Here is a 49,821-nt window from a genome sequence, read left to right as displayed (position 1 = left end):
CACTTTTTTGGCCTTAGCCTCGCAGCTTGGGCAGCGCCGAGGCACTTTTTTGGCCTTAGCCGCGCGACTTGGGTAGCGCGGAGGCACTTTTTTGGCCTTGGCCGCGCGGCTTGAGCAGCGCCGAGGCACTTTTTTGGCCTTAGCCTCGCAGGCTCGGTCCCGTCAAGGCCCAACCTATTCGCCAGGACCTGGGCGAGATATTTTAACCTGACAACATTGGGGGGAAAATCCCTTCTCTGAACATCAGAGATTTTTCAACTATGCGAAGAGATTATTCCATTCAGCCTGAAAGCGTTTCAAATTACAATGCGGATAGACAGAAAACCGCAAGGCAAGCCAAAAGGGGTGAGACGATGAGCGAACCATTGATTCAAATGGAGGGCATCGACAAAGCGTTTCCGGGCGTTCAGGCGCTGCAGCAGGCTCGATTCGAGCTGCTGGCCGGCGAAGTGCACGCGCTGATGGGAGAGAACGGCGCGGGCAAGTCGACGCTGATGAAGGTGCTGACCGGCGTGTACGCCAAAGATGCCGGGACGGTCCGCTATCTGGGGAAGGACGTGGAGTTTCCCCATACGAAGGCGGCGCAGGACGCCGGCATCAGCATCATCCATCAGGAGTTGAATTTGGCGCCCGATCTGACCGTGGCCCAAAATATTTATATCGGCCGAGAGCCGAGAAAGAAAAGCTTTCCGCTGTTCATCGACGAGAAGAAGCTGAACGAGCAGGTTCGCGAGCTGCTGAAGAAAATAAACCTGTTCATCGAACCGGAAACTCCGGTTGCCGAGCTGACCGTGGCGAAGCAGCAAATGGTGGAAATCGCCAAGGCGCTGTCCTTCAACGCCAAGGTGCTCGTCATGGACGAACCGACGGCGGCGCTTAGCGACAGCGAGATCGCCGACCTGTTCCGGATCATCGCCGAGCTGAAGGCGAACGGCGTCGGGATCGTCTACATCTCCCACCGGATGGACGAGATCAAGCGGATTACCGACCGCGTGACGGTGATGCGCGACGGCGCGTACATCGATACGGTCCGGACGGACGAGGTGACGATCGACCGGATCATCTCGATGATGGTCGGACGCGCCGTGTATCAGGAATCCCGCGCCAAGACGTCGTCGTACGGAGAGACGGCTCTGGAGGTCAAAGGGTTGAATCGCGGCAGAGCGCTCAAGGATATCGGATTTGCACTTCGTAAAGGGGAGATTCTCGGATTCGCCGGCTTGATCGGCGCGGGGCGGACGGAGCTCGCCAGGGCGATCTTCGGGGCGGACCCGATCGATTCGGGCGAGGTGTACGTGCACGGCCGCAAGGTCCGCATCCAAAGCCCGTATGACGCGGTTCGGGCCGGAATCGGTTATCTGTCCGAGGACCGCAAGCGGTTCGGCCTGCTCGTCGACATGGACGTCAAGACGAACGTCGCCGTCGCCAGCCTGCGCGGATTCGCGCGGTTCGGGAGTTGGATGAAGGCGGGAGCGATCGGAGAGGTCGCCGAGTCCGTCGTGGATAAGCTGAAGGTCAAGACGCCGAGCATCGACCAGGAGGTCAAATTTTTGTCCGGCGGCAACCAGCAGAAGGTCGTCATCGGCAAATGGCTGACTCGCGATTGCGACATCCTCATTTTCGACGAACCGACGAGGGGCATCGACGTCGGCGCCAAGAGCGAAATCTACAAGCTGCTCGAAGAGCTGGCCGAGCAAGGGAAGGCGATCGTCATGATCTCTTCCGAGCTTCCGGAAATCTTGCGGATGAGTCACCGCATCGTCGTCATGTGCGAGGGACGGATCACCGGGGAGCTTTCCCGCGAGGAAGCGACGCAAGAGAAAATCATGAGCTTGGCCACCGCGCGAATGGCCTGATTCAAGCAATCGAAAGGGGAGAGCTTCATGCAAACCGCAGAAGCGAAAAAAACGCTTAAGCTAGGCTCCGGAATGCTGCAGCAGCTGCTGGCGTTTACGAGTCTGATCATTCTGATTCTGGTGTTTTCGTTTGCATCGGAAAATTTCTTCCAGTTTTCCAACATTGTCGGCATTCTGCTCTCCACGGCGGTCATCGGCGTTCTGGCGCTCGGTTCGACCTTCGTCATCATTACCGGGGGCATCGACCTGTCCGTCGGAACGGTGATGACGCTTAGCGCCGTCATGACCGGGGTGTTCATTACCTTCTGGGGTTTTCCCGTTTGGCTGGGCGTTGTGGGCGGCATATTGACCGGGGCGCTGTGCGGCTTCCTGTCAGGAACGCTTGTGGCGAAGCTGAAGATCATGCCCTTTATCGCGACGCTGGCGGTCATGATGATCGCCAAGGGGCTCGCGCTCGTCATTTCCGGCACGAAGCCGATCTACTTCAACGACGATCCGACGTTCCGCAAAATCGCGCAAGACTCGGTGTTGGGCAAACTTATTCCGGGCTTCACCATTCCGAACGCGGTGCTGATCTTCTTCGTAGCCGCGATTATCGCGGGCATCATTCTGTCCCGCACGATCATCGGCCGGTACAACTTTGCGCTCGGCAGCAACGAGGAAGCGACGCGGCTGTCCGGCGTCAACGTGAACTTCTGGAAGATCGTCATTTACACGATTACCGGGCTGTTCACCGGACTGGCCGGCGTGCTGATCGCGTCCCGCCTCAACTCCGCCCAGCCGGCGCTCGGCAGCGGCTACGAGCTGGAGGCCATCGCGGCGGTCGTCATCGGCGGCACCTCGCTGAGCGGGGGCAAAGGCACGATCGTAGGCACTGTCATCGGCGCGCTGATCATGAGCGTACTGACGAACGGCTTGAGAATTTTGTCGGTGCCGCAGGAGTGGCAGACCGTCGTCGTCGGCTTGGTCATTCTGCTGGCGGTGTATACGGATATGCTGCGCAGACGGAAGAAATAGCTGCAACCTCATCTCCATTCGGTAGGTTCTCCGCGGCTTCGGCCCGGAGTTTCCATACAATCATTTCATAAGACAAAGGGGAGAACTTCGGTTATGAAAAAATGGACCATGCTTCTCGTAACGACTCTGCTCGTCGCTCTGACGCTGAGCGCCTGCGGCGGCAAGAAGGAATCGGGCGGCCAGCCAGCGGCTTCCAATGCCGGCGGAAGCGCGCCTGCGGCAAGCGAAGGCAAGCTGTACATTCCGATCGTCTCCAAAGGCTTCCAGCACCAATTCTGGCAAGCGGTCAAGTCGGGAGCCGAGAAAGCGGCTGCCGAGCTGGGCGTCGAAATTACGTTCGAAGGGCCGGAGACCGAGGCTCAGGTCGACAAGCAGATCGAAATGCTGCAGGCCGCACTGGACAAAAAGCCTGCCGCCATCGGGTTCGCGGCGCTGGACAGCCAGGCGTCGGTGCCTTATCTGGAGCAGGCGCAAGCCGCGGGCATTCCGGTTGTCGCCTTCGACTCCGGCGTCGAGAGCCAGATTCCGGTAACGACGGCGGCAACGAACAACGCCGCGGCGTCCGCGCTGGCCGCCAAGAAGATGGCCCAGCTGATCGGCGACGAAGGCGAGATCGCCATGATCGTCCACGACCAGACGAGCCGCACCGGCGTCGATCGCCGCGACGGCTTCAAGAAAGAAATCGAAGCGAATCATCCGAACATTAAGATCGTCGATATTCAATACGGCGGCGGCGACCATCTGAAATCGACAGACCTTGCGAAGGCGATCATCCAGGCGCATCCGAAGCTGAAAGGCATTTTCGGCGCCAACGAAGGCTCCGCCATCGGCGTGTTCAACGCGGTGACGGAACTGGGACTCGAGGGCAAGATTACGGTGATCGGCTTCGATTCCGGCAAGCAGCAGATCGAGGCCATCAAGGCAGGCAAGATGGCCGGCGCGATTACCCAGAATCCGGTCGGCATCGGCTACGAGACCGTCAAGGCGGCCGTCGCCGCAGTGAAGGGCGAGAAGGTCGAACCGATCATCGATACCGGCTTCTTCTGGTACGATCAAACCAATCTCGACAACGAAGAAATCAAAGCCGCGCTGTACGAATAAGCGAATTCGCGATCGCCGAGCGGCCGCCAGAACGGATAGCGGAGAGACAGTCCGGGCGCCTGGCGCGCCCGGACTGCTGCTATGTCGAAGGACGGACGCGTATTCGGGCGGTTGCCTCACGAACGATCACGAGGAGGAGAGTAAAATGAAAGCGCTCGTCTACAAGCAGCCGGGGGACGTTCGCGTCGAGGAACGGCCGATTCCCGTTCCAAAGGCGGGAGAAGCGCTGATCCGGGTCGCCGCCGCAGGATTGTGCGGCACGGATCGGCATATCGCGGACGGCAGCTACCCTGGCGCGTCCGATATCGTGCTCGGGCACGAGCTGGCCGGAGTCGTCGCCGGAATCGGGCCGGGAGTCGAAGGGCTGACCATCGGGACGGCGGTATGCGTCGATCCGAATCTGGCTTGCCGCGCCTGCGAACGCTGCCGCGCGGGCAAGCCCCACCTGTGCGCCAACGCCCAAGCGGTCGGCGTCACCCGCGACGGCGGGCTCGCCCCGTACGTCTGCGTGCCGGTGGAGCTGCTCTCGCCGCTTCCCGCGGGGCTGTCTCCCGTCCACGCGATATTGGGAGAGCCGCTCTCGTGCGTGGTGCATGCCCTCGACCGGGCGGAGGCGAAGCCGGGCGGACGGGCTGCCGTATGGGGGCTCGGCACCGCCGGCATCATGATGATCCAGCTCCTGAAGGCGCTTGGCCAATCGCGGATCGTCGGCGTCAGCCATCACGAGGACCATCGCCGGCTGGCGCTGCGGGCCGGAGCGACCGCAGTCATGACGCAGGAGGAAGCGAGAAGCGGCCTCGAGGCGGATTTGGCGGTGGAAGCGTCCGGTTCGCCGTCCGCGTTCGGTCCGGCTTTCGACGCGCTTGCTCCGGGAGGAACGCTGCTCGTCTACGGCGTCATGAACCCGGAGGATACGGTGCCGCTCAGGCCGGAGGCGATGTTTCGCAAGGAGCTGCGGATCGTGGCCAGCTACGTCGGGCCGTCGACGCTCGACCGGGCGCTGTCTCTGCTGCGGGCCGGAACGGTCGATGCGGAGCTGCTGCTCGGCGACCGGCTGTCGCTCGAAGAGGCAAGGGATTGGGTGCTGAAGCAGGGGCCGCGTAAAAAAGCGAAGGCCCATGTCATTTTCGATCGCGAGGAGGAAACGGAATGAAGGCTCTTGTCATGGAGGCGGCCCGCCAAGCCGTCGTCAAGGAGGTCCCCTATCCGGCGCCCGGCCCCGGGGAGCTGACGATCCGCGTCATGGCCTGCGGCATTTGCGGCACAGATCTGCACATTTATCAGGGAACGTTCCTGCCTGCTTACCCGCTGATCCCCGGACACGAGTTCGCGGGCATCGTGCACGAGGTCGGAGAGGGCGTGACCCGTTTCCGGCCTGGCGACCGGGTAGCGGCAGATCCTTCCTTGTTTTGCGGAAAATGCGACTACTGCCTTAGCGGCCGGGGCAACCATTGCGTCCAATGGCAGGCGACGGGCGATACGGTGAACGGAGCGATGGCGGAGTTCGTGCGCGTTCCGGAGGAGACGGCGTTCGCGATGCCGGACGGCATGACGTTCGCCGAGGGCGCGTTTATCGAGCCGATCGCGTGCGTCGTGCACGGCATGAACCAGTTGGAGCCGAAGGTCGGCCAGAGCGTGCTGCTGTTCGGGGCCGGAAGCATGGGACAGCTGCTGATCCAGGCGCTGTCCCATGCGGGGGCGGGGGAGCTTGCCGTCGTCGACGTCGCGCAGGGCAAGCTGGACATGGCTCTGCGCAACGGGGCGACGCACGCCTACTTCAGCAGCGAGATCGAAACGGCGCTGGCGCGCCGTAGGCGGCACGGGGGCTTCGACGTCGTCGTCGACGTCACCGGCATTCCGTCCGTCATCGAGTCGCAGTTCCGGTATTTGGCGCCGAGGGGAACGCACCTGCAGTTCGGCGTCGCTCCCCGCGACGCCGTCATCGGCATCCGTCCATTCGATATTTATCACAACGACTGGAAGCTGATCGGGTCGATGGCCGTCAACCATACGTTCAAGCCTGCCATGGACTGGATCGCCGCGGGACGCTTCGATACCGCTCCGCTCGTCTCCAAGGTCATTCGCCTGGAGGACGTTCCGGGCTTTTTCGAGGCCGGGAAAGCGGCGGACCTCATGAAGGTTCAGATCAGCTTTGAGTAGTCGCGACGCAACTTAATCTAAAAAGCCAAGGTCGTCTGGGACCTTGGCTTTTCCATTTAACGGCCGCCGAACATGGCCGCGAACTCTTCCTCGTTCGGACCGTAGACGCCGGGAGGCACGAGTCCGGCTTGCCGCATCAGAATCGTCATCTGACCGCGATGATGGATTTCGTGACGCAATACAATCGTCAGCAATCCGCCATAGGTAGTGTCGATCGAGCCGAACAGCAGGAGGGAATCCGAAAGCTTGCCGTCGCTCCATTGCTCCTTCAGCGCCGTCGCCACCGCCGCGGCTGCCTGCCGGTAACCCTCGACGATTTGCCGCGCGGAGGACGGGGGAGCCTCTTTTAACGGCACATCTGCGAGTTGCAGCCCGCCGGCGCCGAACATTCCCCCGACGCTCGTCGTCACGTGCCATGCCAGCTCTCCCAGAGTTCTGCCTTTCGTTTCCGTCACCTTTTGATTTAAAGATTCGTCCGTCAGGGCGGAGAGCACGTTCGAGGTCAGCGAGGATTCGTGCTTCCAATCGTTCAGAAATTGCTGCAAGCTCTGATACATCCGTCTGTTTGCTCCTTTCGGAAATAAAAGTCAGGCCCATCATAACACCCGTCCGATCCGTTCGCAAATGAGATGCGGCTAATCGTCACCGATATCGCGTTCGCGCTTGCCTAAGCTCGCGATGAGCGACATAATAAAAGGATGTACATAAGTTACGGGGGGCACGATGCATGAGCGTAGGGAACGACAACGCGATACAGAATGCGGTACAGAATGCGCAAGAAAGAATGATCAAGCAGATCGCGGGCGAGCTTGGGCTTGGCTTGGGCCAGGTGCGAACGGTCGCGGCTTTGCTGGACGACGGGAATACGATTCCTTTTATCGCCAGATACCGTAAAGAAATGACCGGCGAGCTCGACGAGGTGCAGCTTCGCGCGATCGACGACCGCCGCACGTATCTGAAAGGGCTGGAGGACCGCAAGGGCGAAGTCATTCGCCTGATCGAGGAGCAGGGCAAGCTGTCGCCCGAGCTGCAAGCGGCCATCGAGAAGGCGGTTAAGCTGCAGGAGGTCGAGGATCTGTACCGGCCGTACCGGCAGAAGCGCAAGACGAGGGCGAGCGTCGCCAAGGAGCGCGGCCTGGAGCCGCTTGCGCTGTGGCTGCTGTCGCAGCCGAGACAGGGAGACCTGCGCGCCGAAGCGGCGAAATACATAGATGCGGAAAAAGGCGTAGGCACCGCGGAAGAAGCGCTCCAGGGAGCCTCCGACATTGTGGCGGAGGGGCTGGCCGACGATGCGGGCATCCGGAGCCGGGTGCGCAAGTTTACCTGGGATCAGGGCGTTCTGGTCAGCAAAGCCAAGGACGCGGAAGCGGAGTCCGTCTATGAAATGTACTATCAATATTCGGAGCCGGTCCGGCGTCTGCCGCCGCATCGGGTGCTGGCGATCAATCGCGGCGAGCGCGAGGAGTTTCTGAGCGTCTCGATCGACGTGCCGGCCGACCGGATCGTGGACGAGATCAACCGCAGGACGATCAAGGGGCCGGGTCCCGCTCGGGACACGCTGGCCGCCGCGGCGGAAGACGCGTACAAGCGGCTGATCGCTCCGTCGATCGAACGGGAGCTGCGGGGAGAACTGACGGAGAAAGCGGAGGAGCATGCCATCGGCATTTTCTCGGAAAATCTGCGCAATTTGCTGCTCCAGCCGCCCGTCAAAGGGAGAGTCGTGCTCGGCGTCGATCCGGCGTACCGGACCGGGTGCAAGCTGGCCGTCGTCGACGATACGGGCAAGCTGCTGGAAGTGGCGGTCACCTACCCGACTCCTCCTCATAACAAGAAAGCGGAGGCGGAAGTCGTCTTCCGGCGGTTGATCAACCAATACGGAGTCGGACTGATCGTCATCGGCAACGGCACGGGATCGAGGGAAACCGAGCAGTTCGCGGTTGGAATCATCAAAGCGATGCCCGAGCGCGACCTGCAATATTTGATCGTGAACGAGGCGGGTGCGAGCGTCTACTCGGCGTCCAAGCTGGCCGCGGAGGAGTTCCCGGATCTGGACGTGTCGGAGCGCAGCGCCGTCTCCATCGCCCGCCGTCTCCAGGACCCGCTCGCCGAGCTGGTGAAGATCGAGCCGAAAGCGATCGGCGTCGGCCAATATCAGCACGACGTGACGCAGAAAAGACTGGACGAGAGCTTGACCGGAGTCGTAGAATCGGCGGTTAACCACGTCGGAGTCGACGTCAATACGGCGTCTCCTTCTCTATTGTCCTACGTATCCGGCATTAACGCGACGATGGCGCGCAATATCGTAAAGCTGCGCGAGGAGAAGGGCAAGTTCACGGAACGTTCGCAAATCCAGAAGGTGCCGCGCCTTGGCGCGAAGACGTTCGAGCAGTGCGCGGGTTTCCTGCGGATCTCGGACGGAGCGAATCCGCTCGACCGGACGCCGATTCACCCCGAGTCGTACGCCGTGGTCGGCAAGCTGTTCAAGGAATTGGGACTGAAGCTGACGGATATCGGCACGGAAGAGCTGAAGGCGAAGCTGGCCGAGGTGCGTCTGGAGGACGTGTCGGAGCGGCTCGGCGTCGGCATCCCGACGCTGCGCGACATCGTGGACAGCTTGCAGCGCCCGGGACGGGATCCGCGCGACGAGCTCCCGCCTCCGATCTTCCATACGGACGTGCTCGATATCGAAGATTTAAAGCCGGGGATGGAGCTGCAAGGAACGGTGCGCAATGTCGTCGATTTCGGCGCGTTCGTCGATATCGGCATCAAGAACGACGGGCTCGTGCACATTTCTCAGATCAGCAACAAATTCGTCAAGCATCCGACCGAAGCGGTCGCCGTCGGAGATACGGTAACCGTATGGGTGCTCGGCGTCGATCTGAAGAAAGGTCGAGTGAGCTTGACGATGCGCCAGCCGTAAAGAACTTGAGGCTACAGGTCGCCCGGGCGCCGGCTCTTTGGCGGAGTGCATGAATTGCCTCCGTCTATCACAGCGCAACGACAAATGCATGAATTGCCTCTTGCCCCAGGGGAAGCAATCCGGTACAATTCAAGCAATTGGAGGCGATTGCATGAATCCGGAGAAGTGCGTCGGTTCCTACCATCCCAAGTGGTTCGGGCTGGCGCTGCAGGCGCTCGTGGTCCTCTCGAAGGATTGCATACGCACCTGTCCGAGCGCGGAGCTCGCCAAGATGCTGCAGTCGGAAGCGACTTTGCTCAGACGGATTCTGTCCCTTCTGGCGAAGGGCGGCATTCTGGAAACCCGCGAAGGCAGGGACGGCGGATACCGATTAAGAAGAGATCCGAATTCGATCACGCTTGCCGAGGTGTTCTCGGTTCTTCAAGTTGCCGATCCTCTATGCTCTGGCATTCGGGAGACGGCGGGGGATCACGCCTTCGGCAAGGAGATGAACGCGATTTTCGCCGAGGTGACGGGCGAGATGGATCGCGCCATTCTGCTTGTGCTGGAACGCTACACGATCGGACAGATCGCCGAACGCGCGGGCAGCTACGCAAGTGTGACGGCGGATAAATAAGCATGGCGCGAAGGAAGGGCATCCCGTCGGGATGCCTTTTTGTGATTAAACGCTATGGAGCGTTATATTGTACTGTCCGGGCGATACGGAGTCGGCGCATGACAGGGTGCGCCAGCCAGGCGCATTCGCCGGCTCCGCAGAGAACATCAGGAAACCGCTTGCATTGTTCCGAACGCTCGCCTATAACTAGTAATGAAGGGGGGAGGGGCTGTGAAGCGGTACGCCAGAAGATTGAACGACATGAAGCTCCGCAACAAAATGGTATGGTCGTATATGCTGTTTTTCATCCTGCCCTTTATGATCGTCGGTCTGTTCGTCGTTCACGAATTCAGGCAGACCGCCTTGACGAGGGCGACCGAACAGTCCGAGAGCACGGTGGAGCGGGTGAAGAGCCGCGTACAGGAAATGTTGGGCGTGCCGATGCAACTTTCCAACCAATTGTCTCTGGATTCCGATCTGCAGGATGTCGCGACTACTCGCTATAAAGACGTCTTTCAGGTGGTCGACGCCTATTGGGGCTATAAAAAGTTCAAATTGTTTCTCGATTTCAATTCCGAAATCACCCGGGTCAAAGTGTACGCGGACAATCCGACGCTAATTGATAACTGGGAGTTTACGCCGCTGGACGCCAAGACGAGCGAAACGTTCTGGTACAGATCGGCCATCACCCAAATCGGAAGGTTGGGCTGGTATTATTTCCCGAGCGATTCGCGCTCGACCTCGAGCATGCTCAGCCTGGTTCGGAGCGTTTATTTCCAAGAGACGAAAACGATCGGATTGCTTCAGATCGACGTCAATACGAACGAGCTCAGCGGCATTCTGAAGCAGGAGGAGCCCGAGATCGCCCTGGCCGACGAACGCGGGGTCGTCGTCGCCGCCAACCGTCCGGGCATGACGGGCAGGAAGCTGGACGAGCTGGACTGGGGAAATCAGATCGCCGCGTTGGAGCCGGGCAAGTATGAGCTTGCCGCGGGGGGGATCGGCTCCAAAGTTATCATAGACTCGCTGAAGCTGGATAACAGCTATAACGGACTTAAGATCGTATCCGTGTTTCCCGTGGAGAGCATTATGAAAGAGGCGAACAGGATCAGCTCGATTGGGTTCCAGATCATTGTGGTCGTGTTCGTCGTTGCGCTGATTCTGATTTATTCGATCTGTACCGTGCTTACAGATCGCCTGCTCAAATTCAGCAAGCAGATCAACAAAGTGTCGATGGGCAATTTCAATACGGAGCTGACCGTCGACGGCAGCGACGAGATTGGGCAGATCAAGCGCCAGTTCAATCAGATGGTCGGCAACATCCGCGAGCTGATGGACGAGGTGGGTTTTTCCCACGAGCGAACCCGCGACATGGAGCGTAAGCAGAACGAGATCAAGCTGAAGATGCTGGCCAGCCAGATCAATCCCCATTTTTTGTACAACGCGCTGGAATCGATCCGGATGAAGGCGCATTTGAAGGGCGAGAAGGAAATATCCCGCACGGTAAAAATGCTGGGCAAGCTCATGAGAAAAAATCTGGAGCTGACCGGCAAGGAAATCGCGATCGAGGAAGAATTCGAAATCATCCGCTGCTATCTGGAAATCCAAAAGTTCCGTCATGAGGACCGCCTTGCCTATGCGATTCATCTGGATCCCGCTGCTGCAAAAATAAAGGTGCTGCCGCTGCTGATTCAGCCCCTCGTCGAAAATTCGGTCGTGCACGGACTAGAGAAATCCGTCGACGGAGGGACAGTTGTCGTAAGGGCGCACCGGGAAGGCGGGAGCCTGCGGGTCGCCGTGGAAGACGACGGGATCGGAATGACGGCTCGGAAGCGCGAAGACGTGATTCGGTCGCTTTCGGCCCAGGAAGCGGACCGGATCGGTCTGCACAACATCCAGCAAAGGCTGCTCATGACTTACGGCGAGCGTTCGGGTCTAACGATCGAAAGCGAAGAGAAAAGGGGAACGCGCATTAGCTTCAGCATTCCGATAGAGGGGGAGACGGAACATGTATCGCGTAATGATCGTGGATGACGAACCGCTGATCCGCGAAGGACTTCGGACGATCATCGAATGGGAGGAGTACGGCTTTCAAGTCGCGGCCTCGGCCGCCGACGCCATGGAAGCGCTTCGCAAGATTCCGGAAGCATCGCCTCACCTTATGATCGTGGACATTCGGATGCCCGGCATGGACGGACTTGAGCTGCTTCGCGCCGTTCAGGAGCGGCAGCGTCCCTGCCCGCGGTTTCTAATCCTGAGCGGACACGCGGATTTCGAGTACGCGCGCGCGGCGCTGCAGCTGAAGGTCGACGGCTACTTGCTTAAGCCGATCGACGAAGAGGAATTGTCCGAGCAACTGGAGCGGATCAAGGAGACGCTTCGGGAGGAAAGCGAGGAGGCGGAGGGAAGGAGCCGGGAAAGCTTCATTCAGAAGCTCCTGTCCGGGGAAGGAGAAGCGTCTTCTCGGACGGCCGGATTGAACTGGTCGTCCTCCGAGATCGTGCTTATTAAGCTGCTCGGCCGCGGCGAGCCCGACGCTTCGGCGGTCGCCGCGGCCAAGCGGCGGCTAACCGAAAAATTCGACCGAACGGACGAGGGGGTCGTGTTCTCCGCCGAACCGTATTTCGGAATTGCGCTTAAGGATTCGGGAGGCCGTTCGGCCGTTCTGGACAAAGCCTACCGTCTGATCGCCGAAGCCTGCGGGGAAATGGATTTCGATGCGGTTTCGGGAGGATCGGTTGCGGAATTGGCGGATCTGGGACGGTCGCTTGAAAAGGCCCGCAAGCTGATGAAGCGCCGCTTCCTGTTCCCGGAAGGACATATCATCACTTCGGAACCCGACTTTCCGGAAGGCGTTATCCACGACGACGCCAATGCGGCGAACGAGCTGGAAGAGAAGCTGATTTTGGCGCTCGACGCGGCCAATTCCGAAGCCGCCGAGTCCGCGCTCCGCCGGATCGGCGGGTTCTGGCTGGCCGCGGGCGCGCCTGAGGAGGAGATCAAGACCGGCTTCGCCGCGCGAATGTCGGCCGTCTTGTCCAAGCTCTCGCAATCCCGTCCGGAAATTCGGGAATACGTCCAATTGCTCGACGCCGAGCTGACTTCACTGTACGAGGAGTATCGGTACGACCGGCTGATCGCACGTCTGGCTTCGATCTGCGCCCGCGTGGCGGAGAAGCTTCAAACCGCCGGATCCGGTCCGGACAAGCAGGTGCAGAGAATGATCGAGCTCATTCGCCGCAACAGCTCGGAGAACCTGAAGCTGGAATCGCTGGCCGTGGCGTTGGGCTATAACAGCTCGTATCTCGGCAAGCTGTTCAAGAACGCCACGGGCGACTACTTCAACACCTACCTGGACAAAGTAAGAATCGAGAAAGCCAAGGAACTGCTCCGCAAAGGTCTGAAAGTGTATCAAGTCGCGGAGCAGGTCGGCTATGCGAACGTCGATTATTTTCATGCCAAATTCCGGAAGTACGTAGGCTTGTCTCCTGTCGCTTACCGCAAAAACGAGGCCGATTCCCGCTGAGGATCGGCGATTGCGCCCCCATGAGACGCAGGCCGATTCGAAAGCCGCCAAAGGGACCGACGAGTCGGTCTCTTTCTGTTTAACGATTATCTCTAATTTTCATATGATTATTCGACGAATCCGCCGTGTAGCCGAAAGAATGCGTTTTCATTATGATTGATTCATACAGCAAGGAGGGAAACTCATGAAAGCGATGCCTGAAGATCGTCCGGCCGCGCAAGCGATCGCGATACCCGGCAGAAGAGGGGGAGCGCTCCGCCGCGCGTTCCAAAACCGGTATTTGTACTTGATGTCGCTGCCTTTCGTCGCTTGGGCGTTCGTTTTTACTTACCTGCCTTTGTGGGGATGGCTGATGGCGTTCCAGAAGTACAATCCGAAGCTTTCGATCTGGGAGCGGGACTGGGTCGGGTTCGACAATTTCCGGATGCTTTTTCAGGACGATACGTTTTATCTGGTCATGCGCAATACGCTGGCGATGAGCTTTATGTCGCTGATCGCGGGATTTACGATTCCGATTATTTTTGCGCTCCTTCTCAATGAAGTGAAGAACATGGCGTTCAAGAAAACGGTTCAGACGGTATCTTACTTGCCCCACTTTGTATCTTGGGCGGTCGTCGCCGGCATCGTATCGAAGATGCTGTCGACGGACAACGGAGCGGTCAACGATTTTCTGGTGTGGAGCGGCATTCTGAACGAGCCGGTTCAGTGGCTTGCGAAGGGCGAATACTTCTGGGGCATCGTCACGTTGTCCGACGTCTGGAAAGAAACGGGCTGGAACGCGATTATCTACTTGGCCGCAATGGCCGGCATCGCGCCTGAGTTGTATGAGGCGGCCAAAGTCGACGGCGCGAGCCGCCTGAGGCAAATGTGGCATATTACGCTTCCGGGCATCCGTCCGACGATCATTATTCTCATGATTTTATCGATCGGCAATCTGATTAACATCGGTTTCGAAAAGCAATTTCTGCTCGGCAACAACCTCGTCGTCGATTATTCGAAGGTACTTGATCTGTATGCGCTGGAATATGGCATAAAGATCAACCGGATCTCGTTCGCGACAGCGATCAACATGTTCAACTCGGTCGTCGCGATACTCCTGCTCTTCACGGCGAACGGACTGTTCAAGCGCTTCACGAAAGAAAGCGTATTCTAGGAGGGGACACCATGAACGCTCGCAGCATTCGCAGAGGCGTCCCCGGAACCGACCGGGCCGTCGACTTTCTCATCTACGCGTTACTTATCGTCACGTCAATCATTACGCTTTATCCCTTTCTCAACGTGCTGGCCATTTCGCTGAACGATTCGACCGACAGCGTGCGCGGAGGAATTACCGTTTTTCCCCGATCATTCACGCTGGACAACTATAAAGCGATTTTCGCGTACAACACGTTGTTCACCGGTTTCAAAATCTCTCTGCTGCGGACGCTCATCGGATCGGCGCTCGGATTGATCAGCGCATCGATGCTTGCGTACACGCTCGCGCGCCGCGATTTTCAAGGGCGAAAGTTCGTGTCGACGTACTTGGCCGTCACTTTGTACGTTACCGCCGGATTGATTCCTTTCTATATTCTGATCAAAGATCTGAACATGATGAACACGTTCGCCGTATACGTGCTTCCAGGTATCGTCAGCGCGTTTAACGTATTCGTTGTCCGGTCGTTCATAGACGGCATTCCGTACGAGGTGCAGGAGTCGGCCAAGATTGACGGCGCCAACGACTTTACGATCTACTGGCGAATTATTTTGCCAATGACGAAACCCGCTCTGGCGACGATCGGCCTGTTCCTGGCGGTCGGCCAATGGAACTCCTGGTTCGACACGTATTTGTATAACGGCTCGGCCGAGCATCTGACGACACTGCAATACGAACTAGTCAAAGTGCTTCAGAGCACGACGAACAACTCCGGAGACTATCGTACACAGAACTTTGTCCAGAATGTTTCGAAAGTGTCGCCGGACTCCATCAAGATGGCGATCACAATATTCGTATCGGTTCCGATTCTGCTTGTTTATCCGTTCCTGCAGCGTTATTTCGTCAAAGGCTTGACGCTGGGCTCCGTCAAAGGTTGATCGCTTCGCGCGACGGCCCTCGTCCGGCCCAGCCATGAAACCGGTATCAACGGGCATGCCCGTTATACGCATATCGCAATTCGTACACTATTGAGGAGGGTACAACATGGCAACAAAGAGAAAATGGCCGAGCCTGGTGCTGTCCACCGCACTGATTGCCGGCTTGTTGGCGGCATGCGGCAGCAACAGCGATAAAGGATCTTCCAGCCCGAACGCTTCCGGTTCGGCGTCCGCTTCACCGTCTGAGGAGGTGCTTAAACCCCTGACGCTTACCTACTACAGCGAGGACATCAATCCGAACTGGGTCAACATGATGGATGATATCGGCAAAGCGCTTACGGCCAAAACGGGCATCACGCTCAGCGCGGAATTCGCTACCGGCGACGCCGCGCAGAAAACGGCGCTCATCGCGTCCAGCGGCCAATATCCGGATCTCATATCGGCGAAAGGGGGCATCAGCAAATTCGTCGAAGCGGGCGCTGTGCTTGATCTGACGGATCTGATCGAGCAGCATGCTCCGAACATCAAAAAGATTTTCGAAGGACAGATGAACCGCCTGAAGTACAGTATAGACGACCCTAAGATCTACGTCATTCCGTCGTATGACAGCGTCGGCCAACAAAACTTCGAAGCAAACGGTGGGATGCAACTGCAGCATCGCGTCGTCCAAGAACTGGGCTACCCTAAGATCCGTACGGTTAAAGATTTTGAAAACGCAATCAAAGCGTATCTTGCGAAGCATCCGAAGGACGAGAACGGCAATCCGAATATCGGCCTGTCGCTCATCGCTGATGACTGGCGGATGTACATCGGCGTCACAGACCCGGCGTGGGCATCCACCGGAGGCGCAGGTGACGGCGAATACTTTGTAGATATCGACACGCATGAGGTGACTTACCACTTCCGCCGTCCAGTCGAGAAGGAATACTTCCGCTGGCTGAATCACATGAATGCGGAAGGGCTGCTTGATAAAGAATCGTTCGTTCAGAAATACGATCAGTACAAAGCGAAAATCGCCACGGGCCGCGTACTCGGCCTGATTGACCAAAAATGGGATTTCGACGAAGGTCAAAGACCACTGAAAGCGGAAGGCAAGTTCGATCAAACGTACGGCCATTACCCGGTCACCCTGACAGAAGAGTATAAGAACCCGGCGTTCTGGTCGACTGGCTTTACGGGCGGTCTCGGCGTCGCGATCTCGGTTGACAACCCGGATCCGGTGCGCACGATCAAATTCCTGGACTACCTCGCTTCTGACGAGGGTCAAGTGCTGGCGAACTGGGGTATCGAAGGCAAGCATTACAATGTCGAGAACGGCAAACGCTTCATTCCGCCTGAGGTCGCCGATCGCAAAATTAACGATGCAATCAACTTCCAGAAGGAATCCGGCATCGGAAGCTACAACCTGTTGAGCGCGCACTACGGCGACGGAGTCAAAGACCCGACCGGCAACTACTACACGACGAGGTTCCCGGAGCAGCTCGTCAGCGATTACAGCTCAGTGGAGAAAGAAGTTCTCGCCGCATACGGCGCAACCATCTGGAAGGACCTGTTCCCGCAAGAAGACGAGTTCAAGCCAAAGCCGTGGGGCGCCCTCTGGAACATTCCGGTTCCAAGCGACAACGATCTCTCCGTCCTGGAGGAGAAGCTTAAGAACATTACGTGGAAGCGGATTCCAGAAGCGATTCTCGCCAAGCCTGAACAATTTGACGGGCTGTGGGACAAATATATGAAGGAAATCGAAGCGGCTGGCGTCGAGAAAGCCGAACAGCTTCGGCAGCAGCTTCTGAATGAACGTCTGGCTCTGTGGGGTTCTTGATGTAAAGGTAGGCGCCTCGCGACCGGTCTTCCCGACCGGGATCGCGAGGCTTTTTCTTGGTGCGCATCGGGCGACCATTCCGGGAGCTCCGACATATTGACAATCGAATGGAAGAAGAATATACTGTGCATTAATCAGAACAGTTTCAACGCATTTTCTTTGTCGGAATAAGAGCCCGGTTATTTTCAAACGCTAGGGATGGCATCCATTTCACTCGTTTGAAATTAACTGTGCTATAATGCACACAATTAACATTTTTATGAAAACGGAGGAATTACAATGTCAACCACGCAAACGGTGCAAACTGAAACCCCGAGCTATGCCGAAGTCGTTCAAGCACGCCGTTCCGTTCGCCAGTACGACCCGTCCTTTAAAATTTCCAGAGAGCAATTGACCGAATTGTTCGCCGAAGCGCTTAAAGCTCCCTCCTCTTCCAACCTCCAGCCTTGGCGTTTTCTCGTAATCGACTCTCCGGAGCTTAAGCAGAAGCTGCTGCCGATCGCGAACAACCAGCAGCAAGTCGTCGACGCTTCGGCCGTCATCGCCGTGCTGGGAGACGTGGAAAGCTACAAGCTGGGGGAAACGATCTACAATCGGGCTTACGAAGCCGGTTATATGCCGGAAGCGACCAGGGACATGTTCATCGCCAACTCCACGAAAATCTATGGCAACCTGCCGCCTGAAATCGCCCGTAAAATCGTCTACACCGACGGAGGGCTCGTCTCGATGCAGATTATGCTGTCGGCCAAGGCAAGAGGCTACGATACCGTTCCTATGGGCGGTTACAACGCGCAGAAGTTCGTGGAAGAGTTCAAGATCGGGGAGCGTTACGTGCCGATCATGCTGATCGCCATCGGCAAAGCCGCCCAGGAAGGCCATCCTTCCGTCCGGCTTACGGTGGACGAAGTCGTCAGATGGAATGAATTCGATTTTTAAGCGCTAAAAAAGGATCCCTCCGTTCGCCGGTAGTCGGCGGCGGAGGATCCTTTTTTTTCGTCCACGATTCAGAAGCATAAAATCCGCTATCCTTATCTGAATCGTCTCCGACAAAACGCGTTCTCCGTCCTGCGGACACCGAAGGCGTTTTTGCTTGGTTCAAGGGGTAGAGCCTGCGGTATCTTTCGTATCCTTGGATTTGTCGGGTTTGCCCCGATAATAAAACCAGCAATCGTTCAGCAGACGGATCTGCCTGCGGTCTTTCTTCTGAAAAGCGGACATTAACTGGTTGCAAAGCCATTGAGGCATTGAAAATCGTCCTCCTCCCATCTCATGCTGTATTGCTAGCATATGGGATTGGGCGGATGACCGTGCAGGTCCGAATCGGATTTGTGCTGGGCTAGAGCAGATCCTCTTCCTCGTACCACTGCTCCAGTTGGGCTTGAAGAGCGCGGATCTCGGTTAGCAGCGCGATCAGCGGATAGGAGCCTTCGCGGATGGAAGCGAACGTACGCTCCAACTCGTTCACGTATTGCAATCCTCCGATCGGAGATTGCTGCTCGTCGAGCAGATCGAGCGCGCGAAATTCGGCTATCGCTCTCGGCAGGTTCGGCACGTTGTCCGCGGTCAGCTTGGACAGCTCTTTATGAAGGCGCAGATTCAGGGCGCTTAGCTGGTAAGCGTGGGAAGCGGGCATCTCGACGAAATCGAGATTTCCTTGCTCGTGCTGCAGAAGAACGTAGGACATTTCAGGCATGTAACGCAGTCTCCCCTCAACCATTTCTACTTGACAGTGTAGCCCAACAGAGGGCTACAATTCAAGTAGGCCAAGCTCGGACGGGCGGTTTCCGAGACGTTAATTGCAGGGCCGGGGAGGACTGTCGGCATGAAGGATCAAGAACTGCAGCGGTGGGTCGAGCGCGTGTCCTTGGAATATTTCGACCGGCCGTTTTTGCACCAAGCTACCTTTAACTCGCGGCTTCGCTCGACGGGCGGCCGCTACTTTACGCAAAGCCACAATATCGAGATCAGCCCGCATCAGCTTGAAGCGTATGGCGCGGAAGAGACGGAAGCGATCATCAAGCACGAGCTGTGCCATTATCATTTGCATTTGCAGCGCAAAGGATTCCAGCATCGCGACGCGGACTTTAAGCAGCTGCTCGTCAAGGTTGGAGCAACGAGACATTGTCGCGCCCTACCCGGGGCGACGAGACGCCTTCCGGTGAAGTATTTGCTCGTGTGCCAGGCTTGCGGCATGCAATACCCCCGCAAGCGCCGCACGGACCCTCGGAAATACTCGTGCGGCAAGTGCAGGGGGAAGCTGAAGCTGTTTCATGCGGCTCCCGCGGATGACAAGGGAGCGCGGCGGCTAGGCGATTAAACGGCGGAGGGCGATTCGTTGGCGGAGTTTGGTGCGGATTGCGCCGCTTTCGATCGGCCGCGCACGAAGATCGCGATGCCGAGCAGCGCGAGCGCCATCATCAGCGACCCGGCGCCAAGGCTGGGCACGATATGGTCGGCGAAATCCTGCGGCGAGCGAATCGCCGAACCGGATTGGAAGATCAGTCCGCCGATCGCGATGCCGAATACGCCTCCGAGTTCCCTTGTAGCGTTGCCGACGCCGCTTGCTTCCCCCGCCGCGTCTTCGGGGGCGGAAGAGATCAGACCATGCGAGAGCGGCGTGAAGCTGAGCCCCATCCCGGTGCCGGCAAGAATCATCGGTCCGAGCATCGCGAGGAACGGGAAGTCTACGCCGCGCGCCTGGATGAGCAGAGCGAACCAGGCCAGAGCGGCGGTCTGGAACAGAAGACCCGCTATCAGCACGTTGCGATTGCCCAGACGGCTGATGGCGAGACCGGCCAGCGGAGCGGCGATCATCGTCATCGTCGTCCAAGCCATCTCCCGTACGCCCGCCTGCAGCGGCGTAAAGCCCTGCGCCTGCTGCAGGAACAAAGTAAGCAAGAAGATTGCCCCGAACACCCCGGCGTTCATCCAGAAGCCTGCGAACGTGTAGAAGAAGTATGCTCGGCTGCGGAACAGATCGAAGCGCACGAACGGAACTTTGCGCGTTCTCTCCCAGAAGTAGAACAGAATGAGCAGCAGCGCTCCAAGAGCAAGCGAACCGACGACGATCGGCGCTCCCCACCCTTCCGAATTGCCTCTCTCCAATCCGAATATCAATCCGAACAGCCCGGAGACAAGCAGAAGCACTCCGGCAGGATCGAGCGGCTTGCGGACGCCGCGGGACTCTGCGAGCCATTTAAAGCCGAACAGGACAGCGAGAATGCCGATCGGCACATTCACGTAGAAAATCATTTGCCAAGGCGCTCCCTCCATAATAAGGCCGCCGACGAGCGGTCCTACGCTGAGGCCGAGCCCGGAAATTCCCGACCATAAGCCGATGGCGGCAGCCCTTTTCTCGGGAGGGAAGGCGGAGTTGACCAGCGTCAGGCTCAGCGGGACGATAGCCGCTCCTCCGACGCCTTGGATCGCGCGGGACAGAATCAGCGACAGCGACGTTTCGCTGAGGCCGCACAGCAGCGATCCGAGCGAAAAGACGACGACGCCGGCAAGAAACACCTTTTTTCTCCCGATCGATTCTCCAAGTACGCTGAACGGAATGAGCAGTACGGCGAAAGCAAGCGTGTAGGCGTTCATGAACCATTCGAGGTCCGACATGGTGGCGTTCAGATCTTTCTGAATAGACGGCAGTGCAACGCCGATGACCAGATTGTCGAGCATGGCCATGAACAGGGCGATACAGGTGACGACTAACAGACGGATTCGCGAAGCTGTGAACATGTGATCTCTCCTTTTGATAACTTTATTTATTGATAAATAAATGAGCGGCGAAAGAAAACTCCGATTACTCGGAGTCGCACCACGGGGCCAACTTCGGCAATTCCAGCACTTCGGATAGCGTGCCGATCAGTCCGCAGCTAATAAACATGCTCGCTTGCCATTGCGGATTGGGAACGCCGGCTTTCGCAAAACGTTCCACCAGCCGATCGTAGGCGAACGAGTATTTTTCCTTCACGAAATTTCTGACAGCCGGTTCCGGCGTCGTGAAGCTTTGCATGAGCAGCAGCATTTCGTTGCGGTGGGTTTGGAGCAAGAGCTCGAACTGGCGGCCCATCTCCGTGCTGAGCTGATCGGGAGGTGCGTTGACCGTGAAAAACTGGTTCATCATCCGGTCGAACGCCTTCTCCAAGACGGCCAAGTAAAGCTGTTCTTTCGACTTGAAAAAATGGAACACGTACGGCTGGGTTACGCCTACAGCTTCCGCGACGTGCGCGGTCGTGGTTTTGTAGAAGCCCTGGGAAGCGAACAAGGCTGCTGCGCTCTGCATGATCTGCTCTTTACGGCTTGCTGCGATTTCTTCTTTAGGGCTCAAGGCGGGCATCGACTCCGTTTCTTTGATTGCAGTTGCAATGATTTATTAATCAATAAATATCATAAGGGCGAGCATGAAGTCAACAAATTCCCTAAATGTGGGGCGAATTTTTTACAGAAAAAAGCGGTGGAGAGGCAGTGAAAAAAACTTCTGCGAAAGGCTTGACTTAATAACGCGGTCATGATAAATTATTACTTGTCGCTTTTGAACTTTCCCTGATAGCTCAGTTGGTAGAGCACTCGACTGTTAATCGAGTTGTCACAGGTTCGAGTCCTGTTCGGGGAGCCATGGGGAGATACCCAAGTGGCTATAAGGGGCTCCTCTGCTAAGGGAGTAGACGTGTCATGCGTGCGAGGGTTCGAATCCCTCTCTCCCCGCCACCCATGGAATTCATAAAAGACGACTTGAGGAGAGCCCGCGGCTTAGTACCGGAGGGCTCTTTTTGATTGTTCAGGCGGCGTTGGGGCAAAATAGGCAGAAATGGAACCGAGGAAAGGGCTCGAAAAAAGAAATAAAAAAAAGTGCGTTTTGACCGAAAAAGGACTTGCCTTAGGCGATTGTTTCAGATATAATCATTTTTGTCGTCTGAAACGGACAGCGCTAAGCGCAAGGGCAAATGGCCTATAATGGCCCCTTGGTCAAGTGGTTAAGACACCTCCCTTTCACGGAGGTAACAGGGGTTCGAATCCCCTAGGGGTCACCATGAGAGCCATTAGCTCAGTTGGTAGAGCACCTGACTTTTAATCAGGGTGTCGTAGGTTCGAGTCCTACATGGCTCACCAGTATTTCTCTGGGAAGGCAGTATCCTTACTCAGACGACGTTCATCATATGCGGTCGTGGCGGAATGGCAGACGCACCAGCTTGAGGGGCTGGCGGTAGCAATACCGTGGAGGTTCGAGTCCTCTCGACCGCACCATAACTAAAACAATGAGATCCCTTGCCTTGCAAGGGATTTTTGATTTTTATTACGTTGGTTTAAGTTTGAATCAAGGTTCATGACATTAGTTAGTTTTGCGCATGGGGACAATTTGGGGACATTTCCGGATAAGGGTCGCAATTTTTGCTGATAATTGAGAAGTCGATGCTTTTTTGAATTTGCGTACATGTGGTCGGAGGGAACACGGCCCTCAATAGAAATCAGTTTGATACGAAGTTCACCGTCGGTTAAGTGCATGACTCTGTTCCGTAACTGGATCGTATGGACCCACGTCCAACGTTTCGGTTTCAAGATTGATGCGTTAGCTCTGTACCTCTGCCACAAAGAGCAAAAACTGCCTACAGGACCACCGATCGGGGAAGGGAGGGGCGATTAGGATTTAACCGGCTAAGTAGTTTAGGCAAGAAGTTGTAATGAAAACGAACTCTATTGCCGTTTACGGTGCTTAGAAATTGTGAGGGAATAGGCACTGGATGACAGCAGTCTTGCAGAACATGTTCATGACCCACATCTGGGAAGGAGGGTTCAAGGGTAACCTCCCTATTGAAACCATATTTTAACCTTAAAACAAAAAAAGAAACCCAACCGTCATGTGTCATGTGTTCTGGGTTTCTCGATAATATGACAACCTTGCTTAATGATACTGGGTAATTTGTCTTTACTTAAATAAAACAGGAAACCGTTTCTTTTATTTATTAAGACTGATCTTCAAAGTAATAAACTCTGAAGAAACTTCTTTTTTGAAGTAATGCTATTTCCCTTTTAGTTTCATTATCTGTAGGGGTAAGAAAAATCACATCATCTGGATTTATCGAAGCTCCAAATACCTCTCCTTTATAACTTACTGTTTCCAAATCCCAAGCCAACATGCGCACCGTATCAGGCATACTTATTTTGTCACCATTTAATTTAATTACAGGTATTGAATTTATTAATACGTCAAGATTCTCTCCGCTATCAAAAAACACATACATTCTTGATGTAGACTTTTCTAACTCATTAACTAATCTTTCGAGTTTCAATCTTTTATCCGTAGTACCTTTAAACCAAATTATTTCATTTATATCTTTATAATTGTTTTCAATTTTTTCTAACTTAATATCAAAATATGTAGATAAGATGCTCATATTTTCATTATGCTTATCTATTAACGAATCAAGCATGGAGCGAAGTAATGATTGAAATGACATTCCTGTGCTAATTAGTATTGCAAATTGGTTTGTAAAAAATAAATTCAAAAGTATACTGAAATGGTTTTTCTCTAACTCCATGTACTCTTCAAACAATAATTTTAGTACTGAGCCATCCTCGATTTTTTCTAGAACCTGATATAGTCGAGACTTATAATCATCCTCTAAGCTATGCAGCGATTCAAACTTACTAATCAAATCCTGATTTAAATCAATATATCCGTATTGCCAGCTGCCTGCTTCTAAATCAATAAATTTATCAATCCTTCGTTTTGTCCTCTCTGTAAGTAAATGCCCAAGGACTTTAAGGTTATTTTCAGAATCCGATTTTTTAATTACTCTTTCAAAGACTTCGTGCATCTTTTTTTCGAAATAATCAGTCTGTCCTAACTCATGTTCGAGAAGAGTAAGAATTTCTGCTCTCTTTTTATCAGAACAATTACTAATATCTCTCATGATTGAACTTGGTGTGATAATCCCTTCTTTATAGTTAAAAAAGAGATTATACGGTGCTTTTGTTTTCCTATTAAGATTTATTGTATCAGTAGTTAATATAAACATTTTTAACCCATTCGGAAAATCATTAATATATTTCTTTTCGTAGAACATCTGTAAAGTGTCTCTGATTTTCGAATTATCACTCCTAGATGTAACTTGCACAGCTAAACCACTTTTTGTCCTATCTCCTAAATCAATACCAGGATAATTCATAGCTTCTTTATTTAAATCTACTAGTTTATAATCATAAACTAAATTCAACAATTTTAGCGCTAGTCCTTCGGAGGCCGTATTTATATCAAAATATGCTGAATAATTATTTATTTTAATTTTCACAACCCAAGTCACAATCAGATCAATAATTCGCATATCTTCTTTTTGTTTGTTAATCATGTTTCTATCTCCTTATGAGTTTGAGTAATTCTATTATATGCTCTTACTATGTTCAGAAGGGAATTTATACATTTTGAAATTGCTATTTTTTATTGAAAGGACATTCATCAGAAAAATAAACTCTGAATACAAAAAAATTCGCCTCTTATAGCAAGGGCGAATCGTATATTATTTTCTTGTGTCTGACTGTGGTGTTCTGAAAGCTCTATATGGCGTTTATAGACGCTTGATGAGAAAAGGGGAGGATCTACTCGTGTCTATACATTTCGTGCGAAATAGCCATCTAAAGAGACGTTTGGGTTCGAATCTTATGTTATACCAGCCCATATCATCTGTTCGGCAAAAGAGTATTCATTTTATCTGCTGCTGATTGGTCAGCGCTCTGTAACACATGCCCGTAAATATTCATCGTTGTAGAAATATTAGCGTGACCTAAACGGCTACTAATCACTTTAGCGTGGACTCCTTGGTTGATGAGTAGCGTGGCAGAGGTGTGCCGTAAATCGTGAAACCGAATGTAGCGAATGCTATGACGGACAGTGAAGTTTCTCCACCACTGCGATGCGTACGAATAATAAACTGCCTTTCCATTGGTTGTGGAGAATACGAAGGAGTGGTCACCGCCAAGCCATTTGTCGCCCAATAAAGCCCGCTCGGCAATCATTTTTTCACGAAGTTTGATTAGGTCCGGAATAAGGCTGCTCGGTATGGATATGCGACGAATAGAGCTCTTTGTTTTCGGGGCTTTGATGAGTGGATTTCCTTTCTGAGTAAGTGAGAATGACTGTTTGACGTCCAAATACGCATTCTGTAGGTCAACCTGCGCCCACTCCAGTGCAAGCAGCTCCCCACGGCGCATTCCCATTGTAAGAGCCAACGTAATCAGCAGTCGCCACTCTAATAGCTCTGAATCCAAAGCTTTAAAGACGGCTGCCACTTCTTCTTCGTTGTAGACGGAAACTTCTTTTGTAGTAACTTTTGGCTTCTTGACATCAGCGACGGGATTGTAATTAATAATTCGCCATTCAACAGCAATGTTGAAAATATTACGTAATACTCTGTAGATGTATTGAATCGTGCTGCTGGATAAGGTTTTTTCTTGGCCATCTTTTCTTGCTGAGGGTGAGGTGAGATCAGTAAGAAACGAAACAACGTGCAGCGTTTTTACTTGATCCAGCCTCAAATGGCCGAAGTAGGGTAGGATGTGGTTTTTTATATGAAACATGTAGTTGCGATATGTGAGCGTCTCCAAATGCTTTTGAGCATATTTAACTTTCCATTCCTCGACAAAATTCATCAATGTCAATTTCTCCGGTTCAAAATAAGTACCTGTTTTGACTTCAGTGATAAACTTTGCCATTTCCACTTCGGCCTCCTTTTTCGTAAATCCAGAAACCGTTTTTCGATGACGGATCCGCTTTCCCTCGCCATCAAAACCTAGTTCAACAGTAAATCGCCATGAATTAGGACCGCGTTTTTCAATACTGGCCAACTCTAGCACTCTCCTTTTCTTGTAAAACGAGTTACTAGTATTATGTCCACATTTCGTATGTGTGAGACTGTCCTGCTCAATAAATTCCGTTTTCAGGTTCATTAAGTATCCTGGACAAATCGGCTAGAGGGGGGACATAGCGCAGAGTAGTCCCTAAATTTTTATGCCGTAGCTGATGTTGAATATCGACGATGTTCATACCGCCCATTTGCATCAAGTACGCTGCTGTTCTTCTAAGGTCATGTGGACGAATATGTCTTGAAACGCCAGCATCTTGAGCTAAATCATGTAACATACGGGTTATTGTGTGAACGGTCATCTTTTTGCCTTGGTGATGGAACAAATATTCATCCCCCTGATTTGCATATGCTAGATATTCTGGGTGCTGTACATAACGTTCAAGCTCTATTACGAGATAACTGGGAATCGCGACAGGTCGTGAATCTGTTTTTTGTGCTTCAAAAACGTGTGCGATCCTTGTTTTCAAGTTCAGTCGCTTTCGCCGGAGAGAGCGGATCTCAGAAATGCGTAGTCCCGTGACGAGCATGAACCAGATAAATACGAATTCCTGCCGGTAAAATGGGTTTTTATACAGAGCTGCTTTCAGAATGGCAAGGCATTCTTCCTTGGACAATGAAGTATTCTGAATCGGACTCTCGAATTTTGGCCTGGGATATCCGATCATCGGGTTGTGCTCGATCATATCCATGTCGTGTAGAAACTCAAAGAAGCGTTTTAAAGAGGTAATGGTATCCGCAATTAATCGGTCGGAATCATATTGCTGCTTTAGGTCAAAAACGAAACGGTCAATGAAAGACCGTTGAATCGGCAGGTATCTGCCTGGGTGTTCACGGCTGGCGTGAAACTGATTGAAATCAAGTGTGCCTTCGAAACCCGCTTTGATCAGAAAAGCCTCAAACCGCTTGAAAACCGCAATATATTTTTGCTTGGTGGATACACGTTGTTTAAAATGATCGCTCCAAAACCGAAAGTAACTGGACTGAAGCAAAATTGCCATGAAACATCACCTAACTTGTCAAAAGAGATCACTTGTTTTGAGTTGAGCTAAGGGATGCTGATCAATAGCCGAGACCAGCATGTTGTCAAACAACTTTAGATATACCTCTGTTGAGCTGAGCCATGAATGACGCATCAGTTCCTTGATCGTATAGAGGTTGACACCGGACTCAAGCAAATAGAGCGCAAAAGAATGCCGAAGTGAATGTACGGATAATTGATACGGTTTTTTATCGGACTCTGGGATTAATTTCGATTCATCGATCAAGGATGCGAACATTTTTTGCACTGTGCTTTCATGCAGCGGCGATGTTCCTTTGTCGTCGGAAAAGATATACCGTTTGGAATAATCGGGTTCTTTCTGCACGCAGTGATAACGAAAGTTCACATATGCCCGAAGGATCTCAAGGGATGATTTGGTGATCTTACTTGGTTGTTTATATCCCTTTTTGCCCTTTCCACGCACCAGAATCTCCTGCCGGGTTGCAATAATATCGCCAATTTGTAAATGCAGCAATTCGCTTAATCGAATGCCTGAACCAAGAAAGGTCCATAGGACGGTGAAGTTGCGATGAGCCTCGCGGCCAAGCCGCACTAGACAAAGAAGTTCATCTAATTGCTCTTTGGTAAATGCTCGCGGCTCACGGTTTCGATCAATTTCTATTGACAGGGTCCGTTTGAGTTTTCGAATATCTTGGTTGAAAAAATGGGCAAATACTTCACCTAGAAAACTTCTTAGGAATGCGGCTTTTTTACTGCGTGTGTTCAGCTTTCGAACAGGTGCCAAGTATTCGGTAAGAAAGACCGCAGAAGCTACCTCCCCAATAAATGGATTGGCTCCTTTTGTATCTCGACAATGCCGTACAAACAGATCCATCTCATACCGATATGCTTGTTGTGAAGAGTGAGCCAAGCTTTGAAATGTATCACTCGCAAAGTAATGACAAACGGCATCGTCAAGAAGTAACTCTTTGTAATGATTTCCTGTGTCAGAATTATCTGGAAGTAGTTGTTGAATCGTTCGCAGGAACGAATCAGATCCGTATTGATCCGCTAGGTGAAGAAGCGCTTCTTCCAGAGCCACTTCATTTGTAACAGCATTATCGAAAATAGGCATATGCTTACTCCTCACTCGTAATTCAGCTTATTGATTTGGCTAATCATGTGCTCGTCATGGTTGGCTAAATGTATGTACAAGCCGATAGTATTTAGCATTTTTACACGAGACAAGCTTTGTATTGCTTGAGGGAGGTTCCCTTTGTAAGCTAGACGAGTGATAAAAATATGACGGAACAAATGAACGCCGCCGGGAAAAGGCCATCCAGCAATCAAAGTGTAGAGTTTAAAATTCTCATATAACTCGTACTTAATCATGGATGGCTTTTCACCAAAGAGGTACGTTGTCGCAGGGGGATAAGGAACCTTCTTCAAAAGCGTATACAGTTCCCCGGCAAGAGGCATAACATGGTTTTTCTTGCCCTTACTATGGATGACGATCGTTCGAGTTCCTAAATTTAAATCGTTCCATTTGATTTTTGCCACTTCAGATAATCGTAAGCCCAGATCTAACATAAATCGGTATCCCAGTAGATCGAGGGTTGGATTTTTCGCGTACTGGGCGATGATCTGGAATAACTCATTAATCTGGTCATTTGTAGGAATATCACGTGGACTGTAGCGAGGAGCACTAATCGCACGAAAACGCTGAATCGGGGGTGCATATCCATAGCGATCTCGCAAAAATCGGTAGAACGCTCGAATAGCATAGATGCTATGCGTGAACGTGATCCGGCTACAAAAACCCTCCTTAATCAGCTTCAATCTGTAAGTGCGATACGCAAGCAAGTGCTCATTTTGAATTTGAAAGATCGGGAGGATATCAGGTGAGCTTCCCTCAAAGATGCGGATGTTTGCACAAAGCCAAATCAAGAGTTGGTGGATGTGGTTTACATTGTTTCGGATATGTTTTCGAGCAAATCCTTTTTCCTCCATATGGGTTTGGAAGCTAAGGATTCGTGGATGTAAGCTTGGCTGCTTCGCAGTGGCCTTTGTATACGGAATAGGTTTATCAAGTATCCCAGCTTGAATCGACTTTCTCATTAAAAAATGGAATGGAGATAGGCAGGTCTTATCCGCTGCCGAATGGATTCCAGTTCTAAGAGTCTTCGGATCAAGCAAGTGCTCATTTCGAACCTGGGCAGGTGCAATCGCGTGGAATTTCGCCGCGTCTGCAAGCAATGCATGAACGAGCCGATACTTTCTGAAAAAGACATGGGGAGTGTTGTTCATACCACGACCTAGAAATTCCCGTAATAAACCTTCGGGAATTTCGCTCATCACTTTGTTCTCCCATATCCACAGATTAATGGCTTGCGGACCTAGATGCGCTTTAGTTGGAGCATCTTCGTATTTAGGTACATGCTGCTCCGCAAAAAGCATGTCTTCCACCTTCCTCCGTGTGACTTTTCTAATATCATGATCGTCACTGGACGGGGGAAAAATACCCGGAAGGGCAAGAATCTTTTCGGCAAAAGAAAAATTCTGCCGAAAAGATTCTTGGGTTTCGAGGTTGCCTTGACTTTCCAAAAGAGGTTGGATTTCCGATGATTTTTTCGACATAGCTTGGTCCTCCACTAGGTTTGTTAACATTAGCCTAACCATGTTGATGATTTGTAGTTAAACACTCATCAACGTGAGAAAGCCACCACAATGGCAGAGAATACAAGCTATTCTTATAGGGGGGAAATGGAGGTGAGCTGACGCTTTTCGATGACTTGTAATAATTCAAAAAAAGCATTCTCTTTATTAGATTTTGGTCCTACAATCCAGAAAGACCGTTTATGTTTTGGTTGCAGGGGGGTGTAAGTTGCCACAAGGTGCGTTGCGAATGGAAACATTTTTCGAATAATACTTCTTTTTTGTGGATAAAGTGCGACCTCATGGTTTAAATGGAATTCAAGATACTCCATTTCTGGATAGCTCCTTACCCATCTTGCAATGATGGGACTGTTCTCCCCTTCAAAAAGAGAGTGGGGATCACTTACCCTGTAACCACGTATGCTTCGAACTTGATCATTCTCTTTATTAAGTTCATCGATTCGTTTTTCAACGAGTGCCCTATGGAACCAATTTTTTGTCGGGAGATCATATATATACTTCTCATCATGTTTTTGCTCGACAATCATATCCGACGGCACGTTGCACATGACGGCAAAACTATAGACGAGACGATGGGGGGGTTCCTCACTCTTATTTAACAGGTTATGAATTGTCCCTGAAGCAAAATCCGTTTCATCCCGTATCATTTGCTGGCTTAAACCGAATGACTTCGCACAGAGTTGTCTTCGAAAAAAAACATCAGGATACAGAACCAGTTGTTCCCAAAGCGCTTTTTCGATTTGAATACGAAATAATAAACGATAGTTGGCATCAAGTAAATAAGTACGACATTGCGCTCTTTTCTTGTTATCCGTTGTATTTAAAAATTCCTGTGCTTTGCGTATCGGCTGATCCCAAAATTCTTCTCTTGCATTCATTAGCATTCACCACATCTATCATAACCACGCTGTGAATCGAGTGCTGGGTTACTCATATATGTGAGTAATCGACTAAATAACAATGAGTGGGAAATTAATGAATCCAGGGTCATTCGAAAGGCCAAGAGTTCTCACCTCGCTTCTCTTTACAGCTGTTGTTGATTGCGATGTGGACAGAAAAATGAGTAAAGTTGAATTACCAGTCAATGCTTTTTGTTAACGACACTAATCGGGGAAATCTAAAGTATGATTGCACTTAGCCTCAATGCCTCTTAAATGGAAATGTGGCATTGAACAATATCATGAGGTGATCGTTATGAAAGAATATGAGTTATTACGAATTCAATTGTTAAAAACACTAGTACAAATGGAAGAAAAACTGCTAGTCGGTGTAGAGAAGGAAAAGTTTCAATATTACACTACTACTGAAAGTAGAGACGAGAATTTAACTTTTCAACAAGATAAACTTCAATTGAAAGCTGTATTTTCCGTATCGGAGTTGTCCGATTATCTTGGCGTCTCGGCTGACTGTATCTATACAATGGTGCGTGAAAAACAAATTCCTTTTGTTAGAATTCGAAGAAGAATATTATTTTACAGAGAATCAATTAATTCATGGATTAACACTCCCCTCCGTATCCTTGAATAACGTTTTAGCTTGATTTAATGATCAACAGAAAAACAAAAACCACAAATAACTCCATCCCAATTGGATGAAATTGTTTGTGGTGGTTGATTAGCTTTAACAATACAATAAGATTGATATTTGATACAAGTGGTAAATAAGTTCTATTCATTTAGTGACAAATAATTAGTGTGGACCATTTTTTTATGGAGACGAAGACTTCTATTCTAAGGTTCTGGAAAATGACCATTTTTAATTTCGGCAGATAACTCTTATTGGTGCTGTATGGTATGTTTGGTACTGAGGAGACGAATGGTATTGTTGCTAAAATTCTAATAAGAACCCTATTATTAATAACTTGAACAAGTAAATTTATCCATTGCCCGGAATGGTTCTTAATATGAGGAGTTAACATAAATGATTCAGAGTGAACCTCAACGTTCGATGAGTGAAATATATATGAAAGCGGTTATTAAGCAGTTGCAAAATAAGGGTTTGGATGAGTTCCAGGCCACACAACTTTTTGAAAAATACTATCGTCCTGTTTATAAGCATTGGGGAATGGAACCCAATGCTGAAGAGTTTGCCGAAAAGATTCAGAAAATTGATGAACTTGCTAATCGGATAGGAACAGAAGTAAACTTAAAGACCTCTGCTTCAAAAGCGAACTCTATCGACAGAGAGAGATTGATTGAGTTAATCATGGAGTTGCCAGAAGAGAAGTTATTTTTGGTTCGAGAATATATAGATAAAATTAATGCACTCTAATATCATTGGATTTCCCAATAATTGGGATGCTTCTCCAACGAGAATTTATCGCGTATCGGCGAGTGCTTCACGCCATACGTTTGGCGCGATGGTTTCAGTGACTAGGCTGTACATGGCTATGGGACAGTTCGTCATGCAGCTAGGTGCCGAATCTAATTTTTTTAAAGGAGCACAAGGCAGACAGGATTTTCCCGCTGTAATGGTCGTCGAATCAATGAGCAGCAATCTTTAGGCGGGTTCAAATTACTATGGGTTTCGCGGTTGCATTTGCTAACAACAGGTGAAAGGCTCGCTTAAAAATCTCGAATAGAACCTCTGCCGCTCTGCCGGAAAAGCAGACCCTACGCTTTAGCGTGCCGTTCGGATGAAATAACTTTTTCCACTTCTCAAAAGTTGCCATCGTCCAGTGTTGTACCAACGTAGAAACGGCCGTTTTGGTGGCGGTATCTCGAAAGCTAACCAGGTCGCCTCTTTTCGGTGGGGTGTTCTGGAACCTCTACTACCCGAAAAGGCGGCCTTTGTCATCCCTATTTTTGTATAATTAATATCTCTGTAACAACATTGCTAATTTGCACTTTTTTCTCAAGTAGGGCAGAAGTAATAATCACTTTGACCTAAGTCGAATTCGTGGAGTAAAATGGAAGAGTGGCACAGAATTAGAGATAAGGGGAAACAGATATTGCTCCAATCCGCTATGAGAATGGAATCCATTTATGAAATCCATGAATGGCTCAATCGGTGTGCTGAGGTTTATAAAGAGCTAGATAGTGGTGATAATCTCAATATTGAATTGGGTAAGTTGAAGTGGGTATCACCTGCCGGAATAACGGTGTTATTATCGACCCTGAACTACTTGGATGAGTATTTTTACATAAAGGCTGAATCGCCAACGTTTGAAATAACGGATCGTTTTGATATCTTGGGGTATCTGGAACGAATGAATTTCCTGAAATTATGCCCAACAGACGTGAAGGACTCATTTGACGAGAGCAACAATATGGAGGCTTACTATCAACGTAACCGAAATAAGAAGGATAACGAATTGGATGAGCTTCGTGTATCCAAATCCGATGGTGATATCGTTAATCTTGATAGGTCAGTCAAAAAGATCATGAGGGCAAAGGGACTCCACAGAAACAGAGTAACTGACATAGCCGGTATTGTCACCGAGTTGGGTCAGAATGCTGTAGAACATGCCGAAACAGACAGCTACTCCTGCGTTCAGTATTATAAGAAGTCATCTACACGTCCTGAACGTGTCGAGATTGCTATATGTGATACTGGTCAAGGAATCGTTAAATCGCTGAGAAAGCATATAAGTCATAAGGACAGGCACGATATCGTAAAACAAGCTATCTTTACCCGAGCAACTAGTAAACCTGAGCAGGATCGGGGCAAGGGTCTGATGGATGTAAAGCAAACGACATTTGATTGGTCGTCTGATGCTGAGTTCTACGTCAGAACTCACGATAGCGTATATAGGATTCACAAGAATAAGTTTGAACTACTGGATGTAGGAAATTATTTTTACGGAACTTATTACTATATCGTTATAAATGTGTAGTCCAAAGCTTGACAGATCGTAAAAGATCATCTAAATTTAAGAAGAGGTTGATTTCAAACGTTGATTTGAAATCGAACCCATCAAACTACATAGAAAATGGTGGATCATTATGTTTAAGATTAACTTACTTACTGATGGTGAAGAGAAGGTAAGCTTAATCGGTAGACGAATAATGATTCCGCTGAACCAGTTGGTAATGCAGCAGATCATCGATGCTCCATACGGCGTAGTATTTGTTTATGATATGGAGCAAGTGGAAGGTATGAATGGTTCTGGAATCGATGAGGTTATCGTCAAACCGTTAAAATGGCTTCGACAAGAGTTTAAGACAGAGGACAAGTATCTGTATCTTATTAACTTGAGCGAAGAGGAAGACCATCTATACAACCTCAGGAAAACCCTTCGTGATGAAGATGTTGTAGTAGTTGCTCAGAATGGGGTATCTCTTGAAATTATTGGCGATCTTGGTGATGCTTCAAAAGAACTTCTCGAACTTACGTATAAACATAAGCAAATCACCGCTAGGTTTGCTTCGGACACACTGGGGAAGAAGCTTAATCTTGTAAGCACTCAGCTCAACAAACTTCATGAGCAAAGGTTGCTGAAGCGCCAAGAGGAGCAACTTGAAGAAGGCGGGAGACAGTTCGTATATAGTAGTTTATTTTGAGGAGAGTGATCTCCTTTTAATAACAAGGGACTTCAAAAGTTGGATTGAAATCGAAGGATTCAATCTTATTTTATATCAACGACTTCAATTCAATATTTGAAAACGATGGGGAGGTGATTAGTGTGGGAATGGCACCAAAGTTGATCTACAGATTTGCTGTACCGCCGGCGGTGTTTTTGATGATTTTAGTGCTGTTAATTCTTCCATTGGGGAAGTCGGCGTATAATTCATTCTTTGGCAATAAGGTAACTGTTGAGTACAAGGCTAAAGTAGTTTCTATCGACGGGGACAAGGCTACGATTGCATGGAAAGAGGATAAGATAGTTGTTCTTTCCCAAGGAGATACATACGTGGCGCAAAAACAGGTAATCGATTTGAACAAGTACAAAAATATAAAGATCGGTGATACGTTCACTGTCGCGGTCACTGAGCCAGGATTACTGAGAAAGAGTATAGCCGAGGAGCTGCGCACCGTTGAAGTTAAGAAGTACAATATAAACTTCATCAAGTCAACGTGGCGAAAATTATTCGGTTAGGGAGGTCATGGGAAGATGTTAGACAAAAAAGAAGCCCGCAAATTCCCTTGTCGGGAACCTACAGGCGTGTAGCACTAAGCCAAACCTAGTGCCTGCCGAAAAACTTGAGCTGGTTTTTATTCTACCACTAGGATTGGTTCCTTACAAGAACAAAAATAACTTCAAGGGACTGATGAAAGTATGCTTATCTGTCGAAAATCTATTCGCCGTAAAGACGGCACTGTAGTCACTGCAGCACAGTTAGGTTTGAAGGCAATTTGTTTTGAAGTAACTGACGAGCAGCACCAAGCCTATCTCGACAAAAAGAAAAAAGAGAAGGCTGACTAAGTGGGTTAATTGTAGAGTTTCGATTGAAGCGGTTCTGTGGCAGGGGAGTCGCTAATTATAAAATTAAGGAGGTTGTTACAATGGCTAAGAATACAGGAAACGGTTATCGTAAGGGAGCAGTTAATGATCGTTCTCAATTCCAAACTCCAAATGGGAATTGGGCAAAGCGTGATGCTGACACAGGGCGTATCATGGATCAAAAGACATCCGGTGGTACATTTAAGGGTGTTCGTAAAGAGAAGTAATTGTAATGAGGATAAACCGTCAGAAGTAGTTCGATCTGACGGTTTTTATTTCTTTGACAAAGTAAGAGAGTTCGCGTTCTTATCTCAATCATCGCTCAGATAGAGCAATCACAATAGGTGAATCACATATCTCCAATTACTTATGTAAATCATTCCGATTAAGTATAAGGATTGTAACACTTATCCGTAGGAGAAGTTAAGCGATAAGTGCAACCTGTGCAGTGTTTCAGATGAACGGTCCCTTATTGCTAGCAATATCTAATCTTGAAGCAAGAGTGAGTTGTCGGACGAGCGGAGTGATTCGTATAATGGATTCCTGATCTGTCCAAAACATGATTTCCTGTTCGATAAGAGGGTGATCTTATTGAGGGATTCATGTGAGGAAATGATCAATCCATCATTTGAGACAACAACGAGAATACTTATGAACATTCAGGACACCGCTGTAACTGAGACTAAAGGTATCTTCTGTATTTTCAATGGCATCGCCAGCGGCATAAGGACAAGCTCTGAACATACTATTGCAGTTACCAATCCGATGACATATACTCTAACAAGAACAAATGTTCTGCGTGGGGGCCTTAGGACATAAACTTGAAGGTAACGGACTATGGAGTCATCACGAATGGCCTTGTTGAGCATAAAATCGAATCGTTCAGAATTATAAAGAGCAGTATCGCCACTAGAGGCCAATCTTAGCCAAAGAGGAGATCCAAATGATCACCTCAGTCGAAGTCGAATCTTACCGTCAGGAGGTAGAGACCTCCTTGGAGGTATTTGATCCCTTTGAGCATTAAGAAATTCGAGGCATAGTCACAAGGAGTGGTCAGTAGTTGAGTCGTTTTCGGGTTGGGGAGTAGGAATGGTTCAAGTTCAGTGAAGTTATGAAAGCAAGATAAGTCGTGAAAATCGACTAAATTTACTTTTCAAGGGTTCACTTTTTACAATCCCTATATCACCAATCTACCTTATGGTAAAGTGCTAAGGCTCTGGGAGGTATGGTATTATAGGAGTTAAGATTTTGTCGAGGAAAGGTGCATTTATAATGAACAGTTTAGAGTTAGTGCAGGAACTGTCTACTCAAATGACCTTATTTGATTCCGACCAACCGACTTCCGTCGGTGTTCTTGATGAAGTAGTAAAGAAGAAATCGGGATCTTATTATACGAAGCCTGAAATTGTTGATTTAATACTTGATTTGGTTGGTTACACTGCCAATTCTCCCTTGTATGAGAAGTCCTTACTTGAGCCTTCAACTGGGCAAGGTGCATTTCTAATTCCGGCTATTGAGCGCCTTTTGGATTCAGTAGTTACTCACCTCGGGCATCAGTTTTTTCATGATGAGGATAAGTCGTATAGCGTACTGCAAAATTCTATACGTTCAATTGAAGTTAATAATGACAAGCATGAGGATTTGTATAAATCCATTACCGCAGTACTCCTTCAGAGAGGGGTATCTGCCCAATTAAGTCAACGTTTGCTCGACATATGGCTTGTTCAAACGGATTTTCTATTTTGGAATCAGCCTGTTGAGAAGCACTTCGACTTTATTGTTGGCAACCCACCGTACATTCGTATCGAAAACATAGATGAAAAGGTCGCGAAAAAATACAGATCTACATATAAGACATTATTTGATCGAGCAGATATCTACGTTGCCTTTATTGAACACAGCCTTGAGATGTTAAATAAGGATGGACGTCTTAGTTTCATCTGCACCGACCGATTTACGAAGAATCGATACGGTAAGGATATTCGCAAATTAGTCAGTGAGAAGTATCACGTCCTGCACTTTCTTGATATTCATAACTCACAGCCATTTATTGATGAAGTCTCCGCTTACCCTTGTATATTTACATTCCGTAATGCTCCAAGGGGAGAGGCTCGAACACTTAAAATGGATGAAGTATCTGAGCAGTACCTGGAATTGGCTAGGAATTATCTTATTAATGGTCAGGATATTCAAAATGATACTGTTGAAACGCACACAATTAAGGACTGGTTCCAAGGAAGTGACCCTTGGGTTCTTAACGGGAAGCTAGCTCAAGCATTACTTAAAAAGGTGGAGGCAAACCATCCATTAATATCTGATGCACCGCATAATATAGCAATTGGTATTGGTGTTGCTACAGGTGCCACGGCTATTTACGTAATTAAACCTGAAGATGTAGATATCGAGCCTGAAGTGCTTTTACCAATTGTGACTAAGGATGATATCACTCAGGGGTATATTTCTTGGGGTGGACATTATGTGATCAATCCTTATAATGACGATGGAACACTTGTTGATTTGGAAAAGTTCCCGAAGTTAAATGCATACTTAATGCGTCACGAAGAACTGCTTCGATCCCGGAGTACAGCTAAGAACAATCCAAACAAGTGGTATAAAACAATTGATCGAATTTTCCCTGATCGTCTTAAGGAACCGAAGCTGTTGATTCCCGACATCAAGCTTAAAAATCTAATTGTATTAGATGAAGGCAACTTTTACCCTGAACACAGTTTGTATTATATTACTGCAGGGACTTGGGATATCAAGGCATTACAGGCATTAATGCTAAGCTCAATCATCAAGTTTTTTATTTGGTCTTATGCAACAAAGATGCGCGGCGACTATCTTCGATATCAAGCTCAATATTTGCGTAAAATTCGACTTCCTGTGGGAATAACAAAAGAGGATTGTGCAGAGTTAAAGCGAATGTATGAATTGGAAGATTATGATGCAATTGATCAGATTGTATCACGTCTTTACAATTTGTCTGCTGACGAGCTTCGAACAATTCAAGAACTCGTCCAGTAAGTGAAATGAGGCGAGTTTGAAGTAATGTGGATGCCAACAGACGACGAAATTACAGCTATGACAAAGGTTGCCTTAGAAACGTTTTGGGGTCTACGTCATCAAGGGGATAGTGCAGTAAGAGGCGGTAAAACAATGGATGGTTTTGCCGAAATGATTAGAGATGTTCTGAATCGCTGTGGTGTTACAGATTCGGAGATAATCATGGGTAGAAATGCAAAGCTCCCAAGCTTCTACAGGTTATCAAAGGATTGGGACATGATTGTTATTCAGAACCGACCTGACGGATCAAGACGTTTGCTTTGTGTGATGGAATTCAAGTCCATGAAGGGATCTGTCGGAAAGAACCTTAACAATCGTGTGGAAGAAGCTGTCGGAAGTGGTACTGATCTTTGGAAAGCTTTCGAAAATGGCGCCTTTGGTGTGACTCGCCCATTCCTCGGGTATATCTATGTGCTGTCAGAAGACCCTGAACTTGTCGGTGGAATGGTTCGGAGTGGGGTTCTATTCCCCCCACTAGAAGCTTTCGTTAAGTTTGAGCGGACGGGACTACCTGCAAATTATGAAGAACGAGCTGAGATTTTCATGAAGCATATGGTACAAGAGCAGCTATATGACAAATGTGCTTTCTTAATTGCAGACCCACTTAATATAGGCGCATATAGGCAACCAAATCGTGACCTTACAATTGAGTTATTGATTAAAGCAATGGTAGGCCATGTTCAAGCACACTTATAGATAAATCTTAAGCTAACGACACTTCTACAGAGTGTCGTTTTTTTGTGTGCGGCGGGCAGTCGCAACTTTATCGAGAAATCGCTACGTAACAGATCACGAAAGGAAGCGGTGGCGTTACCGAGGTAAAGACGAGGTGAGCCGGAAGGATGCTATTTCACGGGTGAAAGTGAAAGATCCGCCCTACAGTGCGGATACGATTATACAAGCCTAATCCAGGGCGGCAACCGTGAGGGGGCTAGGGCTGACTGAAAGTGAATATATCGGTGCCAAAGAGCCATAGAGTTAGAAGTGAGGGCCACTTCGTTAATCATTGAGAGCCACGTTGTTTTAATGCCAAGAAAAGCAAGTCCCCCTTCCGTCCCCTCTCGGGGGAAACGCAGGGAGCACGCCCCCTGCACCCAGTCACTCGCAGTGGCAGGTCCAGTCCAGCTGTCTTTAATCATCAGAAAATCCCCCCAAAGAATTGTGGTGACCTCGTTGTTAGAATTTCAAGTAGAGTAGACACGGTTTACGTGGAGTGGCGGGCATGATAGGCTCTACAGCCTCTGCGAAGCCCGTGGCTTCGCCCTTCGCAATGAATCATGCCCGCAGAGGCTTGATGTCAACCGTGTCGTCATTTTCCAGCTACTGACGAATTTTTGGGGAATCGCAGTTGATCAAAATGGGGAATTTATCGTGATTAAATATATCCAGCAAGGCTTTGCAAGCCATAGCAGAGTTGTGAGGACGAGAGTAAATCAGACAAGGCTGAAATGAACGCTTCGATAGCTTGACTGGCTTACTATGTACGGATCATAGAATTGTCGAATGCGGTGGTTCTTCCGACTAATCACAGTGGCTCTATTTCAATAACAAAGTGGCTCTCACTCATTCAAAGTGTGGTTCTGTCACGCCGAAATAATAAGAAGTAGATGCGGAAAATCGAGAGACCCAAAAGCGGACGAGCAGTGTCCATTGTAAAATAAAAGTACCCCGAAGATCGTGATAGGAATGAAATTAGGATGATTGGCAGAGTTTAAAAGCAAACTTGAGATGTAATAAGATGAAAGAGCCGCAGATAGGCATTCTAAACTGTGATTCTTTCTTCACTCCATTTTTGGGGGAGGAAAGTATAACAATTAAATCAGGATTTGCAATTAATATTTTATTTAAACATTGTTTTCCTAAAAAAATACTGACTAAAAATGTAGGATAATGTAAGTTGATGTTATAGGGTTTTTTAGGGGGATATATGAGTATGTCACATACACAAATGTCAATACCAATGAAACTAGAACAAGATGTGGAAAATGCAGTAAATTTTCTCGTAAGTGTACTACATGTTCAACTTCATGAATCAGAAACCCACGATGCTCTTGTTGTCACTGGTTGGAACAATGATAACGATACTAGAAGAGCAATTGCAGTATATTTAGTTGGACTATGTGAAAGTGCGATTGATTCTGCATTAAATATTAGGGCTGTTTTAACAGATGATGGTGCCGAAGGAGCCTTCGATATTTATGCTGGAGTGTGTGGAATTGTGAAAGAAGGTAATAATGAACTAACTACCGATCAAAAAGAAGATGAAAGAAATCCGTGGATCGCTGAAGGATTATGGCATTTATGCATGCTGGCTGCAAGTCGGAAACAAGATATTCACCCTCTGGGAACTATTATTTCTGTTGGACCTGCTCATGTAAGAGCAAAAGATCATGGCCTAGACGGTCTTGCAATATATATGGCAAGTGAAGATACACTTGGCTTGACTATTATTGAATCTAAAGCCTATAAACTAGACCCAAATAGAGCAATAAGTAAAGCTGTTAAGTTTTTTAAGGAAATAGATGAAAATATACATGCAGCAAGGATTAAACATAGTGTATCTATGATGCGAAGTGCATTAAGTAGTGATTTACAAGGGTTAGTATCAGGGAGTTTTTGGAAATCAGTTAGAACGTACGTTCCAAACCCTCACTATGATATTGCTGAAAGTATAGATTGGACCAATAAGAGACCCTCGTTTGAAAAATTGAATACTGTCTCTAAAAAAAACATATTAGTAATGCCTCACATAATAAGTGATTTCGACAAGTTTTTTGATGAGATTTCGGATAACATGCGTGATTATGCAAGGGGGTTTGCAATTAATGTATGATAATTATGCAAGACAAATAATCGAGATGATTCCTCCTTTTCCTGAACTTAATAAAGATGAGTGTAGGAGAGTCCTTTCTAGAGCTTATTTTCATATATTAAAGTCCAATATAGATGCTAATAACGATGAATCTAGTAATGATGACAAGTTATTCATTAGAGATTATCTCCGAAGGTTAGCTGATACTCTAGAAAGTGTAGCGATATTTGATAGTCTAAATGGGTTAAATATTTCTCGTGATGTAGAGAATGCTTGCGCATTTGTTGCTGCTGAGGCACTAGCTCTATTAAACGAAATACCATCAGACGATAACTATGTTGATCAAACTTTAGAGGAAGAAGAAGGGAGTCCAGAGCTAGATGACCAACTGTTTATAGATTCGAATTATATACTAATTGAAGCAGCCTTGTTGTATATGATCGGTGGTTACGATATTAATTCTGTAGCCATTGCTAAAAGAATTTCAATAAGTTTTGACTTGAATTTTGATGGTTTTCAGCAGATAAAATCTTTATATTCAGCTAAATTACTTTATTTAATTAAGTCTCTAACTTTAGGGGACCTGAGATATGAAGAGGAAGTGGTTATTACAATACCACCCTTACCTTCTTATAATAAAGAAATGTTGGTTGGTAATATAAGAGAGATGTACGATGAACTTAGAATTCAGTTTTATCAACGTTTGGAGATTGCACTAACTTCGTATATGGAGTGGCTCAGAGGTTCTGATGATGAAGGCCTACAAAAATCAAAGCAAATTCTCAATAAAATTAGAGATGTTTCAATACTGAAGAAAAAAGAGAATAGTGTTGGGTTCACTAAGTTTTCTGATATTTACCATTTGAGCAACTTACTACTTAAAGTGATTGATCGTACATTCGAACGTTCTGTTGTACATGCTACCCCAGAACCAATTGGAGCAAGTACCTCTTACTTAAATAGTTTTAAAAAATATTTACGTAACCGTGCAGGTGGTACAGCACGGATGAAGGGGCGTCCTTTTTTATGGCCTTCATCAATAGAATATATAAAAGACTGTCTTCCAGGTCCCTACAAGGATGCAGTAATTTCAATGCCTACAGGAAGCGGAAAAAGCTTTGTTGCAGAGTTAGCTATTAGTCATTCTCTATGTAGAGGATGGGTTTTATACATTGCGCCTACGAATTCCCTTGCTTATCAAATAAGGAGGGATCTTTCGTCTGCACTTAGCAGTTTTGAGGATGTAAGGATAAGGGCATTTGTTGGCGGAGCAGAGTACACCACTTTAGAAGATACTGAAATTGAAGAAGGCAATTTTGTAGTGGTAATGACACCAGAAAAGTGTGCACTAGCACTAAGATTATATCCAGAAATGTTTGCAAATTGTTCCCTGTGCATATTCGATGAATGTCACCTGTTAAATGACTCTAGTAGAGGGATAACTTCTGATATAATTTTGGCACAATTATTTAATTGCTCAGAGGATATTCGTTTTCTGCTAATGTCAGCGATGGTTAGTAACCCAGAGGAACTAGCTGAGTGGTTAGAGAAATCAAATGGAGGCTCAGCAATTCCTAAACCTATAAAATGGCGCCCATCGAGGACGATGAGAGGTCTTTTACTTGTAGATAGAGACAAGTTAATACCTAACGCTCAAGCAGCAAAACAAAAACTAAATGCTCTACCAAAACGACGTGTGAAACTAAATTTTGAAACACCTCTAGCACTAGTTGTAGGCTTATCAGGACCTTGGACTCTTGATGGGGCGGATGATTACAGAGTCTCATCAATACCAGTGAACTTTAATGCGACGGTAAAGAGAACGAATGTAGGACCAGAATTTGAAAGTTGGAAAAATACATCTTCCAGATTAATATCCGAGTTTTTAGCGAAAAAAGGAATTCCAACAATAAACTTTATATTAACAAGTCGGCATCATGCGTTCAGCAGTGCGAATAAAGTGACAACTGACATAAACACTATTGCTAAGGAAGAGTTGCCAGCCATTGTTAAAGCATGGTTAGGAATAGCAGAATATGAATTAGGTGTAGAGTCAGTTCTAAGGGATTTATTATGCCGCGGTATTTCAGTACATACTAGTTCCATGTTGCACTTAGAACAATCTGCTTCAGAGTGGATGTATGTCAACCAATTCACTAAAATTATGTTTGCAACAGGCACGCTAGCACAGGGATTAAATTTGCCTGCCATTGCTGTAGTGATTGCGGGAACTTCAATGGGTGATCCAAGAGAAAGTGATAATATTGAAGGGGTAACACGTGTCAATGCTTTAATAGCTAATGCTTTTGGTAGAGCGAGTCGTCCAGGATTCTCCAACCAGGGAGTTGCAATTCTTGTTTCAGATGATCCTTATAGTGCAAATATTTCTAATATAGATCCTTCTAGAGCATTAGCAAGGTATGGGGTGCTTGGTGAACCGGATGCATTAGTTGAGGTCCGAAGTCCTATAGAAAAATTCTTAGATAATTATTTAGCTAGCGACGATGTTATTTTGACTTCGACTCCAATAGAATTAACCTTAACTTCATTATTAGCTGAATTTGAGGAATCGGATAATCATGCTGGACATATATTGAGCCGTACATTCGCAGCATATAAATCACGAATAGATTTTAATTCTCAAAATATCGAGAAGATTCGAAGAAAAATAACAAAAATAAAAGAAGAATTTTTAGAACAACCAGATGTTCCAGTATGGATCAATAAAGCAGCAATGAAGTCAGGGGCTGACTTTTATTACGCTTGGAAAATCTGGAACGCATATCAAAGACGTGGGATTATTACCGAAGAAATTTCAGCACAAATGAATGTTATTGACTGGCTCTCTGTTTTTTTTGAAACCATGTCGTATTTACCACCTAAATATATTACTCGGTATTTACCGAGTGATGAACTTGCAACTGGAACAATTCTTACTAAAATGCGCGATGTAATAAAGCCCTATGTGGAGATAGAATCTTCGGAATGGGATATTCCTGAAAACTGGAGTTTCCTATGGCAAGAATTAAAAAAGTTAGTTGTGCTTTTTATGGAAGGAGCCAGTTATGCAGAGATTGCGAAGGCATTTTTATCAATACCGCTTGAAACAACAATCAATAACGGTCGAAGTAGTGGGGCTAGTCCAATACCAGCAGTTTTTAAGTTAATTAAAGAAGTTATAGAACCTCTAGCTATTGATGCTGGATGTTTTCTAGCAATCAATGAATTAGGAGTATTTCGCGAAGATAACATATCAGAAAGACTAGAGGCGTTACCATTATGTATAAGGAATGGGTGCGATAATTTAGATGTTCTTTCGTGGTACAGAAATGTTATTAGACAGCGAGTTTGTGCACACGCATTGAATAAAATGTTTCAATCAGGCTTAGAATTTGGAAATAATTCTGAAAGGGATTCGTGGGTAAAATCTAAAAGACGTGAATGGCTATTAGATGAAAGTGATATTCAAGAAGATAGACTGCTGAAGTTCACTAAGACCGTAATTAGATATGGAACTGAAGTTTGAGATATTTTGTTACATAAAATTAGTTTTCGGTTTATTATATCTATAAATCCAATAGAATTGGTCAAAAAAACCACAGGGAAGTGGTTTTTTTGTTGATTTCATACTTCTTTGATTTAATCGTTAGTGCTATATGTTCTTGTCTTTATCTTGAACAAGAACCTATGATCTTTTGTTCGTTCACCTTGGGGCCATTATCTAAAGACTGAAAACCAGCTGCAGACTCTCTTAAATGTTACTTTGCAACTAGCAGCTAAATGGTGCTAATCTGGTGCTAAACCAGTATTGTGATTCCTTCTTTGTTAATCTAAGATACTTAAAGGCGTAGTCAAATAGAAGGAACTGCCGCGATTAAAACACTAAAACAGACCATAAAAACGCACTGTACCCCGCATACGGTGCATACAAAAGTGGTTTGTTTGTTGATTAGGATTGATACAGGGGCTGAAATGCCTTGATATATAAGGGGTTTCAGGGTGATACAGATTCAAGGGAACTGGTGTAACAGTGCACGGTGCTAAACTGCCGTAAAACTGCCGAAAACATCGTGATAAGGCACAGTAAAACAAACAAATAGAACAGAAAGAGATTGTTGAAACCTTGATTCTACACGATACAAAGCGACTATAGCAGAAAGCGCAATAACGGGGTCACCTCCCGCATTCGGTACATTTTTGATCGTATAGCGGAACTCATTAATGGGGACATTCTGGGGACAAACGGGGACGGAAGGGACTCGACGTTGCCCGAAAAAATCAGATTGACATTATGAAAAAGCCCGCTGTATCAGCATATTTCGGATTTGAACCTACCAAATCGATTTTCGAACTATGCGAAGGATGAGCGCCAGCAGCGGAAAGAAGCCGATTTTACGCTTCCGTGTAATCTTTTTCATTTTTCTTCGTCCTTTCATTCAATTCGTCGCTTCTCATTCTATTGAACACACGATGTAAGATCACTTTGCCGTTTTTTTCATGCGCCATCTTCCGTTTCTATCGTTTACCTCCACTATACCGAAATATATCAATCCCTCAACAGGAGTTTGGCTGGGCTCTTAACCTGACAACATTGGGGGGAATCCGGGTGCCTGTTGGTACGTTGACGGTTTGATTCGCATTGGCTTCTTGATCATGAAAAGGAGTTTGGAGCGGATGCAGCGAATTTTTCTGTTGATGCATTACTACTTCAAAACCGCGCGAACAGGAAGGGCCCACAATGAATTACGACTTTTTGAATTTATCGTCGATCGAGTTCGAACGGCTGTGCCATGATCTTTTGGAGCCGGAGCTGGGCTTTCCGCTGGAGCTGTTTTCCGACGGGGCGGACGGCGGGATCGACTTGAGACGGGAAGAGAACGGCCAGTTGACTGTCGTTCAGTGCAAGCGTTATGCGGATTTCGACAAGCTGATTGCATCTCTCCGGAAAGAAACAGGCAAGGTGAACCGGCTGGGCGTGAACCGCTATTTGGTCGCGACTGCCGTCCCGATAACCGTGCAGCGGAAGGAGAAGATCCGAGCCTTGTTCGCTCCTTATCTTCGAACGGTCGGCGATATTTACGGCAGAGACGAGCTCAACGCGCTGCTGCGGAAATATCCGGCAGTGGAGAAGGCGCATCCCAAGCTGTGGTTTACAAGCGCTGCGGTGCTGGAGTCCATCATGAACCGCGGTCAACATAACAAGACGGCATTCCTGCTTGACCAGATCCGGCAAGAGCAGCAGTTGCTCGTCGTGAGCCCCTATTACGAGGAAGCGGTTCGCAAGCTCGAATTCGAAAATCTAGTCGTGCTGTCCGGCGCTCCGGGCATTGGCAAAAGCACGTTGGCCAGGCTGCTGTGCAGCCACTATATTCTTCAAGGGTTCGAGCCGATCTCCATTCTTAAAGATGTTGAGGAGGGGTATGACGAGTACATGGAAGGAAAGCGGCAGGTCATCCTTTTCGACGACTTCCTGGGCTCCAACTTCTACAAGCGCCTGCTGACGAAAAATGAAGAGGAAAGACTCGTGCGTTTTATCGATAAAATAACGGGAAATCCGGACAAGAAGCTGATCATGACGACGCGCGAATACGTGTTCAGGCAGGCTGAGAACAGCTCGGAGGCGATCAAGCTGGCCGATCTGAATATCTCGAAATGTCTCATGAATATGGAGCGGGTCAGCTTCGAATATAAGTCGCAGTTGCTGTACAACCATCTGTTTTTCTCCGCGCTTCCCAGCGAATATCTCGTTCGTCTGGTGGATGGGGAAAGCTACCTGGAGGTGATCGAGCATGACAATTTCAACCCGCGGACGATCCGACTGAACACGGACTTTAGGAAAATCAAGCATATCGCGGCTGAGCGGTACATGGAGCATTTCGTTGCGGCGTTAAAAAATCCGCAGACGGTGTGGGAGCACGCTTTCGACGTTGAAATCTCGTCTTACGGGAAATATGTGCTTTATTTGCTGCTGATCGCCGATCATCCGGTGACGCTCGATGAGATGGAGCTTGCATTGGAAAGCTTGCTGGCCGCATCCGGAGAATTGAAAGAGGCGGAGTTCAGCGTTCGTTATCGCAAAGCGTTAATCGAGCTTACCGACACCTTCATTCAGGTCAGACAGTGGTACGAATCGGAAGCTCCGCTCATGATCCGGTTCGATAATCCATCGGTTCAGGATTTTCTGATCCACAGGCTGTTAAGCGACCGAAGAATGATTCGCTTGCTCGTCCGAAGCGCAGTTTACTTCGAGTCACTGTTCTATTTCGACAATCAGCTGTTTGCCGAAGGGCCGTTCAAAGCAGATGCCGAGCTTCGCAGCTTGTTGGCGGACAAGCTGATTAGCGAATTCGACCGCCTTCGCCTGTTGAAGAATAGCCGACTGAACAGCACCAATGTGATCGGGACTGCGTACTTTATGCTCGAGCATCGCGACAATGCGGAGCTGTGCGAGGTGCTGGCTCAGCAAATTCAGCGTTACCCGGCGGAGTATTCCATTAAGGGACATGGATACGTTCAAGTGGCTCACGACCTAGTTGGGAGAGCGGATGTCGATGCAGATCGGGTGCTGCGTCACGTGTTTCAAGGGATTGCGGACATTCCGGATATTATATTGTTCCTTGAGCTGGAAAGGGCCGTTCCGCCCGAGTTCGAGCGGTTTGCGAAGGGGATGACCGAGTCGCATCGGGAGTTTCTGCAAAAGTTGATCGATCAAGATGTGGCGAATGAGCTATATGAACCTGTCGTGAAGTCACTACCTAACACTGAAGGGGATTTGAGACGGATTGAGCGCAGGTTAGGCATTCCAACGCGCGAATACCGGGAGGACCTAGTCGGAGTGTACATCCAGCACGAGCTGGCGGAAGGACGCGGGCAAGATGTCCGGCTCGATGAATTCGGGGATGTTGGCATAGTGGAGATCATTCGGGGCGCTTTCTACCATTCGCTTTATCAAGGGCAGTTTGAGGATTTTCTCCTTTGGGAGCAGTATGTTCCGGAGGTATTCGGGCAATTTTTGGTCTCCTACCGTGAGGAAATTAAGGAGCATTATCTTTCGCTGGTCAAGGCGGCGGCATTCGACGTTGAAGAAGCGGTGAGCTTCGCGGCGAGATTGGGGCTGGATGAGGGCGAGATCGCGCCGTTTGTGGTCCGCAAGAAAGCGCCTTTGCGGTCGCTCGCGGAAGAGCTGGATTTGCCCGGGAGTGACGTCGACCATGGCGCCAATTTTCTGCTTGATTTGTATCCAGGGCATTGGAACGTACAGACGGAGCGAACGAAGAAAAAAACGAGAGCGATGTTCCAGTCTCTGGTTCGCAGGGATTAGGTTGAGGCCTTCTTGGGTGTTTCCTTAGGTGGTTGGGTCGGCGACGCCTCCGACATTTTGCCTCGCTTGCAATCCGCAAGTATCGTCCCCGACGTCATCGTGGTCGACCCCCCCGAGCTGCGATCCCGCGATGATCGCCACGATGCTGGAACTGCGGCCTGCGCGCATCGTCTACGTCTCGTGCAACCCCTCCACGCTGGCGTACGACCTGCGTAAGCTCGTGGACGGAGGCTACCTGTCGAGGTGCAGCCGGTCGATATGTTCCCGCATACGAATCATTTGAATTTATAATTGCTGGGGACATTTTGGGGACAAACAGGGACGGAATGAATCCAGATTAACCCGAATTGATCGGACAGGCTCAAAGAAAAAGCCCGCTGTATCAACATTCTCCGGACTCAAACCTAATTAAATAGACACGCTAACCCAGCTTGAGGGGCTGGCGGTAGCAATACCGTGGAGGTTCGAGTCCTCTCGACCGCACCATAACAGGAAAAAATGCAATTCGGATACGTTAAAGAAACGGAACCACTTTCTACTCAGAACACAATTCTGAATGGGGAGTGGTTTTTTTGTTGCTTAAATTTGCGATTGAGGAAAGTGAGATCATTGAACCTAAAAACAATCCGATCAAGGGAATGGCGTTTGTCAAAGAGGGTATTCCAATACAGACCTTTAGTGTCGTATGCGAAGGATGCAGCCAGTGAACTGGCGGCTGAAGACTATGAGACAAGGGTTGGAGTTGTAGTATCAACTACATGATAAAAATTATTTACTTCTTGATGTTTTGAATTAGATTGCTGAATTCAAAATGTGCTATAATGAATTCAAAAGATCATTTAAAAGTAGAGGAGCCGTGCGTCAACACGACTCCCCACAACAGCCGCTTTTAAGGGCGGTAGGCTTAATAGTTGGGTTAAAGAAATAGACCGTTAACCTTTGGGCGAGGGCGGTCTATTTCTTTTGGTTAAGCGCTACGACGATTGCAACAACCAGTGTCAGAAGTGCGATAATTAGCATACTGAAACCGATCATCAACGTCAAAGCGTCCTTAACCTCCATGGCATCACCTCCCTTTCTGGGAGATTAGCCGACCACCCTCAAAGCCTATACTGTTGTAAGTCTAATTGTACCATATTTTGTTGATAGAGCGGCGTTAATGTCGCTCGTTGCTGACCGCCTTTAGTAATATTGACGCACTATCTAGATAAGATGATGTAGCGGATATTACCAGCATTTTAGGAATCATGGTCCATTTGGGGTGTCATTTGTACTGTTTGTATGATTCAAAACCAAATCAATAATTGGAATCGTACTAAACCAGCTGAAATCCCTTGATATACGAGATTTTGTTTATTTACGAAATATGGATCATACATCCGGCAAGCACTGTCATTGCCATGAAGAAAAGCGTTCAATATAATGAACTTTAACGCAATGCCGAGAAGTCCCCGGCCTCTAAACTACCTTACTCACGTAGTGAGCGTGTAGGTGGGGGATGAATCGGTGTATTAGGATTTGTTGTTTGCAAGTAAATATGCGAACATTCATTCCCCTATTTGTGGTATAATCTGCTTACGGGGGTGATCGCATGAATAAGGCTTACCGGTTCCGCATCTATCCGACAGCAGCGCAAGAAACTTTGATTCGTAAAACCTT

General features: G+C 48.6%; 40 protein-coding genes, 5 tRNA genes and 1 pseudogene. 34 read left to right on the top strand and 12 right to left on the bottom strand.

The features are described from left to right. Window positions 1-353: 353 nt before the first annotated feature. From ACESLK_RS22640 to ACESLK_RS22620, 5 genes are all read left to right on the top strand, one after another. The gene (locus ACESLK_RS22640; protein WP_373231982.1) at window positions 354-1,856 is read left to right on the top strand and encodes a sugar ABC transporter ATP-binding protein; all 1,503 of its coding nucleotides are present in this window, start codon (window positions 354-356) and stop codon (window positions 1,854-1,856) included. A gap of 27 nt (window positions 1,857-1,883) precedes the next feature. After that, window positions 1,884-2,873, top strand: coding sequence for an ABC transporter permease (locus ACESLK_RS22635; protein WP_373231981.1), 990 nt, complete (start codon window positions 1,884-1,886; stop codon window positions 2,871-2,873). Window positions 2,874-2,966: 93 nt separating this feature from the next. Continuing rightward, a complete protein-coding gene (locus ACESLK_RS22630; protein WP_373231980.1) occupies window positions 2,967-3,974 on the top strand; it encodes an ABC transporter substrate-binding protein in 1,008 nt (335 codons plus the stop codon). A gap of 145 nt (window positions 3,975-4,119) precedes the next feature. Next, window positions 4,120-5,127, top strand: coding sequence for an alcohol dehydrogenase catalytic domain-containing protein (locus ACESLK_RS22625; RefSeq protein WP_373231979.1), 1,008 nt, complete (start codon window positions 4,120-4,122; stop codon window positions 5,125-5,127). Beyond that, window positions 5,124-6,134 (top strand): zinc-dependent alcohol dehydrogenase family protein, encoded by a 1,011-nt coding sequence (locus ACESLK_RS22620; protein ID WP_373231978.1) that lies wholly within the window; start codon window positions 5,124-5,126, stop codon window positions 6,132-6,134. Before ACESLK_RS22625 ends, ACESLK_RS22620 begins: the two co-directional genes overlap by 4 nt. A 56-nt stretch (window positions 6,135-6,190) precedes the next feature. On the opposite strand, the gene ACESLK_RS22615 is transcribed toward ACESLK_RS22620, so the two are convergent. Beyond that, window positions 6,191-6,691: a DinB family protein gene (locus ACESLK_RS22615; protein ID WP_373231977.1), complete on the bottom strand. Its 501-nt coding sequence runs from the start codon at window positions 6,689-6,691 to the stop codon at window positions 6,191-6,193. A 170-nt stretch (window positions 6,692-6,861) separates the two neighbouring features. On the opposite strand from ACESLK_RS22615, the gene ACESLK_RS22610 reads away from it, so the two are divergent. From ACESLK_RS22610 to ACESLK_RS22575, 8 genes are all read left to right on the top strand, one after another. Then, entirely contained in the window at window positions 6,862-9,054 is a 2,193-nt protein-coding gene (locus tag ACESLK_RS22610; protein WP_373231976.1) for a Tex family protein, read from the top strand. An 88-nt stretch (window positions 9,055-9,142) separates the two neighbouring features. Next, window positions 9,143-9,670 (top strand): RrF2 family transcriptional regulator, encoded by a 528-nt coding sequence (locus tag ACESLK_RS22605; protein ID WP_373231975.1) that lies wholly within the window; start codon window positions 9,143-9,145, stop codon window positions 9,668-9,670. A 210-nt stretch (window positions 9,671-9,880) separates the two neighbouring features. Next, window positions 9,881-11,683, top strand: coding sequence for a cache domain-containing sensor histidine kinase (locus ACESLK_RS22600; RefSeq protein WP_373231974.1), 1,803 nt, complete (start codon window positions 9,881-9,883; stop codon window positions 11,681-11,683). Continuing rightward, entirely contained in the window at window positions 11,658-13,175 is a 1,518-nt protein-coding gene (locus tag ACESLK_RS22595; RefSeq protein ID WP_373231973.1) for a response regulator, read from the top strand. Before ACESLK_RS22600 ends, ACESLK_RS22595 begins: the two co-directional genes overlap by 26 nt. 184 nt (window positions 13,176-13,359) lie before the next feature. After that, a complete protein-coding gene (locus ACESLK_RS22590) occupies window positions 13,360-14,328 on the top strand; it encodes an ABC transporter permease (RefSeq protein WP_373231972.1) in 969 nt (322 codons plus the stop codon). An 11-nt stretch (window positions 14,329-14,339) separates the two neighbouring features. After that, a complete protein-coding gene (locus ACESLK_RS22585; protein ID WP_373231971.1) occupies window positions 14,340-15,245 on the top strand; it encodes a carbohydrate ABC transporter permease in 906 nt (301 codons plus the stop codon). 106 nt (window positions 15,246-15,351) lie between these two features. Next, on the top strand, window positions 15,352-17,064 hold the full coding sequence (locus ACESLK_RS22580; RefSeq protein ID WP_373231970.1) for an ABC transporter substrate-binding protein: 1,713 nt from the start codon (window positions 15,352-15,354) through the stop codon (window positions 17,062-17,064). A gap of 279 nt (window positions 17,065-17,343) precedes the next feature. Beyond that, window positions 17,344-18,000 (top strand): nitroreductase family protein, encoded by a 657-nt coding sequence (locus tag ACESLK_RS22575; protein ID WP_373231969.1) that lies wholly within the window; start codon window positions 17,344-17,346, stop codon window positions 17,998-18,000. A gap of 159 nt (window positions 18,001-18,159) precedes the next feature. Here the strand turns inward: ACESLK_RS22575 and cmpA are convergent, their stop codons facing one another. Together cmpA and ACESLK_RS22565 are read right to left on the bottom strand one after the other, a co-directional pair. Next, entirely contained in the window at window positions 18,160-18,309 is a 150-nt protein-coding gene (gene cmpA / locus ACESLK_RS22570) for a cortex morphogenetic protein CmpA (protein ID WP_094047983.1), read from the bottom strand. A gap of 91 nt (window positions 18,310-18,400) precedes the next feature. Then, a complete protein-coding gene (locus tag ACESLK_RS22565; RefSeq protein ID WP_373231968.1) occupies window positions 18,401-18,757 on the bottom strand; it encodes a hydrolase/acyltransferase in 357 nt (118 codons plus the stop codon). Between the two features lie 129 nt (window positions 18,758-18,886). On the opposite strand from ACESLK_RS22565, the gene ACESLK_RS22560 reads away from it, so the two are divergent. After that, window positions 18,887-19,381: a SprT family protein gene (locus tag ACESLK_RS22560; protein WP_373231967.1), complete on the top strand. Its 495-nt coding sequence runs from the start codon at window positions 18,887-18,889 to the stop codon at window positions 19,379-19,381. On the opposite strand, the gene ACESLK_RS22555 is transcribed toward ACESLK_RS22560, so the two are convergent. Together ACESLK_RS22555 and ACESLK_RS22550 are read right to left on the bottom strand one after the other, a co-directional pair. Then, entirely contained in the window at window positions 19,378-20,802 is a 1,425-nt protein-coding gene (locus tag ACESLK_RS22555) for an MFS transporter (protein WP_373231966.1), read from the bottom strand. The genes ACESLK_RS22560 and ACESLK_RS22555 overlap by 4 nt on opposite strands. Window positions 20,803-20,866: 64 nt before the next feature. Then, complete coding sequence (locus ACESLK_RS22550) at window positions 20,867-21,403, bottom strand: TetR/AcrR family transcriptional regulator (protein WP_373231965.1); 537 nt, start codon at window positions 21,401-21,403, stop codon at window positions 20,867-20,869. 203 nt (window positions 21,404-21,606) lie between these two features. Between ACESLK_RS22550 and ACESLK_RS22545 the strand changes: the two genes are divergently transcribed. From ACESLK_RS22545 to ACESLK_RS22525, 5 genes are all read left to right on the top strand, one after another. Next, window positions 21,607-21,682, top strand: a tRNA-Asn gene (locus ACESLK_RS22545). Window position 21,683: 1 nt separating this feature from the next. Next, window positions 21,684-21,774: transfer RNA gene (locus tag ACESLK_RS22540), tRNA-Ser, on the top strand. A 248-nt stretch (window positions 21,775-22,022) separates the two neighbouring features. After that, window positions 22,023-22,097 (top strand) — tRNA-Glu (locus ACESLK_RS22535). Between the two features lie 3 nt (window positions 22,098-22,100). Then, window positions 22,101-22,176 (top strand) — tRNA-Lys (locus tag ACESLK_RS22530). A 49-nt stretch (window positions 22,177-22,225) separates the two neighbouring features. Beyond that, window positions 22,226-22,311, top strand: a tRNA-Leu gene (locus tag ACESLK_RS22525). Between the two features lie 716 nt (window positions 22,312-23,027). Here the strand turns inward: ACESLK_RS22525 and ACESLK_RS22520 are convergent. The 6 genes from ACESLK_RS22520 to ACESLK_RS22495 form a co-directional block, all read right to left on the bottom strand. Continuing rightward, on the bottom strand, window positions 23,028-24,413 hold the full coding sequence (locus ACESLK_RS22520) for an SMEK domain-containing protein (RefSeq protein WP_373231964.1): 1,386 nt from the start codon (window positions 24,411-24,413) through the stop codon (window positions 23,028-23,030). A 328-nt stretch (window positions 24,414-24,741) separates the two neighbouring features. After that, window positions 24,742-25,905, bottom strand: a complete 1,164-nt coding sequence (locus ACESLK_RS22515; RefSeq protein ID WP_373231963.1) for a tyrosine-type recombinase/integrase — start codon at window positions 25,903-25,905, stop codon at window positions 24,742-24,744. Between the two features lie 76 nt (window positions 25,906-25,981). Next, window positions 25,982-26,923 (bottom strand): tyrosine-type recombinase/integrase, encoded by a 942-nt coding sequence (locus tag ACESLK_RS22510; RefSeq protein ID WP_373231962.1) that lies wholly within the window; start codon window positions 26,921-26,923, stop codon window positions 25,982-25,984. An 18-nt stretch (window positions 26,924-26,941) separates the two neighbouring features. Further along, a complete protein-coding gene (locus ACESLK_RS22505; RefSeq protein WP_373231960.1) occupies window positions 26,942-28,039 on the bottom strand; it encodes a tyrosine-type recombinase/integrase in 1,098 nt (365 codons plus the stop codon). 11 nt (window positions 28,040-28,050) lie between these two features. After that, complete coding sequence (locus ACESLK_RS22500) at window positions 28,051-29,541, bottom strand: tyrosine-type recombinase/integrase (RefSeq protein WP_373231959.1); 1,491 nt, start codon at window positions 29,539-29,541, stop codon at window positions 28,051-28,053. Between the two features lie 113 nt (window positions 29,542-29,654). Then, window positions 29,655-30,458, bottom strand: coding sequence for a hypothetical protein (locus ACESLK_RS22495; protein WP_373231958.1), 804 nt, complete (start codon window positions 30,456-30,458; stop codon window positions 29,655-29,657). A gap of 316 nt (window positions 30,459-30,774) precedes the next feature. Here ACESLK_RS22495 and ACESLK_RS22490 point away from each other — a divergent pair, with 316 nt between their 5' ends. The 14 genes and pseudogenes from ACESLK_RS22490 (at window position 30,775) to ACESLK_RS22425 (ending at window position 48,869) form a co-directional block, all read left to right on the top strand. Continuing rightward, window positions 30,775-31,107, top strand: coding sequence for a helix-turn-helix domain-containing protein (locus tag ACESLK_RS22490; protein ID WP_373231957.1), 333 nt, complete (start codon window positions 30,775-30,777; stop codon window positions 31,105-31,107). 393 nt (window positions 31,108-31,500) lie between these two features. After that, window positions 31,501-31,851 carry a hypothetical protein gene (locus ACESLK_RS22485; protein WP_373231956.1) on the top strand — a complete coding sequence of 117 codons (351 nt, stop codon included), beginning with the start codon at window positions 31,501-31,503 and terminating at the stop codon, window positions 31,849-31,851. Then, window positions 31,841-32,083 (top strand): hypothetical protein, encoded by a 243-nt coding sequence (locus ACESLK_RS22480; RefSeq protein ID WP_373231955.1) that lies wholly within the window; start codon window positions 31,841-31,843, stop codon window positions 32,081-32,083. The genes ACESLK_RS22485 and ACESLK_RS22480 overlap by 11 nt, the downstream gene beginning before the upstream one ends. Before the next feature lie 447 nt (window positions 32,084-32,530). Then, window positions 32,531-33,415 carry an ATP-binding protein gene (locus ACESLK_RS22475; protein WP_373231954.1) on the top strand — a complete coding sequence of 295 codons (885 nt, stop codon included), beginning with the start codon at window positions 32,531-32,533 and terminating at the stop codon, window positions 33,413-33,415. A 109-nt stretch (window positions 33,416-33,524) separates the two neighbouring features. Further along, complete coding sequence (locus tag ACESLK_RS22470; protein ID WP_373231953.1) at window positions 33,525-34,082, top strand: hypothetical protein; 558 nt, start codon at window positions 33,525-33,527, stop codon at window positions 34,080-34,082. A gap of 128 nt (window positions 34,083-34,210) precedes the next feature. After that, complete coding sequence (locus tag ACESLK_RS22465) at window positions 34,211-34,618, top strand: hypothetical protein (RefSeq protein ID WP_373231952.1); 408 nt, start codon at window positions 34,211-34,213, stop codon at window positions 34,616-34,618. Window positions 34,619-35,025: 407 nt separating this feature from the next. Then, window positions 35,026-35,190, top strand: coding sequence for a hypothetical protein (locus ACESLK_RS22460; protein WP_235240271.1), 165 nt, complete (start codon window positions 35,026-35,028; stop codon window positions 35,188-35,190). A gap of 1,045 nt (window positions 35,191-36,235) precedes the next feature. After that, entirely contained in the window at window positions 36,236-37,990 is a 1,755-nt protein-coding gene (locus ACESLK_RS22455) for an Eco57I restriction-modification methylase domain-containing protein (protein ID WP_373231951.1), read from the top strand. 30 nt (window positions 37,991-38,020) lie between these two features. Further along, window positions 38,021-38,725, top strand: coding sequence for a PaeR7I family type II restriction endonuclease (locus tag ACESLK_RS22450; protein ID WP_373231950.1), 705 nt, complete (start codon window positions 38,021-38,023; stop codon window positions 38,723-38,725). Window positions 38,726-39,962: 1,237 nt separating this feature from the next. After that, window positions 39,963-40,862 (top strand): hypothetical protein, encoded by a 900-nt coding sequence (locus ACESLK_RS22445; protein ID WP_373231949.1) that lies wholly within the window; start codon window positions 39,963-39,965, stop codon window positions 40,860-40,862. Beyond that, complete coding sequence (locus ACESLK_RS22440) at window positions 40,855-44,367, top strand: DEAD/DEAH box helicase (protein ID WP_373231948.1); 3,513 nt, start codon at window positions 40,855-40,857, stop codon at window positions 44,365-44,367. Before ACESLK_RS22445 ends, ACESLK_RS22440 begins: the two co-directional genes overlap by 8 nt. Before the next feature lie 1,212 nt (window positions 44,368-45,579). Beyond that, entirely contained in the window at window positions 45,580-48,162 is a 2,583-nt protein-coding gene (locus tag ACESLK_RS22435) for an nSTAND3 domain-containing NTPase (protein WP_373231947.1), read from the top strand. Between the two features lie 36 nt (window positions 48,163-48,198). Next, window positions 48,199-48,453 (top strand): annotated as a pseudogene (locus tag ACESLK_RS22430) (23S rRNA (uracil(1939)-C(5))-methyltransferase RlmD); the annotation flags it as partial. Window positions 48,454-48,734: 281 nt separating this feature from the next. Further along, complete coding sequence (locus ACESLK_RS22425) at window positions 48,735-48,869, top strand: hypothetical protein (protein ID WP_373231946.1); 135 nt, start codon at window positions 48,735-48,737, stop codon at window positions 48,867-48,869. A gap of 247 nt (window positions 48,870-49,116) precedes the next feature. On the opposite strand, the gene ACESLK_RS22420 is transcribed toward ACESLK_RS22425, so the two are convergent. Beyond that, the gene (locus tag ACESLK_RS22420; RefSeq protein WP_373231945.1) at window positions 49,117-49,224 is read right to left on the bottom strand and encodes a putative holin-like toxin; all 108 of its coding nucleotides are present in this window, start codon (window positions 49,222-49,224) and stop codon (window positions 49,117-49,119) included. A gap of 529 nt (window positions 49,225-49,753) precedes the next feature. Here ACESLK_RS22420 and ACESLK_RS22415 point away from each other — a divergent pair. After that, window positions 49,754-49,821 (top strand): helix-turn-helix domain-containing protein (locus ACESLK_RS22415; RefSeq protein WP_372637767.1); only part of this gene is annotated, 68 nt, incomplete at its 3' end.

This window comes from Cohnella sp. (assembly GCF_041640265.1).
In the GTDB taxonomy this organism is placed as follows: Bacteria; Bacillota; Bacilli; order Paenibacillales; family Paenibacillaceae; genus Cohnella.
Note: the sequence above shows the minus strand (reverse complement) of the source record. Positions and strands in the feature narration are given on the sequence as shown.

Coding starts and splice junctions, on each gene's coding strand:
- ACESLK_RS22640 (WP_373231982.1), top strand. CDS start 354: ATGAGCGAACCATTGATTCAAATGGAGGGCATCGACAAAGCGTTTCCG.
- ACESLK_RS22635 (WP_373231981.1), top strand. CDS start 1,884: ATGCAAACCGCAGAAGCGAAAAAAACGCTTAAGCTAGGCTCCGGAATG.
- ACESLK_RS22630 (WP_373231980.1), top strand. CDS start 2,967: ATGAAAAAATGGACCATGCTTCTCGTAACGACTCTGCTCGTCGCTCTG.
- ACESLK_RS22625 (WP_373231979.1), top strand. CDS start 4,120: ATGAAAGCGCTCGTCTACAAGCAGCCGGGGGACGTTCGCGTCGAGGAA.
- ACESLK_RS22620 (WP_373231978.1), top strand. CDS start 5,124: ATGAAGGCTCTTGTCATGGAGGCGGCCCGCCAAGCCGTCGTCAAGGAG.
- ACESLK_RS22615 (WP_373231977.1), bottom strand. CDS start 6,691: ATGTATCAGAGCTTGCAGCAATTTCTGAACGATTGGAAGCACGAATCC.
- ACESLK_RS22610 (WP_373231976.1), top strand. CDS start 6,862: ATGAGCGTAGGGAACGACAACGCGATACAGAATGCGGTACAGAATGCG.
- ACESLK_RS22605 (WP_373231975.1), top strand. CDS start 9,143: ATGAATTGCCTCTTGCCCCAGGGGAAGCAATCCGGTACAATTCAAGCA.
- ACESLK_RS22595 (WP_373231973.1), top strand. CDS start 11,658: ATGTATCGCGTAATGATCGTGGATGACGAACCGCTGATCCGCGAAGGA.
- ACESLK_RS22590 (WP_373231972.1), top strand. CDS start 13,360: ATGAAAGCGATGCCTGAAGATCGTCCGGCCGCGCAAGCGATCGCGATA.
- ACESLK_RS22585 (WP_373231971.1), top strand. CDS start 14,340: ATGAACGCTCGCAGCATTCGCAGAGGCGTCCCCGGAACCGACCGGGCC.
- ACESLK_RS22580 (WP_373231970.1), top strand. CDS start 15,352: ATGGCAACAAAGAGAAAATGGCCGAGCCTGGTGCTGTCCACCGCACTG.
- ACESLK_RS22575 (WP_373231969.1), top strand. CDS start 17,344: ATGTCAACCACGCAAACGGTGCAAACTGAAACCCCGAGCTATGCCGAA.
- cmpA (WP_094047983.1), bottom strand. CDS start 18,309: ATGCCTCAATGGCTTTGCAACCAGTTAATGTCCGCTTTTCAGAAGAAA.
- ACESLK_RS22565 (WP_373231968.1), bottom strand. CDS start 18,757: ATGCCTGAAATGTCCTACGTTCTTCTGCAGCACGAGCAAGGAAATCTC.
- ACESLK_RS22560 (WP_373231967.1), top strand. CDS start 18,887: ATGAAGGATCAAGAACTGCAGCGGTGGGTCGAGCGCGTGTCCTTGGAA.
- ACESLK_RS22555 (WP_373231966.1), bottom strand. CDS start 20,802: ATGTTCACAGCTTCGCGAATCCGTCTGTTAGTCGTCACCTGTATCGCC.
- ACESLK_RS22550 (WP_373231965.1), bottom strand. CDS start 21,403: ATGCCCGCCTTGAGCCCTAAAGAAGAAATCGCAGCAAGCCGTAAAGAG.
- ACESLK_RS22520 (WP_373231964.1), bottom strand. CDS start 24,413: ATGATTAACAAACAAAAAGAAGATATGCGAATTATTGATCTGATTGTG.
- ACESLK_RS22510 (WP_373231962.1), bottom strand. CDS start 26,923: ATGGCAATTTTGCTTCAGTCCAGTTACTTTCGGTTTTGGAGCGATCAT.
- ACESLK_RS22505 (WP_373231960.1), bottom strand. CDS start 28,039: ATGCCTATTTTCGATAATGCTGTTACAAATGAAGTGGCTCTGGAAGAA.
- ACESLK_RS22500 (WP_373231959.1), bottom strand. CDS start 29,541: ATGTCGAAAAAATCATCGGAAATCCAACCTCTTTTGGAAAGTCAAGGC.
- ACESLK_RS22495 (WP_373231958.1), bottom strand. CDS start 30,458: ATGAATGCAAGAGAAGAATTTTGGGATCAGCCGATACGCAAAGCACAG.
- ACESLK_RS22490 (WP_373231957.1), top strand. CDS start 30,775: ATGAAAGAATATGAGTTATTACGAATTCAATTGTTAAAAACACTAGTA.
- ACESLK_RS22485 (WP_373231956.1), top strand. CDS start 31,501: ATGATTCAGAGTGAACCTCAACGTTCGATGAGTGAAATATATATGAAA.
- ACESLK_RS22480 (WP_373231955.1), top strand. CDS start 31,841: ATGCACTCTAATATCATTGGATTTCCCAATAATTGGGATGCTTCTCCA.
- ACESLK_RS22470 (WP_373231953.1), top strand. CDS start 33,525: ATGTTTAAGATTAACTTACTTACTGATGGTGAAGAGAAGGTAAGCTTA.
- ACESLK_RS22465 (WP_373231952.1), top strand. CDS start 34,211: ATGGCACCAAAGTTGATCTACAGATTTGCTGTACCGCCGGCGGTGTTT.
- ACESLK_RS22460 (WP_235240271.1), top strand. CDS start 35,026: ATGGCTAAGAATACAGGAAACGGTTATCGTAAGGGAGCAGTTAATGAT.
- ACESLK_RS22455 (WP_373231951.1), top strand. CDS start 36,236: ATGAACAGTTTAGAGTTAGTGCAGGAACTGTCTACTCAAATGACCTTA.
- ACESLK_RS22450 (WP_373231950.1), top strand. CDS start 38,021: ATGCCAACAGACGACGAAATTACAGCTATGACAAAGGTTGCCTTAGAA.
- ACESLK_RS22445 (WP_373231949.1), top strand. CDS start 39,963: ATGTCACATACACAAATGTCAATACCAATGAAACTAGAACAAGATGTG.
- ACESLK_RS22440 (WP_373231948.1), top strand. CDS start 40,855: ATGTATGATAATTATGCAAGACAAATAATCGAGATGATTCCTCCTTTT.
- ACESLK_RS22435 (WP_373231947.1), top strand. CDS start 45,580: ATGAATTACGACTTTTTGAATTTATCGTCGATCGAGTTCGAACGGCTG.
- ACESLK_RS22420 (WP_373231945.1), bottom strand. CDS start 49,224: ATGGAGGTTAAGGACGCTTTGACGTTGATGATCGGTTTCAGTATGCTA.